The sequence below is a fragment of the Aureimonas sp. Leaf427 genome (assembly GCF_001425485.1).
GTDB lineage: Bacteria > Pseudomonadota > Alphaproteobacteria > Rhizobiales > Rhizobiaceae > Plantimonas.
Genome location: NZ_LMQW01000034.1, coordinates 170324 through 225145 on the forward strand (window position 1 = coordinate 170324; position 54822 = coordinate 225145).

Annotated in this window: 55 protein-coding genes, 1 tRNA gene and 1 pseudogene (2 of these 57 only partly in view); 27 read left to right on the forward strand and 30 right to left on the reverse strand. The window is 67.2% G+C overall.

The window, feature by feature from the left end:
* Positions 1 to 400: the 5' end (the start) of a flagellar biosynthetic protein FliO gene (locus ASG62_RS16845; protein ID WP_162246009.1), read on the reverse strand. It extends 1745 nt beyond the left edge of the window; only the first 400 of its 2145 coding nucleotides appear in the window; its start codon is at positions 398 to 400; its stop codon lies beyond the left edge, outside the window.
* A 304-nt stretch (positions 401 to 704) separates the two neighbouring features.
* Here ASG62_RS16845 and cckA point away from each other — a divergent pair, with 304 nt between their 5' ends.
* Positions 705 to 3257: a cell cycle histidine kinase CckA gene (gene cckA, locus ASG62_RS16855; RefSeq protein ID WP_056693534.1), complete on the forward strand. Its 2553-nt coding sequence runs from the start codon at positions 705 to 707 to the stop codon at positions 3255 to 3257.
* A gap of 4 nt (positions 3258 to 3261) precedes the next feature.
* On the opposite strand, the gene ASG62_RS16860 is transcribed toward cckA, so the two are convergent.
* Together ASG62_RS16860 and ASG62_RS16865 are read right to left on the reverse strand one after the other, a co-directional pair.
* Positions 3262 to 4203 (reverse strand): pseudouridine-5'-phosphate glycosidase, encoded by a 942-nt coding sequence (locus ASG62_RS16860; RefSeq protein WP_056694018.1) that lies wholly within the window; start codon positions 4201 to 4203, stop codon positions 3262 to 3264.
* Positions 4204 to 4215: 12 nt separating this feature from the next.
* Positions 4216 to 5166 (reverse strand): carbohydrate kinase family protein, encoded by a 951-nt coding sequence (locus ASG62_RS16865; RefSeq protein ID WP_056693537.1) that lies wholly within the window; start codon positions 5164 to 5166, stop codon positions 4216 to 4218.
* Between the two features lie 144 nt (positions 5167 to 5310).
* Here ASG62_RS16865 and recA point away from each other — a divergent pair, with 144 nt between their 5' ends.
* Together recA and alaS are read left to right on the forward strand one after the other, a co-directional pair.
* Complete coding sequence (recA, locus tag ASG62_RS16870; RefSeq protein WP_056693538.1) at positions 5311 to 6378, forward strand: recombinase RecA; 1068 nt, start codon at positions 5311 to 5313, stop codon at positions 6376 to 6378.
* Positions 6379 to 6691: 313 nt separating this feature from the next.
* Entirely contained in the window at positions 6692 to 9355 is a 2664-nt protein-coding gene (gene alaS, locus ASG62_RS16875) for an alanine--tRNA ligase (RefSeq protein ID WP_056693541.1), read from the forward strand.
* A gap of 170 nt (positions 9356 to 9525) precedes the next feature.
* On the opposite strand, the gene ASG62_RS16880 is transcribed toward alaS, so the two are convergent.
* Positions 9526 to 9900, reverse strand: a complete 375-nt coding sequence (locus ASG62_RS16880; RefSeq protein ID WP_056693544.1) for a PRC-barrel domain-containing protein — start codon at positions 9898 to 9900, stop codon at positions 9526 to 9528.
* Between the two features lie 395 nt (positions 9901 to 10295).
* Positions 10296 to 11507: an NADP-dependent isocitrate dehydrogenase gene (locus tag ASG62_RS16890; RefSeq protein ID WP_056693550.1), complete on the reverse strand. Its 1212-nt coding sequence runs from the start codon at positions 11505 to 11507 to the stop codon at positions 10296 to 10298.
* 235 nt (positions 11508 to 11742) lie between these two features.
* On the opposite strand from ASG62_RS16890, the gene ASG62_RS16895 reads away from it, so the two are divergent.
* The 6 genes from ASG62_RS16895 (at position 11743) to ASG62_RS16915 (ending at position 16292) form a co-directional block, all read left to right on the forward strand.
* Positions 11743 to 12516: an RNA methyltransferase gene (locus tag ASG62_RS16895; RefSeq protein ID WP_056693553.1), complete on the forward strand. Its 774-nt coding sequence runs from the start codon at positions 11743 to 11745 to the stop codon at positions 12514 to 12516.
* Positions 12513 to 13301: a glutamate racemase gene (gene murI / locus ASG62_RS16900; protein ID WP_056693556.1), complete on the forward strand. Its 789-nt coding sequence runs from the start codon at positions 12513 to 12515 to the stop codon at positions 13299 to 13301. Before ASG62_RS16895 ends, murI begins: the two co-directional genes overlap by 4 nt.
* 132 nt (positions 13302 to 13433) lie before the next feature.
* The gene (locus tag ASG62_RS25800) at positions 13434 to 13592 is read left to right on the forward strand and encodes a YqaE/Pmp3 family membrane protein (protein ID WP_082490675.1); all 159 of its coding nucleotides are present in this window, start codon (positions 13434 to 13436) and stop codon (positions 13590 to 13592) included.
* Between the two features lie 237 nt (positions 13593 to 13829).
* The gene (rpsD, locus tag ASG62_RS16905) at positions 13830 to 14447 is read left to right on the forward strand and encodes a 30S ribosomal protein S4 (protein WP_056693560.1); all 618 of its coding nucleotides are present in this window, start codon (positions 13830 to 13832) and stop codon (positions 14445 to 14447) included.
* Between the two features lie 142 nt (positions 14448 to 14589).
* Complete coding sequence (ttcA, locus tag ASG62_RS16910; protein WP_056693562.1) at positions 14590 to 15468, forward strand: tRNA 2-thiocytidine(32) synthetase TtcA; 879 nt, start codon at positions 14590 to 14592, stop codon at positions 15466 to 15468.
* Positions 15465 to 16292 carry an inositol monophosphatase family protein gene (locus ASG62_RS16915; RefSeq protein ID WP_056693564.1) on the forward strand — a complete coding sequence of 276 codons (828 nt, stop codon included), beginning with the start codon at positions 15465 to 15467 and terminating at the stop codon, positions 16290 to 16292. Before ttcA ends, ASG62_RS16915 begins: the two co-directional genes overlap by 4 nt.
* Before the next feature lie 15 nt (positions 16293 to 16307).
* On the opposite strand, the gene ASG62_RS16920 is transcribed toward ASG62_RS16915, so the two are convergent.
* From ASG62_RS16920 to purC, 11 genes are all read right to left on the reverse strand, one after another.
* Entirely contained in the window at positions 16308 to 17588 is a 1281-nt protein-coding gene (locus ASG62_RS16920) for a multidrug effflux MFS transporter (protein WP_056693567.1), read from the reverse strand.
* Positions 17589 to 17780: 192 nt separating this feature from the next.
* The gene (gene grxD, locus ASG62_RS16925; RefSeq protein ID WP_056694022.1) at positions 17781 to 18128 is read right to left on the reverse strand and encodes a Grx4 family monothiol glutaredoxin; all 348 of its coding nucleotides are present in this window, start codon (positions 18126 to 18128) and stop codon (positions 17781 to 17783) included.
* Between the two features lie 44 nt (positions 18129 to 18172).
* Positions 18173 to 18400, reverse strand: a complete 228-nt coding sequence (locus ASG62_RS16930) for a hypothetical protein (RefSeq protein WP_056693570.1) — start codon at positions 18398 to 18400, stop codon at positions 18173 to 18175.
* 91 nt (positions 18401 to 18491) lie between these two features.
* The gene (locus ASG62_RS16935) at positions 18492 to 18725 is read right to left on the reverse strand and encodes a BolA/IbaG family iron-sulfur metabolism protein (RefSeq protein ID WP_056501737.1); all 234 of its coding nucleotides are present in this window, start codon (positions 18723 to 18725) and stop codon (positions 18492 to 18494) included.
* Between the two features lie 132 nt (positions 18726 to 18857).
* Positions 18858 to 21071 carry a phosphoribosylformylglycinamidine synthase subunit PurL gene (gene purL, locus ASG62_RS16940; RefSeq protein WP_056693574.1) on the reverse strand — a complete coding sequence of 738 codons (2214 nt, stop codon included), beginning with the start codon at positions 21069 to 21071 and terminating at the stop codon, positions 18858 to 18860.
* A 76-nt stretch (positions 21072 to 21147) separates the two neighbouring features.
* Complete coding sequence (locus tag ASG62_RS16945) at positions 21148 to 21597, reverse strand: hypothetical protein (RefSeq protein WP_056693577.1); 450 nt, start codon at positions 21595 to 21597, stop codon at positions 21148 to 21150.
* Positions 21590 to 22012: a hypothetical protein gene (locus tag ASG62_RS26635; RefSeq protein WP_162246011.1), complete on the reverse strand. Its 423-nt coding sequence runs from the start codon at positions 22010 to 22012 to the stop codon at positions 21590 to 21592. The genes ASG62_RS16945 and ASG62_RS26635 overlap by 8 nt, the downstream gene beginning before the upstream one ends.
* Positions 22009 to 22689: a phosphoribosylformylglycinamidine synthase subunit PurQ gene (gene purQ, locus ASG62_RS16955; protein ID WP_056693579.1), complete on the reverse strand. Its 681-nt coding sequence runs from the start codon at positions 22687 to 22689 to the stop codon at positions 22009 to 22011. The genes ASG62_RS26635 and purQ overlap by 4 nt, the downstream gene beginning before the upstream one ends.
* Positions 22690 to 22725: 36 nt before the next feature.
* Complete coding sequence (locus ASG62_RS16960; protein WP_056693581.1) at positions 22726 to 22992, reverse strand: hypothetical protein; 267 nt, start codon at positions 22990 to 22992, stop codon at positions 22726 to 22728.
* Between the two features lie 18 nt (positions 22993 to 23010).
* Positions 23011 to 23253, reverse strand: a complete 243-nt coding sequence (gene purS, locus ASG62_RS16965) for a phosphoribosylformylglycinamidine synthase subunit PurS (protein WP_056693584.1) — start codon at positions 23251 to 23253, stop codon at positions 23011 to 23013.
* Positions 23254 to 23326: 73 nt separating this feature from the next.
* Complete coding sequence (gene purC / locus ASG62_RS16970; RefSeq protein ID WP_056693589.1) at positions 23327 to 24091, reverse strand: phosphoribosylaminoimidazolesuccinocarboxamide synthase; 765 nt, start codon at positions 24089 to 24091, stop codon at positions 23327 to 23329.
* 287 nt (positions 24092 to 24378) lie between these two features.
* Between purC and ASG62_RS16975 the strand changes: the two genes are divergently transcribed.
* Positions 24379 to 24696: a DUF1476 domain-containing protein gene (locus ASG62_RS16975; protein WP_056693593.1), complete on the forward strand. Its 318-nt coding sequence runs from the start codon at positions 24379 to 24381 to the stop codon at positions 24694 to 24696.
* Positions 24697 to 24733: 37 nt separating this feature from the next.
* Positions 24734 to 25504, forward strand: coding sequence for an HpcH/HpaI aldolase family protein (locus ASG62_RS16980; RefSeq protein WP_056693596.1), 771 nt, complete (start codon positions 24734 to 24736; stop codon positions 25502 to 25504).
* A 10-nt stretch (positions 25505 to 25514) separates the two neighbouring features.
* On the opposite strand, the gene ASG62_RS16985 is transcribed toward ASG62_RS16980, so the two are convergent.
* Complete coding sequence (locus ASG62_RS16985; RefSeq protein WP_056694029.1) at positions 25515 to 26078, reverse strand: RBBP9/YdeN family alpha/beta hydrolase; 564 nt, start codon at positions 26076 to 26078, stop codon at positions 25515 to 25517.
* Positions 26079 to 26124: 46 nt separating this feature from the next.
* Positions 26125 to 27558 (reverse strand): cardiolipin synthase, encoded by a 1434-nt coding sequence (gene cls, locus ASG62_RS16990; protein WP_056693598.1) that lies wholly within the window; start codon positions 27556 to 27558, stop codon positions 26125 to 26127.
* A 366-nt stretch (positions 27559 to 27924) separates the two neighbouring features.
* Between cls and ASG62_RS16995 the strand changes: the two genes are divergently transcribed.
* Complete coding sequence (locus ASG62_RS16995; protein ID WP_057180522.1) at positions 27925 to 28686, forward strand: endonuclease/exonuclease/phosphatase family protein; 762 nt, start codon at positions 27925 to 27927, stop codon at positions 28684 to 28686.
* A gap of 222 nt (positions 28687 to 28908) precedes the next feature.
* On the opposite strand, the gene purB is transcribed toward ASG62_RS16995, so the two are convergent.
* From purB to ASG62_RS17010, 3 genes are all read right to left on the reverse strand, one after another.
* Positions 28909 to 30237, reverse strand: a complete 1329-nt coding sequence (gene purB / locus ASG62_RS17000; protein WP_056693604.1) for an adenylosuccinate lyase — start codon at positions 30235 to 30237, stop codon at positions 28909 to 28911.
* A gap of 131 nt (positions 30238 to 30368) precedes the next feature.
* A complete protein-coding gene (locus ASG62_RS17005) occupies positions 30369 to 31373 on the reverse strand; it encodes a P1 family peptidase (protein WP_056693606.1) in 1005 nt (334 codons plus the stop codon).
* Between the two features lie 2 nt (positions 31374 to 31375).
* Positions 31376 to 32455 (reverse strand): branched-chain amino acid ABC transporter substrate-binding protein, encoded by a 1080-nt coding sequence (locus ASG62_RS17010; RefSeq protein ID WP_056693609.1) that lies wholly within the window; start codon positions 32453 to 32455, stop codon positions 31376 to 31378.
* Positions 32456 to 32535: 80 nt separating this feature from the next.
* Between ASG62_RS17010 and ASG62_RS17015 the strand changes: the two genes are divergently transcribed.
* The 7 genes from ASG62_RS17015 to ASG62_RS17045 all read left to right on the forward strand — a co-directional run bounded on the left by ASG62_RS17015 (position 32536) and on the right by ASG62_RS17045 (position 38802).
* Positions 32536 to 33273: a glutathione S-transferase family protein gene (locus tag ASG62_RS17015; RefSeq protein WP_056693611.1), complete on the forward strand. Its 738-nt coding sequence runs from the start codon at positions 32536 to 32538 to the stop codon at positions 33271 to 33273.
* A gap of 79 nt (positions 33274 to 33352) precedes the next feature.
* Entirely contained in the window at positions 33353 to 33847 is a 495-nt protein-coding gene (locus ASG62_RS17020) for a flavin reductase family protein (RefSeq protein ID WP_244487541.1), read from the forward strand.
* Between the two features lie 103 nt (positions 33848 to 33950).
* Complete coding sequence (locus ASG62_RS17025; protein WP_056693613.1) at positions 33951 to 34886, forward strand: AAA family ATPase; 936 nt, start codon at positions 33951 to 33953, stop codon at positions 34884 to 34886.
* Positions 34887 to 34894: 8 nt separating this feature from the next.
* Complete coding sequence (locus tag ASG62_RS17030) at positions 34895 to 36145, forward strand: vWA domain-containing protein (protein WP_056693618.1); 1251 nt, start codon at positions 34895 to 34897, stop codon at positions 36143 to 36145.
* 16 nt (positions 36146 to 36161) lie between these two features.
* Entirely contained in the window at positions 36162 to 36503 is a 342-nt protein-coding gene (locus ASG62_RS17035; RefSeq protein WP_056693621.1) for an XdhC family protein, read from the forward strand.
* Positions 36503 to 37198 (forward strand): XdhC family protein, encoded by a 696-nt coding sequence (locus tag ASG62_RS17040; RefSeq protein ID WP_056693625.1) that lies wholly within the window; start codon positions 36503 to 36505, stop codon positions 37196 to 37198. The genes ASG62_RS17035 and ASG62_RS17040 overlap by 1 nt, the downstream gene beginning before the upstream one ends.
* Positions 37195 to 38802, forward strand: a complete 1608-nt coding sequence (locus tag ASG62_RS17045) for an NTP transferase domain-containing protein (RefSeq protein WP_056693628.1) — start codon at positions 37195 to 37197, stop codon at positions 38800 to 38802. The genes ASG62_RS17040 and ASG62_RS17045 overlap by 4 nt, the downstream gene beginning before the upstream one ends.
* Positions 38803 to 38826: 24 nt before the next feature.
* Here ASG62_RS17045 and ASG62_RS25810 read toward each other — a convergent pair whose 3' ends face one another.
* On the reverse strand, positions 38827 to 38997 hold the full coding sequence (locus ASG62_RS25810; protein WP_082537134.1) for a DUF2256 domain-containing protein: 171 nt from the start codon (positions 38995 to 38997) through the stop codon (positions 38827 to 38829).
* A 125-nt stretch (positions 38998 to 39122) separates the two neighbouring features.
* Between ASG62_RS25810 and ASG62_RS17050 the strand changes: the two genes are divergently transcribed.
* The 3 genes from ASG62_RS17050 (at position 39123) to ASG62_RS17060 (ending at position 41951) form a co-directional block, all read left to right on the forward strand.
* Positions 39123 to 39848, forward strand: coding sequence for an SDR family NAD(P)-dependent oxidoreductase (locus tag ASG62_RS17050; RefSeq protein ID WP_056693632.1), 726 nt, complete (start codon positions 39123 to 39125; stop codon positions 39846 to 39848).
* The gene (locus tag ASG62_RS17055) at positions 39845 to 41386 is read left to right on the forward strand and encodes a cryptochrome/photolyase family protein (RefSeq protein WP_056693636.1); all 1542 of its coding nucleotides are present in this window, start codon (positions 39845 to 39847) and stop codon (positions 41384 to 41386) included. Before ASG62_RS17050 ends, ASG62_RS17055 begins: the two co-directional genes overlap by 4 nt.
* A gap of 283 nt (positions 41387 to 41669) precedes the next feature.
* Positions 41670 to 41951, forward strand: a complete 282-nt coding sequence (locus ASG62_RS17060; protein WP_056693640.1) for an usg protein — start codon at positions 41670 to 41672, stop codon at positions 41949 to 41951.
* Between the two features lie 142 nt (positions 41952 to 42093).
* Here the strand turns inward: ASG62_RS17060 and ASG62_RS25815 are convergent.
* From ASG62_RS25815 to phaC, 5 genes and pseudogenes are all read right to left on the reverse strand, one after another.
* Positions 42094 to 42264: pseudogene (locus ASG62_RS25815) on the reverse strand (JAB domain-containing protein); the annotation flags it as partial.
* 195 nt (positions 42265 to 42459) lie between these two features.
* On the reverse strand, positions 42460 to 42951 hold the full coding sequence (locus tag ASG62_RS25820; protein ID WP_200944662.1) for a phage protein NinX family protein: 492 nt from the start codon (positions 42949 to 42951) through the stop codon (positions 42460 to 42462).
* A 182-nt stretch (positions 42952 to 43133) separates the two neighbouring features.
* Positions 43134 to 43784: a JAB domain-containing protein gene (locus tag ASG62_RS17070; protein WP_056693642.1), complete on the reverse strand. Its 651-nt coding sequence runs from the start codon at positions 43782 to 43784 to the stop codon at positions 43134 to 43136.
* A 5-nt stretch (positions 43785 to 43789) separates the two neighbouring features.
* Positions 43790 to 44641, reverse strand: coding sequence for a type I methionyl aminopeptidase (gene map / locus ASG62_RS17075; protein WP_056693645.1), 852 nt, complete (start codon positions 44639 to 44641; stop codon positions 43790 to 43792).
* A 124-nt stretch (positions 44642 to 44765) separates the two neighbouring features.
* The gene (gene phaC, locus ASG62_RS17080) at positions 44766 to 46598 is read right to left on the reverse strand and encodes a class I poly(R)-hydroxyalkanoic acid synthase (protein WP_056693648.1); all 1833 of its coding nucleotides are present in this window, start codon (positions 46596 to 46598) and stop codon (positions 44766 to 44768) included.
* Between the two features lie 277 nt (positions 46599 to 46875).
* On the opposite strand from phaC, the gene ASG62_RS17085 reads away from it, so the two are divergent.
* The 5 genes from ASG62_RS17085 (at position 46876) to recJ (ending at position 53000) form a co-directional block, all read left to right on the forward strand.
* Complete coding sequence (locus ASG62_RS17085; protein ID WP_156382209.1) at positions 46876 to 47322, forward strand: hypothetical protein; 447 nt, start codon at positions 46876 to 46878, stop codon at positions 47320 to 47322.
* Positions 47323 to 47463: 141 nt separating this feature from the next.
* A complete protein-coding gene (locus tag ASG62_RS17090) occupies positions 47464 to 48684 on the forward strand; it encodes an LL-diaminopimelate aminotransferase (RefSeq protein ID WP_056693656.1) in 1221 nt (406 codons plus the stop codon).
* 81 nt (positions 48685 to 48765) lie between these two features.
* Positions 48766 to 50070 carry a homoserine dehydrogenase gene (locus ASG62_RS17095; protein ID WP_056693659.1) on the forward strand — a complete coding sequence of 435 codons (1305 nt, stop codon included), beginning with the start codon at positions 48766 to 48768 and terminating at the stop codon, positions 50068 to 50070.
* 93 nt (positions 50071 to 50163) lie between these two features.
* Positions 50164 to 51153, forward strand: coding sequence for a class II fructose-bisphosphatase (gene glpX, locus ASG62_RS17100; protein ID WP_056693660.1), 990 nt, complete (start codon positions 50164 to 50166; stop codon positions 51151 to 51153).
* Positions 51154 to 51212: 59 nt separating this feature from the next.
* Positions 51213 to 53000 (forward strand): single-stranded-DNA-specific exonuclease RecJ, encoded by a 1788-nt coding sequence (gene recJ, locus ASG62_RS17105; protein WP_056693663.1) that lies wholly within the window; start codon positions 51213 to 51215, stop codon positions 52998 to 53000.
* A 56-nt stretch (positions 53001 to 53056) separates the two neighbouring features.
* Here the strand turns inward: recJ and ASG62_RS17110 are convergent, their stop codons facing one another.
* The 3 genes from ASG62_RS17110 to ASG62_RS17120 all read right to left on the reverse strand — a co-directional run.
* On the reverse strand, positions 53057 to 53386 hold the full coding sequence (locus tag ASG62_RS17110; RefSeq protein WP_056693666.1) for a hypothetical protein: 330 nt from the start codon (positions 53384 to 53386) through the stop codon (positions 53057 to 53059).
* Positions 53387 to 53626: 240 nt separating this feature from the next.
* Positions 53627 to 53701 (reverse strand) — tRNA-Glu (locus ASG62_RS17115).
* Between the two features lie 129 nt (positions 53702 to 53830).
* On the reverse strand, positions 53831 to 54822 hold the 3' portion of the coding sequence (locus ASG62_RS17120) for a YcbK family protein (protein ID WP_056693668.1). Its footprint extends 49 nt past the window's final position; 992 of the gene's 1041 nt are visible here — the last part of the coding sequence; its start codon lies beyond the right edge, outside the window; it ends in the stop codon at positions 53831 to 53833.

A 54822-nucleotide genomic window follows, 5' to 3' on the forward strand; every position in this document is an offset into this window, starting at 1 on the left:
CGACTTGGGACGGGGCGGCGCCGCGAGCCTGCCCTGCGCCGCGCTGCCCGTAGTCTTCGGCGCCGAGGCTGGGTTCGGTGCGGCCGGGCCGCGCGGAGGGCACACCGCGCAGGATGCTGGCCTCGACCACGAGATCGTTCTGTCCGCCGATCAGGAGGAGATGCTCGACCTCGTCGCGGCGCACCAGGACGAGCTTGCGCTTGGGATCGATCACCGACACGTCCATCACGGCCAGTCGCGGTCCGCGCCCTTTGACCTTCGGTCCGCTGCCGACGCCCATCGCCTTCTTGGCGATCGCCAGGACGATGACGATCAAGGCCAGAACGATGGCCGCGACCAGCGCATAATAGGCGAGCGGCGCCATGTCGGTGCCCACCACATCAGAAAGCCAAGATGGCATGCTGCACTCCTGCAAGCTTTTTTCGATGGTAGACCGGAATTGTCGAGTCGGGACAAGCGCTTTCGGCTGGACTTTCGCGTCCGTCGGCAGCATCGCGGTCCAGCCCCGCAAAAGCCTGGGGCTCCAGATTGCCGGGATCGCGGCATCCGCCCTGTTCGCGCTTCGTCAGATTGCGCCTCGGCTGGCCTGCGTTAGAGAGTAGGGTCATCCGTGAAAGGGCGGCGAGATCGCGTCCCGATCCTGAAGCCGGCAACCGGGCAAAAGAGGTCGAGACTTGAGCCGCGTGGGAACGGGACCCTTATCGATGACGAACGGAACGGGCGTCGGCTTGCCGGACAAGCCGCTGATCGACCGCACGGCGGGCGCGCGGAACGTGCGCAAGCTGCTGGTGCTGTGCGGAGCGCTCTTCTTTCTCGCCGCCATTCCCGCGCTTCTCGGCCATAGCTATGGCGGCAAGCTGCTGCTCGCGATCTTCGCGCTGCTCGCCGTCGTCGGCGTCGTCGTTGTCTTCGCCGCGGCGGTGGGGCTCGTCTCCTTCTCGGCCCAGCCCGGACAAGGCGGCATCGCCAACGATTTCCTCGACACGCTCGACGTCGGCACGCTGATCGTCGATCGCCGCGGCCGCATCGTCTATGCGAACAAGGCCTACGGGCTCGCCACGGGAGCCGCGAACGACCCGGCGGAACTACGCACGATCGAGCGTCTTCTCGCGCGGGAACGCGATGCGTCCGAGGCTATCTACCGCCTCGCCAATCTGGCGCGGGACCAGCGCAGCGGGCAGGAGGAGATCCGTCTGCCGCGAAGCCTCGCCGATGCGTCGAGCACCGAGCCACGCTGGTACCGCGTCTCCGTTCGCCCGCTCAGCGGCGCGTCCGGCGCGCTCCAGGCCTGGCAGATCGCCGACGTCACGGCCGAGCGAGACGATCAGGAGACCTTCTTCCAGGATCTCCAGCACGCGATTGACTATCTCGACCACGCGCCGGCCGGCTTCTTCGCCGCCGACGCCAAGGGGCGCATCGCTTACATCAACGCCACGCTCGCCGATTGGCTCGGTGTCGATCTCGTGGCCTTCCGCCCCTATGCGCGGGCGATCGCCGAATTCGCGGCCGATGGGGACGCGGCTCTTCTGTCGACGAGCCCGGAAGCCGCCGAAGCGGGCGCCGTCAGCATCGTCGATCTCGACCTCGTGCGCGCCGACGGGCACAGGCTGCCGGTCCGGCTCCTGCGCAAGACCGGGCTCCTTCCGGACGGAGCGCCGGGCCTGTCGCGCACGATCGTTCTCCAGCGCAACATCGACGCCAAGGGCGCGGGCGCGCTCGACGCGGCCGAGGTGCGCTTCACGCGCTTCTTCAACTCCTCGCCGATGGCCATTGCGGCGCTCGGGCATGACGGCCGCGTCGTGCGCGCCAATGCCGCCTTCGCGCGCATGTTCGGCCAGCCCGCGGCCGGCGGGCTCGTCTCGGTGGGCGAAGTGGTGGGGGACGAAAGCCGCGACGCGCTGCGCAACGCGCTTCTCGCCGCCGGCCGCCACGATGCCAGCATTCCCGTCGTCGATGTCGAGCTGCCCGGCAGCAGCCCGACCCGCGTCGCGCGGCTCTATCTCAGCGCCGCCGGCGAATCGGGCGACGGATCGGGCGACGCCGCCATTCTCTACGGCGTCGACATCACCGATCAGCGCTCGCTGGAGGAACAGTTCGCCAAGAGCCAGAAGATGCAGGCGGTCGGCAATCTGGCCGGCGGCATCGCGCACGACTTCAACAACGTCCTGACGATCATCACGGCCTCGGTCGACTTCCTGCTTCTCAACCACCGCTCGGGCGATCCGTCCTTCCAGGACCTTCTTCTCATCAAGCAGAGCGCCAACCGCGCGGCCTCGCTCGTGCGCCAGCTGCTCGCCTATTCGCGGCGCCAGACCATGCGCCCGAAAATGCTGAACCTCACCGACGTCATCGCGGACATGCATCTTCTTCTGAAGCGCATTTCGGGCGACCTCGTGAAGCTCGAGCGCCATCACGCGCGCGACCTCTGGCCGGTCATGGCCGATATCGGCCAGTTCGAGCAGGTGATCACCAATCTCGTGCAGAACGCCCGGGACGCCATGCCCGAGGGCGGGCGCATCCAGGTTTCCACGCGCAACGTGCCGGATGGCGAGACGCGCGGCTTCGGCTACGCGGAAATGCAGGGCGGCGACCACGTTCTCGTCGAGGTCATGGATTCGGGAACGGGCATGCCGGCCGACGTCGCCGAGCGGATTTTCGAGCCCTTCTTCACCACCAAGGAGATCGGCAAGGGCACGGGTCTCGGCCTGTCGATGGTCTACGGCATCGTGAAGCAGTCGGGCGGCTTCATCTTCGTCGACTCGAAGGTCGGGCAGGGCACGACCTTCCGCATCTTCCTGCCTCGCCACATTCCCGCGGACCTGCCGCTGACGAACAAGGTCGAGCCCAGCCTTTCCGCCGAGCAGGTCGCGGCCAAGGCCGATCTTTCCGGCACGGCCTCGATCCTGCTGGTGGAGGACGAGGACCATGTGCGCGCCGGCAATGTGCGCGCGCTGAAGATGCGCGGCTACGAGGTTCACGAGGCCTCGTCCGGCGTCGAAGCGCTGGAGGTGATGGAAGCGATCGGCGGGCGGGTCGATCTCGTCGTCTCCGACGTCGTCATGCCCGAGATGGACGGCCCGACCCTCTTGCGCGAGATGCGCGCCAAGCGGCCGGACCTGAAGTTCATCTTCGTCTCCGGCTATGCCGAGGACGCCTTCGCCAAGAACCTGCCCGAGGGCGAGAAGTTCGGCTTCCTCGCCAAACCCTTCTCGCTCCGCGACCTCGCCATCGCGGTCAAGGACATGCTGGAGGAATAGGCGGTCAGTCCGCCGACAGCGCTTCGGCCAAGCGCTGCGCCACGAGAGCCTTGGCGATGCCGGCCGCAAGGCGGGCGTTGGAGCGCACGAGGGCGATGTTGGTCTCCAGCGACCTGCCCTCGCTCAGCTCGAAGATCCGCTGCAGGAGGAAGGGCGTGACGGCCTTGCCGGCGATGCCCTTCCGGTCGGCATCGCCCAGCGCGTCGGCGATCCAGAGCTCCACGATATTGGCCTCGATCTCGTCCTCCGCATCGACCGGATTGCCGATCAGCATGCCCCCGCCGAGCCCGATTCGGCTGCGCCTGTGCTGGAAGGAGGCGATGGCCTCCGCCGAATCGAGCCGAAGCGGGGCGGGCAGGCCCGAGACGCGCGACCAGAAGGCCGGCCAATCGTCGCTGCGATAGCCGATGACCGGAACGCCTTTCGTCTCAAGCACTTCCAGCGTCTTTCCGATATCCAGAATCGCCTTGGCGCCGGCCGAGACGACGATGACCGGCGTCGCCGCCAATTCGTCGAGATCGGCGGAGATGTCGAAGCTCGCGCCTGCGCCGCGATGGACCCCGCCGATGCCGCCTGTGGCGAAGACGCCGATCCCGGCGAGCGCCGCCGCGATCATCGTCGCCGCGACCGTGGTGGAGCCCGTGCGGCCCGTCGCCATGGCGAAGGCGAGATCGGCCCGAGAGAGCTTCATCACCGAGGTCGCCTTGGCCAGCGCTTCGATCTCGGCATCGTCGAGCCCGATCCGCAGAACGCCGTCGAGCACCGCGATCGTCGCAGGCTCGGCACCCTCCGCGCGCACCAGCGCCTCGACGCCCCGCGCGGTCTCGACATTCTGCGGATAGGGCATGCCATGCGTGATGATCGTCGATTCCAACGCCACGACCGGGCGGTTTTCGGCGAGTGCTGCCGCGACACGCGGCGAAAGGCGAAAGGGCTGGTCCGTCATGGTGGGCATCCTTCAGGAGGCGAGGGAGCGCGGAGGCGCCATCGCCTCCATCGTTCGTGCGATGGTGTCGACCGTCTCGCCCGTTTCCGACGCATCCATCGAGATGCGCCGGCTGGCGGCGGCCATCCCGAGACGGGCGGCTTCGAGAAAGGGGCGGCCTGCCACGATCGCCTGGAAGGCGACGCCGGCCAGCGTGTCGCCGGCGCCCGTCACGTCGCGCAGCGAGGCGACCGCCGGCGGTGCCTGAAGGTGGATCGCTCCGTCCTCGATCAGCGCCGCATCGTGCGGTCCGTCCGTGACGACCGCGCGACGGACACCCATGTCCACCAGATTTTGAGCCAGCCGGGCCGCGTCCGTCGCCGGTGTCATTTCGACGAGGGTCGCCGCCTCGGCGCGCGATAGAAAGAGAGTGCCGAGGCGCGGGAGGCTGGCGGATAGCCGCATGGCCTTCGCCGGCGAAACGGCGATCGCGGCGGTGGGGCGCTCGCCGAAGCGCGCCAGGAGATGCGCGATCGTCTCGGCGGAGAGATTGGCGTCGAGAAGAAGCCCGCCCGCCTCGGCCAATTCGAGCCGCACGCGCCGCTGGCGCAGGAGCCGCCGGCCGAGGAGATCGTAGATCGCCATGTCGGCGATGCCCGCGACGAGATCGCCGCGATCGTCGAGGATCGCGTTGTAGGTCGCCGTGGTGCGGTCCAGCCAGACAAAGGCGTGCTCGTCGATGCAGGCCGCTTCGACCGCTTCGGCAACCCGCTCTCCGGCGAGATCGCCGCCGCGGGTCGTGCAGAGCCGGACCCTGGCGCCGAAGAGCCGCATCGCCAGGGCCGCATTGAACGCGGCCCCGCCGACCGTCTCCGTCACCACGCCCGGATTCGAGGCGCCCTTCTGGAAGGGAGTGCTCGACCGCGCCCGGCGATCAAGATGCGCCGCGCCGATCGCCAGAATGGAGGGAGGGGTCTCACTCATGATCGCGATATCCCCGAAAATTCGGTGTCAGACAGGAACAAAACGCGACCACGCTCTTGCGCGATGGGAACAAAATAAGTACATCTGCAACATCCAAGGCGTGATTGCACCCCGGCATTGCGCGTGAAATAAGGACGCTCCCCCATGGCTCAGAAGCCTCTCCGGCTGGTCGAGGATACGTCGTTGGACAAGACTAAGGCGCTCGACGCCGCGCTTTCGCAGATCGAACGGGCTTTCGGCAAGGGCTCGATCATGCGTCTCGGCGCAAATGACAAGGTCGAGGTCGATACCGTTTCCACCGGATCGCTCGGGCTGGACATGGCGCTGGGCATCGGCGGCCTGCCGCGCGGGCGCATCGTCGAGATCTACGGGCCGGAAAGCTCGGGCAAGACGACGCTGGCCCTCCACACGGTGGCCGAGGCCCAGAAGAAGGGCGGCATCTGCGCCTTCGTCGATGCCGAGCATGCGCTCGATCCGGTCTATGCCCGCAAGCTCGGCGTCAATCTGGAGGATCTTCTGATCTCCCAGCCCGACACCGGTGAGCAGGCGCTGGAGATCGTGGATACGCTCGTGCGCTCCGGCGCGATCGACGTTCTTGTCGTCGATTCGGTCGCCGCGCTCACCCCGCGCGCCGAAATCGAGGGCGAGATGGGCGATTCGCTGCCGGGCATGCAGGCGCGCCTGATGAGCCAGGCGCTGCGCAAGCTGACGGGCTCGATCAGCCGGTCGAAGTGCACCGTCATCTTCATCAACCAGATCCGCATGAAGATCGGCGTCATGTACGGCTCGCCCGAGACGACGACGGGCGGCAACGCGCTGAAGTTCTACGCGTCCGTTCGCCTCGACATCCGGCGCATCGGCGCGATCAAGGATCGCGACGAGGTCACGGGCAACCAGACCCGCGTCAAGGTCGTCAAGAACAAACTCGCGCCGCCCTTCAAGCAGGTCGAGTTCGACATCATGTATGGCGAGGGCGTGTCGAAGACGGGCGAGCTCGTCGATCTCGGTGTGAAGGCTGGCATCGTCGAGAAGTCCGGCGCCTGGTTCTCCTACAACAGCCAGCGCCTCGGCCAGGGCCGTGAGAACGCCAAGACGTTCCTGCGCGACAACCCGGACGTCGCCAACGAGATCGAGACGACCATTCGCCAGAATGCCGGTTTCCTCGCCGAGAAGCTCCTGGAGACGGGAACGGCCGAGGAAGGCGACGAGTAGGATCGGGTTCGGAGAGGGATTTTCCTCTCCCTCGAATCGAACAGGATCGCGGCGTCCCGGAAGCGGGGCGCCGTTTTCGTCGGGGGCTGCGCCCTTTCCCGGCGCCATGGCGGTCCGTCGCTGATGGACAGGCCTTGTCGCCCCGGCTAAAACCCGGTCGCCTTTGCGCCGTCGAAGAGCCCGTTGGGCCGTTCGGTCCGGCGCGACGAAGGCGGGCGCCGAGATGGATCGGCGTCGCGATCCTGCTCCGCGCTCTCGGCGAATTCGGCTTTGTCGAAGCGATGGCGCGTCCAAGTCTTGCGAAGGTTGTTTCATGAGCGGCGTGAACGAAATCCGGTCGGCGTTCCTTCAGTACTTCGCGAAGAACGGCCATGAGCCCGTCGCGTCCTCACCGCTCGTCCCGCGCAACGACCCGACCTTGATGTTCACCAATGCCGGCATGGTGCAGTTCAAGAACGTCTTCACGGGCCTCGAAAATCGTCCCTACAAGCGGGCCGCGACCTCGCAGAAATGCGTTCGCGCCGGCGGCAAGCACAACGATCTCGACAATGTCGGCTACACGGCCCGGCATCACACGTTCTTCGAGATGCTCGGCAATTTCTCCTTCGGCGACTATTTCAAGGAGAATGCCATCGAGTTCGCCTGGACGCTCCTGACCAAGGAGTTCGGGCTGGCGAAGGACAAGCTGCTCGTCACCGTCTATCACGACGACGACGAGGCCGCGTCCTTCTGGAAGAAGATCGCCGGTCTCACCGACGACCGGATCATCCGCATCGCGACGTCGGACAATTTCTGGTCGATGGGCGAGACGGGTCCTTGTGGTCCCTGCTCGGAAATCTTCTACGATCACGGCGAGTCGATCTTCGGCGGTCCTCCCGGCAGCAAGGACGAGGACGGCGACCGGTTCATCGAGATCTGGAACCTCGTCTTCATGCAATTCGAGCAGCTCTCGCCGAGCGAGCGCGTCGCCCTGCCCAAGCCCTCGATCGATACGGGCATGGGCCTTGAACGGGTCGCGGCCGTGCTACAGGGCGTCCACGACAATTACGACATCGATCTCTTCAAAGCGCTGATCCGTGCGTCCGAGGAACTGACCGGCGTTCCGGCAATCGGTGAGAACCGCGCGAGCCATCGCGTGATCGCCGACCACCTGCGCTCCTCCGCCTTCCTCATCGCGGATGGTGTCCTGCCGTCCAACGAGGGGCGCGGCTACGTGCTTCGCCGCATCATGCGCCGGGCGATGCGCCACGCGAAGATGCTCGGCGCCCGCGAGCCGATTCTCTACAGGCTCCTTCCGGTGCTCGTCGCGGAGATGGGCCGCGCCTATCCCGAGCTCGTCCGTGCGGAGGCGCTGACGGCCGAGACGTTCAAGCTGGAGGAGAAGCGCTTTCTCCAGACGCTCGATCGCGGTCTCGTCCTTCTCAACGAAGCCAGCGAGGCGATGGGCGAGGGCGAGAAGCTGCCTGGCGAGACCGCTTTCAAGCTCTACGACACCTATGGCTTCCCCCTCGATCTGACGCAGGACGCCCTGCGCCAGCGCGGCATCGAGGTCGATGTCGACGGTTTCCGCACGGCGATGGAAAAGCAGAAGGCCGAGGCGCGGGCGAGCTGGGCGGGGTCCGGCGAGACCGCGTCGGAGACGGTCTGGTTCCAGATCCGCGACCGCGTCGGCGCGACCGAGTTCCTCGGCTACGACACCGAGAAGGCGGAGGGAGCCGTGGTCGCGCTCGTCGCCGACGGTGCCGAGGTCTCGGAGGCCGTTTCGGGCACCGACGTGTCGATCGTTCTCAACCAGACGCCGTTCTACGCTGAATCCGGCGGCCAGCTCGGCGACACCGGGACGATGCGCGGCGAGGGCGTGCGTCTGTCGGTGACGAACACGCAGAAGATGGCCGGCGGCCTCTTCGTCCATCGCGCGACCGTCGAGGAGGGCGTCCTGAAGATCGGCGCAGCGCTCGAACTCGAGGTCGATCATGCCCGCCGCACGAAGATCCGTTCGAACCATTCGGCGACGCATCTTCTTCACGAGGGCCTTCGCGAGGTGCTGGGCACCCATGTCGCGCAGAAGGGGTCGATGGTCTCGCCGGACCGCCTGCGCTTCGACTTCTCGCATCCCAAGCCCATCGATGCCGAGGAGCTCGCGAAGGTCGAACGTCTCGCCAATGCAATTGTCCTCCAGAACACGCCGGTCGAGACGCGCCTGATGGCCGTGGACGACGCGATCGCCGAGGGCGCGATGGCGCTGTTCGGCGAGAAGTACGGCGACGAGGTGCGCGTCGTCTCGATGGGGCTGAACGAGACCGGCGAGAAGGCCGGGCGGCCCTATTCGATCGAGCTTTGCGGCGGCACGCATGTGCGCGCCACCGGCGATATCGGTCTGGTGCATGTGCTGGCCGAAAGCGCCGTCGGTGCGGGTGTCCGGCGCATCGAGGCGCTGACCGGCGGCGCGGCGCGCGACTATCTGATGGAGCAAGACGCGCGGGTTCGGCGCATGGCGGCCGCGCTGAAGGTCGCGCCCGCCGAAGCGGCGGAGCGGCTGGAGGTGCTGGTCGACGAGCGCAAGCGGCTGGAGCGGGAGCTTGCCGATGCCAAGCGCAAGCTGGCGATGGTCGGCGACAGCGGCGGGGCCGAGGGCGGACCTGGGGCACGCGAGATCGGCGGCGTGAAGTTCCTCGGGCGAGTGCTCGACGGCGTCGCCGCCAAGGACCTGAAGGGTCTCGTCGACGATGCCAAGGCCGGGCTCGGTTCGGGCGTCGTCGTCTTCGTCGGCGTCGCAGAGGGCAAGGCGAGCGTCGTCGTCGGCGTCACGCCGGATCTCACCGGCCGCTTCGACGCGGTCGCGCTCGTTCGGCAGGCGAGCGAGGCGATCGGCGGAAAGGGCGGCGGCGGGCGTCCCGACATGGCGCAGGCGGGCGGACCCGATGCCGCGAAGGCCGGAGATGCCGTCTCGGCCGTGGAAGCCGCGCTCGCGGCTTGAGCGCCTGACCGGGCGCCTTTGCCGGAGGCTACAAAGCGGCCGCGACGATGGGGGCATTCTCTGCCCCGATGCTGATGGGGATGGGACGTCGATACGAGAAAGGGCTGGTCGCATGCGACCAGCCCTTCCTGATTCGAGCCTCATGCGTTTCGGCACGCGGCCGATCGATATCAGTCGTTGTAGATGGGAAGTGCGCCGACCGCAGCGGCGTCGGCTGACAGGATGAGCTTCACGCCGTTGAGAGTGAGGCTTTCCAGCGGCACGATGCGGTCCTCGTTGCCGAAGCCGGCCTTGTCGTCGAAATCGACTGCGACGGCGGTTGCCGTGGCCGCGTCGGTTCCGAGGACCTCCTCGATCTCGCCGATCTTCACGCCGGCGGCGTTGTGGATGGCGAGATCCTCCAGCGCGTCGGCATTGGAATTGATCATCGGAATCATCGTCGCGTCCGCGACTTCGACGAGCGCCGTGGTCTGCGCGTGGGCAGTGGCGGCGCCGAAAAGGCTCGTGGCGATGACGACGGAGGCGATGGTCTTGCGATCGAACATTTCGAGTCTGCTCCATGTTGCGTGAGCGAACGAAATGTCCCGGGGCGTGCGAAGTTTCATCACACTGGAGTTGATGTTCGATTTCTCGCGCAACCCAGCGGTTTACCGATCATCGTTTGGAGGACCCGATGGCCCGCAGGACAGCGGTTCGGGTGGCAAAGCCCGCGACCGGTTTTTAGCTTTTGAATTGAGCCGCGCCGTTGGGCGGCTCGCAGCTTCGATCCGGCGCGGTCGGCCTTGCCGACGGCTTGGTCTCGACCCCGGCGCTGCAGCCTTCGATCGGATCGTTGGCGGTGGCCTCGGGACATCCGGGCCGTGCGCGAAGCTCGTTCCGTGCCGCGTCGTTCGAATGGCGGCGCGCCGGTTTCGGCACACCGCCATCGCAGAGGCTGGTGTCAGCCCATGGCCTTCTTGAGGTTCTCGTCGATCTTGTCGAGGAAGCCCGAGGTGGAGAGCCAGGGCTGGTCGGGTCCGATGAGGAGCGCCAGGTCCTTGGTCATGTAGCCGGCCTCGACGGTCGCGACGCAGACCTTCTCCAGCGTGTCGGCGAAGCGGGTCAACTCGTCGTTGCCGTCGAGCTTGGCGCGGTGCGCCAGGCCGCGGGTCCAGGCGAAGATCGAGGCGATCGAGTTGGTCGAGGTCTGCTCGCCGCGCTGGTGCTGGCGATAGTGGCGCGTGACCGTGCCGTGCGCGGCCTCGGCCTCGACGGTCTTGCCGTCCGGCGTCATCAGGACGGAGGTCATGAGGCCGAGCGAGCCGAAGCCCTGCGCCACCGTGTCCGACTGCACGTCGCCGTCGTAGTTCTTGCAGGCCCAGACGTAGCCGCCGGACCATTTCAACGCCGATGCGACCATGTCGTCGATCAGGCGGTGCTCGTAGGTGATCCGGGCTTCCTTGAACTTCGCCTGGAACTCGGCCTCGTAGACCTCCTGGAAGATGTCCTTGAAGCGGCCGTCATAGGCCTTCAGGATCGTGTTCTTCGTGGAGAGGTAGACGGGATAGCCGCGCAGCAGGCCGTAGTTCAGCGAGGCGCGCGCGAATTCGCGGATCGACTCGTCGAGATTGTACATGGCCATCGCGACGCCGGAACCGGGTGCGTCGTAGACCTCGTGCTCGATCACCTCGCCGTCCTCGCCGACGAACTTGATCGAGAGCTTGCCCTTGCCGGGGAACTTGAAGTCGGTGGCCTTGTACTGGTCGCCGAAGGCATGGCGGCCGACGATGATCGGCTTGGTCCAGCCGGGAACGAGGCGGGGCACGTTCTTGGCGATGATCGGCTCGCGGAAGATGACGCCGCCGAGAATGTTGCGGATCGTGCCGTTCGGCGACTTCCACATCTTCTTCAGCGAGAATTCCTTCACCCGGTCCTCGTCCGGGGTGATGGTGGCGCATTTCACGCCGACGCCGTGCTTCTTGATGGCGTTGGCCGCGTCGATCGTCACCTGGTCGTCGGTGGCGTCGCGGTTCTCCATACCGAGATCGTAATATTCGAGATCGATATCGAGATAGGGGTGGATCAGCTTGTCCTTGATGAACTGCCAGATGATCCGGGTCATCTCGTCGCCGTCGAGCTCCACGACCGGGTTGTCGACCTTGATCTTCGCCATCGGATGCCTTTCCTGACCTCTGGGCGATCCGGGTGCCGCGGACCGCGTCTCTCTACCGGGCCGAGCGCCCGAACGAACAGGGTTGGGCTATAGCATCGCTAGGCTCCGACGCAAGGCGACAGAACGGTATCGCGCGCGACTCGTGCCGCAAAGCAGCATTGCGCGGCCAAGGCGCCTCTTGGCCACCGGTGAGCGACACGGTATCAGCCGGTTCAGTCAACAAGGATATGCGACTTTGGCCGGCACGAACCGTAGCGACGTCAATCTCGCCGAGGGGCCGGCGATCATCCTCTGCGAACCGCAGCTCGGCGAGAATATCGGCATGGTGGCGCGCGCCATGGCGAATTTCGGACTGTCGGATCTGCGCCTCGTGAGCCCGCGCGACGGCTGGCCGAACGAGCGCGCCAGGGCCGCCGCCTCGCGGGCGGATCACGTGATCGACGCCGCCCGGCTCTACGAGACCGCGGCGGAGGCGGTCGCCGATCTGACCTACGTGCTCGCGACCACCGCGCGGCCGCGCGACAGCCTGAAGCCCGTGCGCGGGCCGGAGGAGGCCGGCGCCGAGCTTCGGGCGCGCATCTCGGTCGGGCAGGGGGCGGGCATTCTCTTCGGGCGCGAGCGGTTCGGGCTGAACAACGACGAGATCGGGCTTGCCGACGAGATCGTGACCTTCCCCGTCAACCCCGCCTTCGCCTCGCTGAACATCGCGCAGGCCGTGCTCCTCATGAGCTACGAGTGGATGAAGTCGGGCGGCTCCGAGGGGCCGCGCTTCACCGCGCCGGAGGTGGCGCCGGCCGAGAAGGAGGACCTGCAGCGCTTTCTCGACCATCTGGAGGGCATGCTGGACGCCGCCGGCTACTTCCACCCGCCGGAAAAGCGGTCGGCCATGTCGCAGAAGGTTCGCACGATCCTGACCAAGGCGGCTTTCAGCGAGGGCGAGGTCCGCACCCTGCGCGGCATGCTGCGCCATCTGGAGCGGCGCATGGCGCAGGCGGGGCGCAGGTCTTGAGCGAGCGCCCGGTTCTTCTCTTCGATTCCGGCATCGGCGGACTGACCGTCCTGCGCGAGGCGCGGGTGCTCATGCCCGAGCGCCGGTTCCTCTATGTCGCGGACAACGCGGCCTTTCCCTATGGAAACTGGGAGGAGGAGGCGCTTCGGGCGCGGCTCGTGGAGCTGTTCGGAACGCTGATCGCCGAGCACGATCCGCTGCTCTGCATGATCCCCTGCAACACTGCCTCGACGCTGGCGCTCGGCGATCTCCGAGCCGCCTATCCCGGCATGCGCTTCGTCGGCACGGTTCCGGCGATCAAGCCGGCGGCGGAGCGCACGCGGTCCGGGCTCGTCTCCGTTCTCGCGACGCCCGGCACGGTGAAGCGGCAGTACACGCGCGATCTCATCACGCAATGGGCCTCGAAATGCCATGTGCGGCTCGTCGGCAGCGTTGAGCTGGCCGGGCTGGCCGAGACCTACATGCGGCACGGCTTCGTCGACGAGGAGGCCGTGCGCGCCGAGATCGAGCCCTGCTTCGTCGAGCAGGACGGGCGGCGCACGGATATCGTCGTGCTCGCCTGCACGCATTATCCCTTCCTGGTGAACCGCATGCGCAAGATGGCGCCCTGGCCGGTGGACTGGCTGAACCCCGCCGAGGCGATCGCGCGGCGCGCCCTGGCGCTGCTTCCGCCGGATGGGGAGCCGGTCGCGTCCGGGCTCGACCGGGCGATCTTCACGGCCGGTCCCGCCGATGCGGCGACGCGCTCGCTCCTGCGCGGTTTTGGCCTCGCTGCGGACGGCTGACGGCGGCGGAGGGCGAGCGGGAAGCCGTCCTGTTCGTGGAAAGCCGATGGAAAAACGGGAACACCGTGGGGCGACGGGCGTTCGTCGCGGAGAAGGCCCTGACCGAAGGCCGCGCAGCACCCTGGAGACCGCATGGACCTCATCCGCATCATCATCGCCATTTTCCTGCCGCCCGTCGCCGTGTTCACGCAGGTCGGTCTCGGCAAGCATTTCTGGATCAATCTTCTCCTGACCTTGCTCGGATGGCTGCCCGGCGTGATCCACGCCTTCTACGTGATCGGGAAATACTGATCCTTTCGGAGGCTTCGGGTTGACAGGCGCACCGCCTGTCACCTATTCGACATCCAACCGGCCGCGCTGAAGAGCGCGGCCGGTTTTCAACGTTCCCCGTGGCCATCCCCGCATCGCGCGACGGATGGCCTGTCGGTTCGCTTCGGCGGACAGAGGAGGGTGCGTTACCCGCCGGACGATCGCTCGTCAGGCTGCCCGCCGAAATGGTTCGCGCGGGCGAACGCAAGGAAAACCGCGATGACGAAGCGCGCAGAGTCCAAGTACAAGATCGATCGCCGCATGGGCGAGAACATCTGGGGCCGTCCCAAGTCCCCGGTCAACCGCCGTCAGTACGGCCCCGGCCAGCACGGCCAGCGCCGCAAGGGCAAGCTGTCCGATTTCGGCATCCAGCTTCGCGCCAAGCAGAAGCTCAAGGGCTATTACGGCGACATTTCCGAGAAGCAGTTCCGCAAGACCTACGAAGAGGCCGCGCGCCGCAAGGGCGACACCTCCGAGAACCTGATCGGCCTGCTCGAGAGCCGTCTGGATGCGATCGTCTATCGCGCCAAGTTCGTCTCGACCCCCTTCGCGGCCCGCCAGTTCGTGAACCACGGCCATGTCAACGTGAACGGCGTTCGCACGAACATCGGCTCCTACGTCTGCAAGGCCGGCGACGTGATCGAGGTCCGTCAGAAGTCCAAGCAGCTGACGATCCTCATCGAGGCCACCCAGCTCGCTGAGCGCGACGTGCCCGACTACATCGAGGCGGATCACTCCAAGATGGTCGCGACCTACGTTCGCGTTCCCCATCTCGCCGACGTGCCTTACGCCGTTCAGATGGAACCGAACCTCGTCGTCGAGTTCTACTCGCGCTAAGGGCATCGTCCCTTCGAATTCGAACGAAAGGCCGCCTCGTGCGGCCTTTCGCGTTTCCGGCGCTCGGCCGTTCGGCGGGCGGCGGCTTTGTCTTCGCGGAGCGTTTCCTGTAGTCGGATCGCGACCGCCTGGAGTTCGCGCCATGCTCGACGAGATCAGCCCCGAGATGCCGGACGGAATCGATGGCGAGAGCGAGACAGGCGGCGCGCACCCGCTGCTCGGCTCGGCGCCCGACTCGGTCTCTTTCCGCAAGCTTCGCAAGCGCCTGCTGCGTCAGGTCCGCGAGACGATCTCGGTGCATGCCATGGCGAGACCGGGCGCGCGATGGCTCGTCGGCATCTCCGGCGGCAAGGATTCCTACGCGCTTCTGGCGCTGCTTCACGACCTGAAATGGCGGGGGCTCCTGCCGGTCGATCTTCTGGCCTGCAATCTCGACCAGGGCCAGCCGGGTTTTCCCAAGCACGTCCTGCCCGAGTTCCTTGCCAGCCACGCCGTTCCGCACCGGATCGAATATCGCGACACCTATTCGGTGGTGACGGAGAAGGTGCCGGCCGGCTCCACCTACTGCGCGCTCTGCTCGCGGTTGCGGCGCGGGCATCTCTACCGCATCGCGCGGGAGGAGGGCTGCGAGGCGCTGGTGCTCGGGCACCACCGCGAGGACTGCCTGGAAACGTTCTTCATGAACCTCTTCCATGGCGGCCGCCTCTCCGCCATGCCGGCGAAGTTCCTGAACGACGAGGGCGACGTGATGGTGCTGCGCCCTCTCATCTCCTCCGCCGAGGACGACATCGCCAAGTTCACCGCGGCGCTCGGCTTTCCCATCATTCCCTGCGATCTCTGCGGCAGCCAGGACGGGCTTCAGCGCAATGCGACGAAGGCCATGCTCTCCGAGATGGAAGGCCGCTTTCCCGGCCGTAAGGAGACGATCTTCCGCGCGCTCGGCCATGTCAGCCCGAGCCATCTCCTGGACCCTAAGCTTTTCGACTTCGCTTCCCTCATGATGACCGGACCACGCCCGTGACCGCCTTCGACGTCGACCGCCTCGCCACCATCCTGCGCGATGCCGCTCTGGCCGATATCATGCCCCGTTTCCGTCGCCTCGCCTCCGGCGACATCCGGCAGAAGACCTCCGCCGTGGATCTGGTGACGGAGGCGGACGAGGCTGCGGAGCGGCGCATCCAGGCCGCCTGTGCGCAGGCTTTTCCCGGCGCCGCCTTCATCGGCGAGGAATCCACGGCCGCCGATCCGGCGCTGCTCGGCGCGGTCGGAACGGCGGATCTCGCGATCGTCGTCGATCCGATCGACGGAACCGCGAACTTCGCGGCGGGCGCGCCGCTCTTCGCCGTCATGGCCGCGGTCGTTTCCAAGGGCGAGACGATCGCCGGCATCATCTACGATCCGCTGGGCGACGATTTCCTGATCGCGGAGCGCGGCGCGGGCACCCGGCTGCGCCGGGTCGACGGGATCGAGATGCCGATGGAGGTGGCGCTGCCGGTGCCGGTCTCCGAAATGGTCGGCTTTGCGTCCACTTCGTCCTTCGAGCCGGCGGAGCGGCGGGCGCTGCTCGGCAATCTTTCCGGCGTTCGCATCGTCGGCAATTTCCGCTGCGCAGGGCACGAGTACCGGCTGGCGGGCACCGGGCAGGTGCACTTCAACCTCTATCTAAAGCTGATGCCCTGGGATCATCTGGCGGGCGCGCTGATCCTCGAAGAGGCCGGCGGCTATGTCGCCAAGTTCGACGGCTCGCCCTACCGCGCATCGGACACGCAAGGGGGACTTCTCTGCGCGATCGATGCCGAGAGCTGGAAGGCGCTGCACGCGACGCTCTTCCCCGGCCGAATGTAGGGTCTTTCCGCAGGCCTATTCGGCCGGCGTCTGAGCCTCCGCCTCGGCAAGCTGGTCGTGGCGCTCGTGCAGCCGCTGGAAGAGGCGGCCCTTCTCGGCGATGAACACCGCGCCGAGCGAGGCGAGGGAGAGAACGACGAAGCCGAGATAGAGCGGGCGCAGCGTGCCGTCGTAGAAGGAGCCGATGGCGGCTCCCATCAGACCGCCGCCGAGCGTCTGCATGAAGCCGAGAACCGACGACGCCGTGCCCGCAACATGGCCGAGCGGATCGAGCGCCAGGGCGTTGAAGTTCGTGCCGATGAAGCCGAACATGCAGAAGGTCAGAAGCATCAGTCCCAGGAACAGCGGGAAGGGCATGATCCCGCCGAGCGCGGTGGAGATGCCGAGCTGCAGGGCGCTGAGGCCCGCGAAAATGCAGAGCGCGCCATGCGAGAGGCGGCGCATGCCGATGCGCTCCACCAGCCGCGAGTTCGTGAAGGAGGCCGCGGCCATGAAGATCGCGACGGCCGAGAAATAGAGGGTGAAGGTCGGCCCGAGGTCGTAGATGCCGGTGTAGATCTGCTCGGCCTGATTGATGAAGCCGAAAAGCACGCCGAAGATCAGCGCGGTCGCGACCGTGTAGCCGAAGGCGCGCCGGTTCGACAGGACGATGCGGAAGGCTTCCGCCGTCCGCCGGATCGTCAGGGGGCGCCGGTCTTCCTCGTGCAGCGTCTCGGGCAGGCGCAGATAGGCCCAGATCAGAACCGCCGTTCCGAACAGGCCGATGACGAGGAAGATCTCCTGCCAGTCGCCGAAGTTCATGATGATCTGGCCGACATTGGGCGCGACGACCGGCACGGCCATGAAGACCATCATGACCAGCGACATGACGCTCGCCATACGCGGCCCGCCGAAACAGTCGCGCACGATGGAAACCGCGATGACGCGCGTCGCGGCGGCACCTACCCCCTGGAGCGCGCGCAAGGCGAGGAGCACGCCGAAGGTCGGCGAGACGATGGCGGCGAAGGACGCGGCGATGTAGATGCCGATGCCGACGAAGAGCACGGGCCGGCGCCCGAAATGGTCGGACAGCGTGCCGTAGACGATCTGCGCCCCGCCGAAGCCGACGACATAGGCGGTGATGACGAGCTGACGCTGATTCTCGGTGGCGACGCCGAGCTGCGCGCCGATCTCCTGAAGCGAGGGGATGAAGATGTCGATGGAGGCGGCGTTCAGAGCCATCAAGCATGCGATCATCACGACGAGTTCCCAATAGGGGAGGCTCGCCGCGGCGCTGGGGCGGGATGCGTTCGACATGTTCGTCCTTTCCGGAGACGGCCCGGAATGTACCGCCGGCGTGACAATGGCAAGGCGGTCTTAGAAACTTGATCGAACACTTGGGTTCGATGGGCTGCCGAGCGAGAGATGGATCGCTTGCGCCAAAAGGCGAGGGCCCACCCGTCGCCGGATGAGCCCTCGATATCGTCATTCTGCTTCGCTTTCGGGCGATCAGCCGTTGGCGACGGCCTGGGCGGAGGTCGAAATGCCCTTCTCCTCGAAGAAGTCCTTCAGCTCGCCCGCCTGGAACATTTCCCGCAGGATGTCGCAGCCGCCGACGAACTCGCCCTTCACGTAGATCTGCGGAATGGTCGGCCAGCCGCCATATTCCTTGATGCCCTGGCGCAGCTCGTCCGAGGTCAGGACGTTCACGCCCTTATACTCGACGCCCATATAGTCGAGGATCTGCACGACCTGTCCTGAAAAGCCGCACTGCGGGAAGCCGGGCGTGCCCTTCATGAAGACGACGATGTCGTTCGCCTTCACCTCGTTGTCGATCCAGTCGTTGATGCCGGTCATGTCATTCATCCTTATGGGCGGTTCGATGCCGGGAGCATCGATCTCTACGCCTTCTCCAAAATCTCGATCCGCTCGTGCTGGTGTATCAGTTCTCCGCGCGTCTCCGCGAGGATGTAGGCAAGTCCGGATATGGCGTTCTCGACAGAGTTGAGACGCTCGCCCAGGCCATCCAGTTTCGCATCGAAGCTCGACAGCTTCGCGTCAAACCCGGAAAGTTGGCTTCTCATCAGGCGAAGCTGTTCCAGAATGATGTTGCCGACCTCATCCTTCATCGCCTTGTCTCGCCGACCCCCAGCTCATCTTTCGGTATCAGAGGCTGTTCTGCTCACTCGACCTTTGTAAACCTGCGATCACTGTTCGCGCCTATTTCGGCGCGCTCGTCTGAAGCGCGAGCGCGTGGAGAATGCCGCCCATATTGCCCTGGAGCGCCTGATAGACCATCTGATGCTGCTGCACGCGGGACTTGCCGCGGAAGCTTTCGGCGACGACCTCGGCGGCGTAGTGGTCGCCGTCTCCCGCGAGATCGCGGATCGTCACTTCGGCATCCGGAATGCCGTCCTTGATCATCTTTTCGATGTCATGGGCGTTCATCGCCATCCCGCGTCGTCTCCTCGAATGTCGTTGTGCAAACCATTCGTCGCCTTCGGGTAGGAAGGCGGAACGGTCCATTGCCTCCGAAGATAGGCGCTTCCCCGCCGCCGATCAATCGAGCGGCGGGTACGAACGGTTCTATTCCGCCGCTTCGGCGAGCACGCCGGACATGTAGTTCGGGAACCAGCTTTCGTGCGCGACCGTCAGATCCGAAACGGCAAGCGAAGCGCCGCCGAGCGAGAGACGGTCGCCGCCGGCGGTGCCTAGGCGACGAAGGGGGACGCCGGCCGCCTTCGCTTCGGCCTCGACCCTGTCGGCTTCTCCGGCCGGAAGCGAGACGACGTAGCGGGCCTGATCCTCGCCGAAGAGGACGGCATGGCTCGGACCGTCGCCGGCCTCGATCGTCGCGCCGAGACCGGAGGCCATGCACATTTCGGCGAGCGTCACGGCAAGACCGCCATCGGAAATGTCGTGGCAGGCCTTCACCGTGCCGGCGCGGATGAGGCTGCGCACGAAGTCGCCGTTGCGCTTTTCCTCTGCGAGATCGACCGCCGGGGGGGCGCCGTCCTCGCGGCCCTCGACTTCGCGCAGATAGATCGTCGCGCCGAGATGCGTGCCGTCGCGGCCGACGAGGAGGAGGACGTCGCCGGACTTCATGCCGCCGATCGTCGCCGTGCGCGTGCGATCGTCGATGAGGCCGACGCCGCCGATGGTCGGAGTCGGCAGGATGCCGCGCCCGTGGGTCTCGTTGTAGAGCGAGACGTTGCCGGAGACGATCGGGAAGGCGAGGGCGGAGCAGGCCGCGCCGATGCCGCCGATCGCCCGGACGAGCTGGCCCATGATCTCGGGCTTTTCGGGATTGCCGAAGTTGAGATTGTCGGTCGCGGCGATCGGTTCGGCGCCGACGGCGGTGAGGTTTCGCCAGCATTCGGCGACGGCCTGCGCGCCGCCAAGATAGGGATCGGCCTCGCAATAGCGGGGCGTCACGTCCGAGGTGAAGGCGAGCGCCTTCGTCGGATGGCCGTCGACGCGCACGACGCCGGCATCGCCGCCGGGGCGCTGGAGCGTGTTGCCCTGGATCAGCGTGTCGTATTGCTCGAAGACCCAGCGGCGCGAGGCGATGTCGGGCGAACCCATGAGCTTCAGGAGCGTCGCGGCGATGTCCTTCGGCTCGGCAAGGGTCGCCGCGTCGATCGGAGCGCCGACCTTCGGCTCGATCCAGGGGCGGTCGTATTCCGGCGCCTCGTCGCCGAGTTCCTTGATCGGCAGGTTCGCGACCTCTACGCCCTCGCGCAGGATGCGGAAGCGCAGGTCGTCCGTCGTCTTGCCGACGACGGCGAAATCGAGGCCCCATTTGACGAAGATCGCCTCGGCGACCTCCCGGCGGGACGGCTCCAGAACCATGAGCATGCGCTCCTGGCTCTCCGAAAGCATCATCTCGTAGGCGCTCATGCCGGCTTCGCGCACGGGCACCTTGTCGAGGTCGAGCTCGATGCCGAGATCGCCCTTGGCGCCCATCTCGACGGCCGAGCAAGTGAGGCCTGCCGCGCCCATGTCCTGGATGGCGATGACGGCGCCGGTCTTCATCAGTTCGAGGCAGGCTTCGAGCAGGCACTTCTCGGTGAAGGGGTCGCCGACCTGCACGGTCGGACGCTTTTCCTCGATCGTGTCGTCGAACTCCGCCGAGGCCATGGTCGCGCCGCCGACGCCGTCGCGGCCGGTCTTGGCGCCGAGATAGACGACGGGCAGGCCGACGCCCTTGGCCTCCGAGAGGAAGATCGCATCGCTCTTGGCAAGTCCGGCGGCGAAGGCGTTGACGAGGCAATTGCCATTGTAGCGCGAGTGGAAGTTGACCTCGCCGCCGACGGTCGGCACGCCGAAGCTGTTGCCGTATCCGCCGACGCCCGCGACGACACCGGACACGAGATGGCGCGTCTTCGGGTGGTCGGGTTCGCCGAAGCGCAGCGCGTTCATCGCCGCGATCGGGCGGGCGCCCATGGTAAAGACGTCGCGCAGGATGCCGCCGACGCCGGTCGCCGCGCCCTGGTAGGGCTCGATGAAGGAGGGATGGTTGTGGCTCTCCATCTTGAAGACCACACAGTCGCCGTCGCCGATATCGACCACGCCGGCATTCTCGCCGGGGCCCTGGAGGACGCGAACGCCGGTGGTCGGCAGCGTCTTCAGCCATTTCTTGGAGGACTTGTAGGAGCAGTGCTCGTTCCACATGGCGGAGACGATGCCAAGTTCGGTGATCGTCGGCTCGCGCCCGATCAGGTCGAGAAAGCGCTGGTACTCGTCGGGCTTCAGCCCATGGGCGGCGACGAGGTCGGGCGTGATCGCGACGTCGGTCATCTCTGGCTCTCCAAGCGTCTTGTCGGTTCCCGGACGCGCTGATCGAGAGTCAGCTCGTCGGGGCATCGTATCGAAATCAGGCCGCGGTCCAATCGGTGCGGCTGCGGCAGATGGCGGTGTCGGCGTCCCGGCGCAGAATTGCCGCGTCGTCTGCGACCTGGCTGATGCCGGGCTCGAAGACGCGGCGCTGGAAGACGAGAAGCGCATAGGCCTTGCCCGATCTCAGGCACAGCGCATAGCCGTCGGACGGGTCCGCCGAGACGAAGGCGCGCGTGCGCTCCACGTCGCGGCGTCTGAAGACGACGCGGCCGGTGTCGCGGGCATAGGCGATCTCGACGGCGCTCGGCGACAGGGCGTTCAGCGCGAGCAGGGGCGCGGGCGCCTCATAGGCTGCGGGCACGGGCTCCACGCGCATGTCGAAGGTCCGGATGCCGCCGGTCGCATAGAGGCAGCCGGACAGGCTTGCGAGCGAGAGGAGCGCGCCGCCGAGGGCCAGCGTCCGCGCGCTGGACCGATGGTCAGGCATCGCAGCCAGCGCTTCCCGCGCTCCAGCGGGCGATGTCGCTGCTGACGCGCCCGGCAAGGCCGGTGTTCATCACCGGGCCGTAGGTCGCGACCTCCCGCGATCCGTCCCGGCCTTCGACGACTAGAAGGGGCTTGGCTTCCGGGCGCCCTCGCGGCACCAGAAGGAAGCGCGGCTTGCCGGAAAAGGAAGAAAGCTCGGGCGCCAGACTATAGGCGCGGAAGGCCGGATCGCCCGACTTGAACCAGCAGCGGTTCGCCGCCAGCGTCAGCTTCTCCATCCGGCCGAGCGCCGAGGCGGCCTTGGCCGGGGCCGGGGGCTGCGTCATGCGCGGGCCCTTGGCCGTGTTCGAGCAGGCTGCGAGGCCGAAGGCGCCGGCAAGAACCAGCACCGTCGCGAGACGCGCGGCGCGCATCATGCCGCGAGCTTCGCGGAGAGGCCGAGCACGCTCTCGAAGATGCCGCGACCGTCCGTGCCGCCATGTTCGGGCTCGATCAGGTTTTCGGGATGGGGCATGAGGCCGAGCACGTTGCCCGCCTCGTTCACGATCCCGGCGATGTCGCGCACGGCGCCGTTGGGGTTGGTGCCCTCGGCATAGCGGAACACGACCTGGCCCTCGCCGTGCAGCCGATCCAGCACCGCCTCGTCGGCGAAGTAGTTGCCCTCGTGATGGGCGACGGGGCAGCGGATGACCTGGCCCTGCCTGTAGGCGGTGGTGAACTTCGTCGTCGCGTTGACGACTTCGAGCTTCACCTCGCGGCAGACGAACTTCAGCCCGGTGTTCATCATCAGCGCGCCCGGCAGGAGCCCGGCCTCGCAGAGGATCTGGAACCCGTTGCAGACGCCGAGCACGGACACGCCCTTCGCCGCCTTTTCCGCAACCGCGCGCATGACAGGCGAACGCGCCGCGATGGCGCCGCAGCGTAGATAGTCGCCGAAGGAGAAGCCGCCGGGAACGACGATGAGATCGACGTCCGGGATCTCGGTGTCGGTCTGCCAGACCGTCACCGGCGCGGTGCCGGAAATCGTCGTCAGAGCGGCGATCATGTCCCGGTCGCGGTTGAGGCCGGGGAGAAGGACGACGGCGGTTTTCATAAACGCATTGTTCCGTTGCGGTTCGAGCCGCTGTTCTTAAGCTGAAGTGCCGGAATCGTAGGGTCGATGCGGTTCGGCCAGTTCCCGCAACTCCAGTCGTCGCTCGATACGGTCGAGGCGATGGTCGATCCGGCCGAAGGCGCCGTAAATGTTATGGATGTCCGACTGGGAAGCGACCATGTGACCCCGCATGGCATTCATCTCGGACCTGACCTCGGAGAGGGCGCTGTCGATCTTATCGAAGCGCTCGTGCATCCGCCTCATCAATTCCACCAGCAGTTCGCTCGATGCCTCTGCAGCCATCGTCGCCTCCCAGATTGCTCAGCCGATCTCCACCTTGTAGTTCTCGATGACCGTATTCGCCAGGAGCTTGGCGCACATGTCCTCCAGCGTCGCCTTGGCGGCGGCGGAGTCGGCCGCATCGATCTCAACGTCGAAGACCTTGCCCTGGCGGACGGAGCCGACGCCCTCGAAGCCGAGGCTTCCGAGAGCGCCTTCGATGGCCTTGCCCTGGGGGTCGAGGACGCCGTTCTTCAGCGTTACGAGAATGCGCGCCTTGATCACTGAACCTGCCTGTCTCTGCTATAGACGAGTTTGATACCCGATGCCGGTTGCGGCGCGTTTCCGCGCCGCCGTCTTACTTGACCAGCACCGGCCCCGTGGGGCGGGGCGGCTCGTTTTCATTCATGATCCCGAGACGGCGGGCGACCTCCTGATAGGCCTCGACGAGGCCGCCCATGTCGCGGCGGAAGCGGTCCTTGTCCATCTTCTCCTGGGTCTGGACGTCCCAGAGACGGCAGCTATCCGGCGAGATCTCGTCGGCGACGATGATGCGCATCATGTCGCCTTCGTAGAGGCGGCCCGTCTCGATCTTGAAGTCCACGAGCTGAATGCCGACGCCGAGGAAGAGGCCGGAGAGGAAGTCGTTGACACGGATGGCGAGCGCCATGATGTCGTCGATCTCCTGCGGGCTCGCCCAGCCGAAGGCCGTGATGTGCTCTTCGGAGACCATCGGGTCGTCCAGCGCGTCGGCCTTGTAGTAGAACTCGATGATCGAGCGGGGCAGCACGGTGCCTTCCTCGATGCCGAGGCGCTTGGCCAGCGAGCCGGCCGCGATGTTGCGCACCACGATCTCGAGCGGGATGATCTCGACTTCCTTGATCAGCTGCTCGCGCATGTTGAGCCGGCGGATGAAGTGAGTCGGGATGCCCATCTTGTTCAGATGGGAGAAGAGGTACTCGGAGATCCGGTTGTTGAGGACGCCCTTGCCGTCGACGACCTCGTGCTTCTTCTTGTTGAAGGCGGTGGCGTCGTCCTTGAAGAATTGCACCAGGGTGCCGGGCTCGGGACCCTCGTAGAGGATCTTTCCCTTGCCTTCGTAGATCCGGCGACGACGTGTCATATACGGTACTCGATCGTGAAAGAGGGAACGCGCTCTCATCGACGCGCTGAGGAGGGCCGATGCGCGAAGGTGGTCGGTTCGTGCCCGTCCCATAGACCAAACGGCCGGTTTTGCCAATGCTGGCCCCTGTCAAGGCCACCTTCTCCCCGGACAGTTGGTCATTGCCGGGCGCGGTGCAAGCGGGGACGCGGAGCCTTTGCCCTTCAAAATGCCTCGCGAAGCGCTTATTCCAACGCGGAAGGGTTCGGCGCGAGGCCGGACCGACAGATGAGAAAGGGTTCAAGCCCATGACCATGCAGGACCGCGAGAACGATTTCGAGTCGCGCTTCGCTCATGACGAGGCTCTGCGCTTCCGGGTCGAGGCTCGCCGCAACAAGCTTCTCGGCCTCTGGGCCGCCGGCGAACTCGGCAAGGCCGGCGAGGATGCGACCGCCTATGCGCAGGAGGTCGTGAAGGCCGACTTCATCACGGCGGGCGAGGAAGACGTCTTCGCCAAGATCCGTACCGATTTCGATGCGGCCGGCGTCGAGAAGTCCGACCACCAGATCCGCCGCACCATGGCCGAGCTGATGATCGAGGCCGAGCGCCAGGTCATGGCCGACTGAGGCCATCGATCGGGACGATCCACGGGGAGGGAACGGCATGGCGCTTTCGAGCCTTCGAGACCTGTTGGCGGAGGACGGCTTCGTCCTCTCCGCATGGTCGGCGCTGCGCGATCCGATCGTGCACGAGGCGCTGATCCGCTCCCCGTTCGATGCGATCACCTTCGACGTGCAGCACGGGCTGCACGATCTGGCGAGCCTGGAGGCCGGCATCGGCCGCGCCGCGCTGCTCGGCAAGCCCGCCATCGTTCGACTGGCGCTGGAAGACCGCGCCCATGCCGCGCGCTGCCTCGACCTCGGCGCCTCCGCCGTCGTCATGCCGATGATCGGTTCGGCCGACGAGGCGCGGGCCTTCGCCGAAGCCGTGAAATATGCGCCTCTCGGAGCGCGGTCCTACGGGCCGACGCGGGCCGCGGAGCTGCACGGCTTCTCCGGCGGCGCCGACTACATGCGCGTCGCCAATCGCGAGACGCTTGCGCTCGCGATGATCGAGACCGGCTCCGCGCTGGAGGCGGTCGAGGCGATCCTCGATGTGGAGGCGATCGACGGCGTCTTCGTCGGACCCTCCGATCTTTCCATCGCGCTGTCGGCGGACGGCACGCTCGATCCGCGCGGCGAGGCCGGAGAGCGCGCGATCACCCGTATCGCCGACGCCGCCCGAAAGGCGGGGAAGCTCGCCGCGATCTACGCGATCACGGCCGAGGACGCCCGGCGCTACCGTGCGCTCGGCTACCGGCTCGTCTGCGTAGCGTCCGACATCGGTTTTCTCAAGACGGCCGCCGCGTCGCTGGTCGCTGCCGTTCGCGCCTGAGGCGTCGCGCTCAGCCGGCTTCGAGCGGCAGATTCGCCATGAACTTGCCGAAGGTCAGAAGCCCCTCAGGCCAGGGGCCGTGGCCGCTCTCCGCGTTGAGATGGCCGGATTCGCCGGCATCGACGAAGAGCGAGCCCCAGGCTGCCGCGATGTCCTCGGCGACTTCGAAGGTCGAGAACGGGTCGTTGCGGCTGGCGACGACGACCGAGGGGAAGGGCAGCGGATCGCGCGGATAGGGGCCGAAGGTCTGAAGATGCTTCGGGCGCAGAGCGGGGTTCGCGACATCCGGCGGCGAGACGAAGAAGGCGCCGGCCACCCGATGCGTGAAGAGCGGGATCGCCTGGATGGCCGTCGCGACGCCGAGCGAATGGGCGACGAGCACGACCGGTTTCGTCGCCTCGTTGACCGCCTCGGCGACGGACTGCACCCAGTCCTCGCGCACGGGCTTGGTCCATTCGCGCTGGTGGACGCGGCGGGCCGTGGAGAGCCGGTTTTCCCACCGGGTCTGCCAATGGTCGTGCTGGGAGCCCCGATAGCCGGGGACGATGAGGATATCGGCTTCTGAAATGCGCATGCCTCGCAGATGCGAAGGACGCATCGTCATGTCAAGCGCTCCGCAATCAGAGAAGCGGGCTGATCAGGCGCATGGCGTTTTCGAAGAGCTGGGTGAAGAAGCCGCGCTTCTCCCATTCCTCGGCGGTGAGGCGCCGGCTCTTGGCGCGGTAGTCCCTCTCGATCGCCCGCAACTGGCGCACCGTGTCCGCGTCGTAGACGACGAGCGTCACCTCCGAGTTCAGCTCGAAGGAGCGGCGGTCCATGTTGGCGGAGCCGACGACCGCGATGTCGTCGTCGATCGAGAGATGTTTGGCGTGGAGGAAGAGCTCGCCATAGAGCATGACCTCGACGCCGGAATTCAGAAGCTCGTCGTAATAGGACCGCTGGGCGTGGTCGATGAGGACGCTGTTCGTCGTCTCCGTCACGAAGAGCGTGACGTGCACGCCCTTCTGCACGGCGGTTCGCAGCGCCAGTGAGAGCGGCTCGTTCGGGATGAAGTAGGGCGTCGTCAGCACCACGCGGTCGCGTGCGCCGTGGATGAGATCGGTGAAGAGCGTGTCGACGCGGGCGGCCGGATGGTCCGGCCCGCTCGGCAGGACCTGCGCGACCGCGCCGCCCTCCAACTTGTCGGGCATCGGCATGACGGCGGGGCCGGAAATGTCCTCGTCGGTCTCCAGATACCAGTCGCCGATGAAGATCGCCTGGAGTTCGAGGACGACCGGGCCGACGACGCGGGCCATGACCTCGCGATAGAACGTGTTCGGCTCGTATTCCTTCTGGTGCATGTTCTGCGAGCCGACCCAGCCGATCCGCCCGTCCACGACCACGATCTTGCGGTGGTTGCGCAGGTCCGCCCGCGTCGCGCGGTTCCAGAAGCGCAGCGGCAGGATCAGCCGGATCTCCACGCCGCTTCCGTCGAGGCGCCGCACGATCGCGTTGCGGCGATAGGAGGAGCCGACGGCGTCGATGAGGAGGCGGCATTTCACGCCGCGCTTGGCGGCCCGTTCGAGCGCCGAGAGCAGCTTGTTGCCGGCCTCGTCGTCCTGGAGGATGTAGAACATCGCATGGGCATGGTCGGTCGCCGCGTCGATATCGGCCGCGATGCGGTCGACCACGCGGTCGTAGTCGTGGTCGAGGTCGATCGTGTTGCCGGCCAGCGCGGGCAGCTGGCCGATCGACTGGACGAGGCGCGCGGCGATGCGCGTTGCCGGCTGAAGCTCGTCCTGGGAGTGCTTGGCCTTTGCCGGAATGTCCGCCACGGCCTTCAGGACGACGGACGGCACGTCCTTGATCCGCTCGCGCCGCCATTTGGGATGCCGCGCATTGCCGATGACGAGATAGAGAAGGAGCGCGACCAGCGGCTGGAAGAAGAAGAGCAGCAGCCAGCCCTGGGCGGCTTCCGGCGAGCGGCGGAAGGGGATCACCACGAGGGCGCCGACGATGATCGTCCAGTTCATCGCGCCGAGCGCGATGGACACGTAGTTGACGTCGAAATTCATACCGCGCCGTCTGTCTCTCGTCCCGGATGCTTAGAGGCTGTCTGAAAAGTCCCTCGGGTCGGCCCGGCGGTGCTTTTCCGGCCTCACTTCGTTGCCGATCCTCGCCGATGCCCCCGGCATCGACTGCGTTCGGCGCCTCGTGAGCGCCGAAAAAGCCCTCGACGGTCCTCCGCCGGGGACTTCTCAGATAGCCTCTTAGAAGCATGCCGTGCAGCGGTTGACCATGCCCCCGTGGCGCGACGCCGGCGGGGGATGGACCTTGCCGAGCGGGGCCAGAGGGCCGATATGGCTCGCTCGGTGGCATAGGACAGGGCTTCCGGCTTGGAACCGCCCGCCGTCCCCACGGATCATCAGGCAAGGATCGCGATGCTGCGCATCGTCTACGCGAATCTCGGCTACTCCCGGGAAATCAACGGCTCGATCGGTCATCATCTGCGCCGCGCCCATCACCATGTCTTCACGCCGAAAGCCGCGCAGATGCGAAGCCTCGGTTTCGTGAAGGAGAAGCTGCGCGCGCTGAAGCCGGACCTCTCCTGTTTCGTCGAGATCGACCAGGGCTCGCTGACCAACGGCTTTCTCGACCAGCTGCCCGTGCTGCGCGAGGAGCACCACCAGTTTGCCCGGATCGACAACAAATATTCCGCGACGCCGAAATTCGGTCGGCTGTCGGTCTCGAAGGGCAAGTCCAATGCCTTCCTGGCGAGCCAGCCGGTGGCCTGCACCGCGCGCTATCTCGACGACGGAACGAAGCGGCTCGTCTACGACATCGAGATCCAGGGACTGCGCGTCATGGTCGTCCACTGCTCGCTGCGGGCCGGCGTGCGGGCGCGGCAGTTCGAGCAGATGGCGGGCTGGATCGACGAGCGGGACGTGCCGACCATGCTCGTCGGCGACTTCAACCTGTTCAAGGGCGCCTCGGAACTGGCGCCGCTGCTCCGGCGCGGCAATCTCTACCATGCCAACAGCGCGAGCGGCCCGACCTTCCGGTTCGGGCCCTACCGCGCCAATCTCGACAGCTGCCTTCTCTCGCCGAGCCTCCAAGAACGGGCGAGCATCGACGTGATCGACCAGCCGTTTTCAGATCATCAGATGCTGAAGATCGACATCAACCTGAACGGGTCGGCGTAGACCCGGCATCGGGTGGTACGGAGGTTCGGAACCGGAGACCGCTCATCGCCGTCATTCTCGGGCCCCGTCCCGAGAATCCAGGGGCCTCCCATGAGGCTCGTGCGGCACGTTCTGGATTCTCGGGCCGGGGCCCGAGAATGACGAAGGTGGTGAGGTCGGGCTTTCCCGCTGCCTTTCGGCAGCGCGGCGCCCTTTTCACCGCAGGCGCCCACCCGATCCGGCTCAGCTGCGGCCGAACACGCGGCGGAAGATCGTGTCGACATGCTTGGTGTGGTAGCCGAGGTCGAACTTCTCGCGGATTTCGGCTTCCGGCAGGTAGGCCGTGACCTCCTTGTCGGCGAGGAGCTGGTCGAGGAAGTCCACCTCCGACGCGCCGTTCACCTGATAGCTGTCCCAGACCTTCATCGCGTTGCGCTGGACGAGGCGATAGGCGTCGTCGCGGCTGGCGCCCTTCTGGGTCAGGGCGAGGAGAATGCGCTGGGAGTGCACGAGGCCGCCCAGGCGATCCATGTTGCCGGACATGCGGGCGGGATAGACGAGAAGCTTGTCCACGACGTTCGTCAGGCGGGCCAGGGCGAAATCGAGCGTGATCGTCGCGTCCGGGCCGACATAGCGCTCGACCGAGGAATGCGAGATGTCGCGCTCGTGCCAGAGGGCGACGTTCTCCATGGCGGGCATGGCATAGGAGCGGACCATGCGGGCAAGACCGGTGAGGTTCTCCGTCAGCACCGGATTGCGCTTGTGCGGCATGGCCGAGGAGCCCTTCTGCCCCGGCGCGAAATACTCTTCCGCCTCCAGCACTTCCGTGCGCTGGAGATGGCGGATCTCGATCGCCAGCCGCTCCACGCAGGAGGCGATGACGCCGAGGGTCGCGAAGTACATGGCATGCCGGTCGCGGGGGATGACCTGCGTCGAGACGGGCTCCGGCGTCAGGCCGAGCGCCTTGGCGACATGCTCCTCCACGTAAGGGTCGATATTGGCGAAGGTGCCGACCGCGCCGGAAATGGCGCAGGTCGCGATTTCCGCGCGCGCGGCGACGAGGCGCTCGCGGCAGCGCTGGAACTCGGCATGGGCGAAGGCGAGCTTGATGCCGAAGGTGACGGGCTCGGCATGGATGCCGTGCGAGCGGCCGATCGTGACCGTGTCCTTGTGCTCGAAGGCGCGCTTCTCCAGCGCCGCGAGCAGCGCGTCGAGATCGGCGAGGAGGAGGTCGGACGCCTTGGCGAGCTGGACGGAAAAGCAGGTGTCGAGCACGTCGGACGAGGTCATGCCCTGGTGGACGAAGCGCGAGTCGGGGCCGATGAACTCGGCGAGATGCGTCAGGAAGGCGATGACGTCGTGCTTGGTGACGCGCTCGATCTCGTCGATCTTCTCGACGTCGAAGGTCGCGGCATTGCCCTTTTCCCAGATCGTCTTCGCCGCTTCCTTCGGGATGACGCCGAGTTCGGCCAGCGCCTCGCAGGCATGGGCCTCGATCTCGAACCAGATGCGGAACTTCTGCTCCTGCGACCAGACGGCCACCATTTCGGGGCGGGAATAGCGCGGGATCATCGGCGGAGCTTTCGGAGGGAAACGACGGATGCCCGCGACATAACAGAGCGCATCCACCGCCTCAACGGCAGGCGCGCCGATGAGGCCCGGTTCGATTCCTCGCAAGTCGTGATCCGGCCGGTCGAGCGGCTTCAGAGCGCCGACCAGGCGGGAACGCGGTCGCCCGCCATCGAAGTCGCGGAAAAGACGCCGCGCGCGATAGCCCGGGCCATGACGGCGGCTGCGGCCGCGCCCATTTCGATACGGTCGGGGCCAGTGGGAGTCCGTTTGGCGCGGCCGGTGGCGAGGGCGAAGACGAGGTCGCCGTCGTAGTCGGTGTGGGCGGGCCAGAGCGCGCGGGCGAAGCCGTCATGGGCCGCGACCGCGAGGCGCTTGGCGCCGGCCTTGTCGAGCACGGCGTCGGTGGCGAGGACGGCGATCGTGGTGTTCGCCCGCGCGGCGGGGCCGGCCTTGGTGCGGGGCAGCACCGCATCGGCCGGCCAGGGATGGGGGAGGCCGAGGCCGCCGAACTCCCCGCCGATCTCGAAGGGGGCGGCCCAGAAGTGGCGCGTGCCGCCGACGAGCGGGCTGCCCAGCGCGTTAACGGCGACGAGGGCCGCGACGGTGATGCCGCTCGCGAGCACCACCGATGCCGAGCCGATGCCGCCCTTGACGCCGACCGTGGAAGCGCCGGTGCCGGCGCCATGGGTGCCGAGGGCGAAGTCGAGCGAGGCGGTGCCGGCCGCCGCATAGCCGAGATCGCGATAGGGGGGATAGCGTTCCCAGCTTTCGCCGCCGCCTGCGCTGAGATCGAAGAGGATCGCGGCGGGCACGATGGGCACGCGATGCGGGCCGACCTGAAAGCCGCGGCCTTTCTCGCGCAGGAAGGCCTGGACGCCGGCGGCGGCATCGAGGCCGAAGGCGGAACCGCCGGAGAGGACGAGCGCATCGACCGCCTGAACGGTCGCCTCCGGCGCGAGGAGATCGGTCTCCCGCGAGCCGGGCGCGCCGCCGGAAACGTGCACGGCGGCGGTGGCCGGCTCCTCGCAGAGGACGACGGTCGTGCCGCTCGCGAGCCGCTGATCCTCGGCCTGCCCGACGAGAAGGCCGGCGACGTCGGTCAGGCCATTGCGCGGGCCGGGCGTCCAGGGCGCCATGCTCAGCCGCCGGCTTCGGGCACGAAGTCCGTGCCGTCGAACCGATGGACGCGGAAGAGGTCCAGGCTGGAGTCGCCCTTGGCGTCGAAGCGGACGGGGCCGAGCGAGGTGGAGAAGCGCGTGGTGCCCAGCACGTCCGCCAGAGGCTTGCCGCTGCGTTCGGCCTCGGCAAGGGCCTCGACGGCGATCTCGGTCGCAGCGAGCGAGGGGCCGAAATAGCCCTCGCGTGTCTCGGGCGCCTCCGGATCGGCCTCGCCGGGCGCGGCGGAAAAGCGCCAGAGCGGCGCGACGGCGAGCGTGCCGGCCGGCAGGGGCACGCCGCCGGCCTCGTCGAGAAGGGTTTCTCCGCCCATGATCTCGAGCGACAGGCCGCTCGCCGCCGCGTCGCGCGCGATGATCGCGACGTCCGGTCGGTCGCCGGCGATGAGAAGCCGCGAGACGCCGCTGGCCGCGACCCGCCGGACCGGACCGAACTGCCTGTCGTCGGCCGGGCGGAACGTGTCGATCAAAGCGGGCTTGAGGCCGGTCGCTTCCAGCCGGATGCGGATGGCGTCGGCAAGGCCTCTGCCTTCGACCGTGCCGTCGTCGACGAGAGCGAAGGGCACGTCCCGCCAGCGCTCGGTGATCGCCCGTGCCATGGCCTCGGCCGGCGCATCGGCGCGGGGGGCGATGCGGAAGAGGAGGGCGCCCGTCCGGGCGCGCCGGTCGGTGAAGCGCAAGGCCCGCACGCCCGACGTGATCACCGGGATCTGCGCTGCCGTCAGGATCGGGAGCGCGGCCTCCAGCGCCTGCGTGCAGAGAAAGCCGGTGACAACAGCCGCCTTCTCGGCGACGAAGCGGCTGGCGGCGGCGCGCCCGCCCTCCGCCGTGCAGGCGGTGTCGGCCTCCACCAGCCGCAGGTCCTGCCGCCCGGAGACGGCCTGCCGGCCGCCGGCCAGCATCTGCTGCCCGAGCCGAGCGGAGGGGCCGGACATCGGCGCCGCGACGGCGATCACGCGCTCCGCCGCCCGGGCGGCGGGGAGGCCGGGAAGCATGCCGGCGAGGAGAAGCGCGGCGAGCGCGAGACGGGTTCTGGTTGCCATCCGGCGAGGCTAGCGCCAATTCATCGCGAATTCGAGACGGGCGGTCGTCGCTTCGGCCTGCGCGCGATGGAAAGGCAGCCATGACCTATCGACTTTACTACTGGCCCGACATCCAAGGGCGCGGCGAATTCGTGCGGCTGGCGCTGGAGGAGGCGGGCGCCGACTATCTCGATGTAGCGCGCGGCAAGGAGGCGGACGGCCTCGGCTTGCCTGCGATGTTCGCGCTGCTCGAAGGGGGAGCGGGCGCCGCGCTGCCCTTCGCACCGCCGATCCTGGAGGACGGCGAGCGGCTCGTCTGGCAGGTCGCCAACATCCTTCTCCATCTCGGCGAGCGGCACGGGCTCCTACCGAGCGATCCGCGCCTTCGGACCATCGCACACGGGCTGCAACTGACGATCACGGACCTCGTGGCCGAGGTGCACGACACGCACCATCCGATCGCGACGAGCCTCTACTACGAGGACCAGATCGAGGCGGCCGAGGCGCGCGCTGCGGATTTTCGCGCCAACCGGATGCCGAAATATCTCGGCTATTTCGAAGCGGTGCTTGCCCGCAACGCGGCTGGTGGCGGCCACGCCGTGGGCGCCGAGCTCTCGACGGTCGATCTCTCGCTCTTCCAGGTTCTGGAGGGGCTGGCCTACGCTTTCCCACGCGCCAGCGCCGATGTCGCGGACCGTTATCCGCGGCTCGCCGCTCTTCGCGAAACGGTGCGGGAGCGGCCGAGGATCGCGGCCTATTTCGCCTCCGAGCGGCGGATCGCCTTCAACGAGGACGGCATCTTTCGCCACTATCCGAACCTCGACGGCGACCCCGAATGAGGAAGGCCGTCGCGAATCGCCGGGGCTCGCCCTATGTGACGGGGCGAGACACATGTCGCGTCGCAAACAGAGGCCGCCCGTGCTGAGCAAACCCACGATCGAGCCGCTGCTCTTCCGCGACGCCATGAGCCGGTTCGCGAGCGCCGTGCATCTCGTCGCGACCGACGGCCCGGCCGGCCGGCGCGGCGTGACCGCGACCTCGGTCGTCTCCGTTTCCGACAGTCCCGCCACGCTGCTCGTCTGCCTCAACGCCTCCAACGCGGCGAACACGCGGTTCGACGGCAATCGCTGCTTCGCGGTCAACGTTCTCGGCCGTCGGCACGAGATGGTCGCGCGGCGCTTTTCCGGCGAGGGCGACCTGACGCCGGAGCAGCGCTTCGGCGCGGCCGAGTGGACCCGGCTCGAAACCGGCGCGCCGGCGCTGGTGAACGGGCTCGTCACCTTCGACTGCCGCCTGATCGAAGCCCGCGTCGTCGCGACGCACCATGTCCTCATCGGCGAGGTCGTCGCCGTCTCGATGGGCATGCCGGACGAGGCGCTGGTCTATCACGCGCGGCAGTATCGCCACGTCTGATCGCATCGGCTTTCCGAAGGACGGCTTGCGGATCGGGCGCGGCGGCTCATATTCGGGAGGCCGAGCCGGCACAGACCGGCCGCGACGCGAGGGAGCCGACGCCTTGGCCGACAGACATGCCCTTCCCGATTCGATCGACGCCACGCAGGCTCTGCTCGATTCGGAAAACTACGTCGCCGACCGATCGCTCGCGACCGTGCTCTTTCTCGCCCTGCGCATGGGCCGGCCCCTGTTCCTCGAAGGCGAGGCCGGGGTGGGCAAGACGGAGATCGCCAAGGTTCTGGCCGCCGCGCTCGACCGGCCGCTGATCCGCCTCCAGTGTTACGAGGGGCTCGACGTCTCCTCCGCGCTCTACGAGTGGAACTATGCCGCGCAGATGATCGAGATCCGCATGCGCGAGGCCTCCGGCGATACGGCCAAGGACGCGATGCGCTCCGAGATCTTCTCGGAACGCTTCCTGATCCGCCGTCCCATCCTCCAGGCGCTGGAGGGCGCGCCGGGCCGGGCGCCCGTGCTCCTGATCGACGAACTCGACCGGACCGACGAGGCGTTCGAGGCGTTCCTTCTGGAGGTCCTCTCGGACAATCAGGTGACCATTCCCGAGCTGGGCACGATCCGCGCGGCCGAGCCGCCGATCGTCATCATCACGACCAACCGCACGCGCGAGATTCACGACGCGCTGAAGCGCCGCTGCCTCTACCACTGGGTCGACTACCCCGCCTCCGACCGCGAGCTTCAGATCGTGCGCCGCAAGGCGCCACGCGCCAATGCGGAGCTTGCGGCCGAACTCGTCGCCTTCGTGCAGCGTCTGCGGCGGATCGATCTTTTCAAGGCGCCGGGCGTTGCCGAGACGATCGACTGGGCGAATGCGTTGACGGAGCTGAACGCCGTCGCGCTCGATCCCGCCCACGTCTCGGACACGCTGGGCGTGCTCCTGAAATATCAGGACGACATCGCCCGCATGGAGAAGGGCGAGGGGCGCGCGATCCTGGCGGAGGTTCAGGCCGAGGTCCGGCGGGGCCTGCAGGCGGCGGGCTGAGGCGGCTCGTGGACGGGGACCTTCCAGCGCGGGCCGAGCCGGACGGGCGGCTGGCCGACAACATCGCTTATTTCGCGCGCACGCTGCGCAAGGCCGGGCTGAAGCTCGGCCCGGCCGCGACGCTCGACGCGATCGCCGCGGTGAAGGCGGCCGGGATCGGGTCGCGCGACGATTTCTACTGGACGCTCCACTGCGTGCTCGTCACGCGGCGGGAGGACGATGCGGTCTTCGACGAGGCCTTCCGGCTCTTCTGGCGTTCGCGCGAGCTGATCGAGAAGATGATCGCCATGTTCTCGCCGACCGCGCCCGGCCGAGACGTGATGCCGGAGAAGAAGAAGGCCGGCGAGAGCCGCGTCGCCGACGCTCTTTTCGAAGGCGCCAAGCGGCGGGAGACCGAGCAGAAGCGGCCCGAAATCGAGATCGACGCGAGCCTTACCGTGTCCGAGGCGGAGGTGCTGCGGGCCAAGGATTTCGCGCAGATGTCGGCCTCCGAGATCGAGCTGGCCAAGCGAGCCATCGCTTCGCTGCGCCTGCCCGCCGACTTCGTGCGCACGAGACGCTACCGCTCCGATCCGCGCGGCGAGCGCATCGATCCCCGGCGAATGATGCAGGCCTCCATGAAGACCGGCGGCGCGTTGATCCTGCCGAAATACCGCTCGCGCCGGCAGGTGCATCCGCCGCTCGTCGTCATCGCCGACATTTCCGGCTCGATGAGCCAGTACACGCGCATCTTCCTGCACTTCCTCCACGCTCTGACCGAGAAGCGCCGGCATGTGCACACGTTTCTCTTCGGCACGCGCCTCACCAACGTCACGCGCCAGATGCGCCATCGCGACCCCGACGATGCGCTGGCCGACTGCGCGGGGGCGGTGAAGGACTGGTCGGGCGGCACGCGCATCGGCGAGGCGCTGCACGGCTTCAACAAGGCTTGGTCGCGCCGGGTGCTGACGCAAGGAGCGGTCGTGCTGCTCATCACGGACGGGCTGGAGCGCGACTCGATCGCCGAGCTGGAGGTGGAGATGGAGCGGCTGAAGAAGAGCTGTCGGCGCCTGATCTGGCTGAACCCGCTGCTGCGCTTCGACGGCTTTTCCGCACGGGCGCGCGGCGTGCGCGCCATGCTGCCCCATGTCGACGAGTTCCGCTCCGTCCACTCGCTGGAGGCGATGGCGGATCTCTGCGCCGCCTTGTCCGAGACGGGCGGGCCGGAAACGGACCCGCGCCGCTGGATCGCGGCCGCCGACTCGGCGCTCGCCGCCTGATACCGGGAGACAACCCATGTCCGAACCATCCTCCATCGATCTCGACGTTCTCGCCACTGCCGAAGCCTGGGCCGGCGAAGGGCGGCGGCTGGCGCTGGCCACCGTCGTGGAGACCTGGGGCTCGGCGCCCCGGCCGGCCGGCAGCCGGCTCGTCATCGACGAGGAGGGCCGTTTCGAAGGCTCGGTGTCGGGGGGATGCGTCGAGGGTGCGGTCGTGACGGAGGCGATCGAGGCGATCGAGGCGGGTGCGCCTCGGATGCTGGAATTCGGCGTCGCCGACGAGACGGCCTGGCGCGTCGGGCTCTCCTGCGGCGGTCGCATTCGAGTCTATGTCGAGCCGATCGAGGCAAGCATCTGATGCGGATCGATCTTCTAAAAGCCCTGAATGCCGAGCGCGCGGCGCGGCGCGCGGTGGTGCAGGTGACGGATATTCGCGCCGGGACGAGCCGGATCGTGCGCGAGGCGGAGGCCCCTGGCGATCCGCTGGCCGAGGAGATCGGGCGGGCGCTCCGGGCGGGAAAGTCGGGTCTGCTGACGGTCCGCGAGACGGAGCTGTTCCTCAATGTCGAGGTGCCGCCGGCGCGCGTCGTCGTCATCGGCGCCGTCCATATCGGCCAGGCTCTCGCGCCGATGGCGCGTCTGGCGGGGCTCGACGTCGAGATCGTCGATCCGCGCACGGCCTTCGCGACGCCCGAGCGCTTTCCGGGCGTCCCGCTCCACGCCGACTGGCCGGAGGATGCGCTGAAGGCCCGTCCGCTCGATGCCTATACGGCTCTGGTCGCGGTGACGCACGACCCGAAGATCGACGACATGCCGCTGAAGGCCGCGCTCGACGCCGGCTGCTTCTATGTCGGGGCTCTCGGTAGCCGGAAGACCCATTCCAAGCGGCTGGAGCGACTCGCCGAAGCCGGGGCTTCGCAGGACCAGCTTTCCCGCATCGAGGCGCCGATCGGGCTCGATATCGGCGCGGTCTCGCCGGCGGAGATCGCCGTTGCCGTTCTCGGCTCGATCATTCGCGCGCTTCGGCGCCGGCCCTTCGGCGCGGCATCGTGAGGTTCGGGCCCGTCCCGCTCGACTTGGCGGAAGGGGCCATTCTCGCGCATGCCGCCAAGCTGCCGGACGGGCGCCTGCCGAAGGGGATGAGGCTTTCGGCGGGCGACGTGGCGCGCCTGAAAGCGGCGGGGCTAAGCGAGGTCGTGGCGGCCGTGCTCGAACCCGGCGATTTCACAGAGGACGAGGCGGCCGAACGGCTGGCGGCGGCGGGAGGGTCTCATGTCGAGGCCGGGCCGGCCGGGACGGGACGTGTGAACTTCTTCGCCGATGCGGCCGGGCTCTTCGTGCCGGACCGGCGGCTCGTCGATGCGCTGAACGCCCTCGATCCCGGCATCACGCTGGCGACGCTGGCCGCCTTCGCGCCGGTCGAGAGCGGCCGGATGGTCGCCACGGTAAAGATCATACCGCTTGCCGTGCCCGGCGCCTCGGTGGAGGCCGCGCTCGGGCTTCTCGCGAAGGGACCGGCCTTCCGCGTCGCGCCCTATCGAGCGCAGCGCGTGGCGCTGGTGCAGACGGAACTGCCGGGCGTCAAGAAGACCGTTCTGGACAAGACGCGGGGGGTGCTGGAGGCGCGGCTGGCGACGTCCGGCTCTACGATCGTCGGCGAGAGCCGCTGCCCGCATCGAAGCGCCGATCTGGCGGAGGCGCTGGAAGCGCTGCCGGACTGCGACCTGACGGTTGTCTTCGGCGCCTCCGCCGTGATCGACGCGGAGGACGTGATCCCCGCTGCCGTCGAGGCGGCTGGCGGGCGGGTTCTCCATCTCGGCATGCCGGTCGATCCCGGAAATCTCCTGTTGCTGGCGGAACGGAAGGGGCGCCCCCTGATCGGCGCGCCGGGCTGCGCGCGGAGCATCAAGGAGAACGGTTTCGATTGGGTTCTCAGCCGGTTGCTCTGCGATCTGGATGTGGCGGGCGAGGATATCAGGGGCATGGGGGTCGGCGGGCTTCTGATGGAGATCGCGACCCGTCCGGCGCCCCGCGTGGCGGCCGCTACGCCTGGAGTGATCGACGCGGTGATCCTGGCGGCCGGGCGGTCCAGCCGCATGGAGGGGGCGCACAAGCTGCTGGCCCGCTTCGACGGAACGGCGCTGATCCGCCGATCCGCGGAGACGGCGCTGGCGAGCGGGGCCCGCCGCGTCCACGTCGTCCTCGGCCATCGCGGCGCGGAGGTCGCGACGGAGCTGGCGGGGCTCGACGTGACGCTGGTCGAGAACGCGGACTTCGCCGAGGGGCTCTCGACCTCGCTGCGTGCCGGCTTTCGCGCCGCGCTGGCGGGGCCGAGGCCGCCGGACGGGGTCCTTGTCATGCTCGCCGACCAGCCGCTGCTGCGGCCGTCGGATCTCGATCGACTGGTCAAGGCCTTCAAGCCGGAGGGACAGGGTTCGATCGTCATCGCGACGGATGGGGGACGGCGGGCCAATCCGGTCGTCCTGTCGGCCGCCTATGCCGCAGAGATCGATGCCCTGAGAGGCGACGTTGGAGCGAAGCTGCTGATCACCCGCCATGGCGAAGCCGTCCGCGAGGTCGAACTCGGCAAGGCCGCGGGTGTCGATGTCGATACGCGGGAGGCGGTGGAGCAGGCGGGTGGCGTGCTGACCTCGTAAATCGGATCAGAAGACTTCGCCATGTCACTGGTCGGAAACGGTTTTGGTTACTGGCTTCCGCGTCTTCGACTCGTTCCGGCAGCGGTCCGAGCAGAATTTGACCTCTTCCCAGGTCTTCTCCCATTTCTTGCGCCAGACCATGGGCCGGCCGCACTGGACGCAGGTCTTGACCGGCAGGTCGCCCTTTCGGCGCATGGGATTCTCCTTTTCCGATCCATGTCGGCTTTTCCCTCGGAAAGGCGAGGCACCGCGCCGTCCCGTCGCACTTGATGTTCGGCCCCAGGCACGCATCTGGCGCGGGAACGGACGCGGGAGGTGGCATGGGACGGTATCTGGTACTCGGGGCGGTCGGCGGCATCGGCGAGGCGACGGCGCGACGGCTGGCGAAGGCGGGGCACGACCTCGTTCTCACGGGGCGGGATGCGGGCGCCGTCGAGGTGCTGGCCGAGGAGATCGGGGCCGAGGCGGTCGTCGCGGATGTCCTCTCGGGCGGGTTCACAGAGGCCGTCGCCGAGGCGTCGGGCGATCGGCTGGACGGCTTGCTCTATGCGGTCGGCACGATCACGCTGAAGCCGTTCGAGCGTTTGAAGGACGATGACTTCCTGCACGATTTCAGGATCAACGCGCTCGGAGCTGCCAAAACGGTTCAGGCAGCCTTGCCGGCGCTGAAGGCAGCCGAGGCGGGGGCGAGCGTCGTGCTCTTCTCGACCGTCGCGGTGGACCAGGGCTTTGCGGCCCACGCGTCGATCGCGATGGCGAAGGGCGCCGTGGTCGGGCTGGTTCGCTCGCTGGCGGCGGAGTTCGCGCCGGCGATCCGCGTCAACGCCATCGCCCCGTCGCTGACCGAGACGCCGCTTGGCCAGAAGGTCGCCGGCAACGAACGGATGGCCGAGGCCGTCGCCAAGATGCACCCGATCCCGCGCCTCGGCGAGGCCGACGACATGGCCGCCATGGCCGAGCTGCTTCTGGCCGGCGGCACCTGGATCACCGGTCAGGTCATCGCAATCGACGGCGGGCGCTCGACGCTTCGCGTGGTGCGAAGCTGACGGCGCGATCGATCCGCCTCGTTCTCGGCGACCAGCTGTCGGACGATCTGTCGGCGCTGGAAGGTCTCGGCGCCGGGGATGTCGTCCTGCTGGCGGAGGTCTGGGAGGAGGCGACCTATGTGCGCCACCACAAGCGCAAGATCGCCTTCCTCTTCTCCGCCATGCGGCATTTCGCGGACGATCTGAAGGCGCGGGGTGTTCGTGTCGATTACGTGCGGCTCGACGATCCCGACAATGCCGGTTCGTTCACGGGCGAGGTGGAGCGCGCCATAGCGCGGCACCGGCCGAAACGGATCGTCGCGACAGAGCCCGGCGAATGGCGCGTCGCGGAGATGATGCGGGGCTGGGAGGCGACGTTCGGCCTTCCCGTCGAGATCCGCCCCGACGGGCGCTTCCTCTGTGACCACGAGGCCTTCGCCGCCTGGGCCGATGCGCAGAAGGGGCTCCGGATGGAGTTCTTCTATCGCGAGATGCGGCGGCGGACGGGCTTCCTCATGGAGGGCGACAAGCCCGTCGAGGGCCGCTGGAACTTCGACACCGAGAACCGCGCCTCGCTGCCGAAGACGATCGAGGCTCCCGAACGGCCGGATTTCGAACCGGACGCGATCAGCCTGGAGGTTCTGGACCTCGTCGCCCGCCGGTTCGGCAATCATTTCGGCAGTCTCGACGACTTCGCCTATCCGGTCACGCGGGTAGACGCGCTCGCCTATCTCGGCTGGTTCGTCGAGGATGCGCTGCCGAACTTCGGCACCTATCAGGACGCGATGCGGCAGGGCGAGCCGCTGCTCTTCCACTCGCATCTTTCCGCGCTCATCAATTGCGGTCTGCTCGGCCCTCGCGAATGCTGCGAGCGCGCGGAAGCGGCCTATCTCGACGGGTCCGCGCCGATCAACGCGGTCGAGGGCTTCGTGCGCCAGATCATCGGCTGGCGCGAGTTCGTGCGGGGCATCTACTGGCGCGAGATGCCGTCCTACGGCGCGCGGAATGCGCTGAACGCCCGCCAGCCGCTGCCGGACTTCTTCTGGACGGGCGAGACGGAGATGAACTGCCTCGCCCAGTCGATCGCCGAGACGCGGGACAATGCCTATGCCCATCACATCCAGCGGCTGATGGTGATCGGCAATTTCTGCCTCCTGGCGGGGCTCGATCCGCTGGAGGTGCAGGAGTGGTTCCTGGTCGTCTATCACGACGCCTACGAATGGGTGGAGATGCCCAATGTCGTCGGCATGATCCTCTTTGCCGATGACGGGCTCTTCGCCTCCAAGCCCTATGCGGCCTCGGGCAACTACATTGACAAGATGTCCGACTATTGCGGCTCCTGCACCTATTCGCCGAAGGTGAAGCAGGGTGAGGGCGCCTGCCCCTTCAACTACCTCTATTGGGACTTTCTGGTCCGCAATCGCCAGAAGCTCTCGCGCAATGCCCGGCTGTTTCGCCCCTATTCCACGCTCGACCGGATGGCGGACGAGAAGGTGGCGGCGGCGCGGCGAGACGCGAAAGCTTTCCTGGCCGGGCTTTCCAGCAGCGATGACTACTAGAGCATCGAGCGCGATCGGGGACGCATGTTGCCGGGTTCTTTCGCCCCAATGTCGTCGGCCTTCGCCTGCGGCCGTAGCGCCGCTACGACCTTGTCGAACGCCTTGACCTTGAACCGAAATCCCGCCGGCATCACAGCGTCCCCTATCGCCCCCGATGCTCTCGACGGGCAGCGATCCGACTTGCCCGAAACCGCTCCACACCGTTAGGATTTCGTTAACCAACCAAGCGCAGCATTCGATCAGCCGGCAAGGCAATCCACCGGCGACGAGATGGAGCGTGTCGATGCAAAAGCGAGTTGCAGACCCGGACTTCCAGAAGATGCTCGGCGGATACGGGCTGACCACGGCCGAGATCCTCTACCGGATGCCGGACCATCCGAGCTTCCTCCAGACCTTCCACTGGCAGTTCGCGGATCTGGCGCCCGACTATCCCCGGCTGAAGCGCTTTCTCGACCATTGGGAGCGCGAGGTCGAAGCGGCGATCCACTCCGTGCGCGTGATGCATGCCGGGCTCATCGGCCCGCGCGAGGTGCGCATGGTGCGGGACCTCGGGCACCTGCACTGACGAACGAGCGGACACGTCATACCAACGGCCGAGGATGCTTGCGCATCCGGCCGTTGAAGAAATTTCGAATGTCTTAATTGTATCGGAGGCTTAAGACATTCGAAAACGGAATATCGAGAGTCATTTTCAATGACTCTCGATATCACATCAGCCGCAGGCCCTTCAGGCTGGCATGGCCGGAGCGGCCGACGATGATGTGGTCGTGGACGGCGATGCCGAGGGGCTTGGCCGTCTCCACGATCGTCTTCGTCATCTCGATATCGGCGCGCGAGGGCGTCGGATCGCCCGACGGATGATTGTGGAGGTCAATCACCCAATCTAAATCATTGAACAGACTCAATAATTTAGCTTCGTCACTGGGGGCGGTATGGTGCCGTGGATTGGGATCTGTACCGAATTTGGCATCCGATTCAGTGGGTTAAAGCCAATTTTCAAGGAAAAGTTGTCCACAGAAAACTAGCAGTAGCAGCGGCTTGGCATGTTCCAGCGCAAGCCGCTGGAAGGGTGGTCAATCGGATGACGACGCGCCAACCAATTCTCTGGGAACGAGTACGGTATCCCCGAACTTGGTAGCGACGATAGCTTGGCAGGCGGCTACCAGCGGTGTTTCGCAATGCTCCGTCGTGTACTCCTCACCTCCAGCGTAATAGACATTCGCATACCAGCGCTCGGACATCTCGGTCCCTTCCATCCCGTCATGCGCTTCGGGAATTAGCGCTACTTGGTAGTGCGCGATAAGGGGGCCGCCCTCTTTCCAGTCGGCGTCAGGGCAGTAGTCGTAGCAGCTCGTCACACCTTTCCTTCCTGGCTTGATATATCCAACAAGCCCCCGGCTCTTCGCAGTCACACAGCGCGGGTTTATGGCCTCCCACCAGTGCGCTTCACCATTCTTCCAGTCGCCTTCCTCAATACGCTGGACCTCACAGCCAACCGTCACTGCAACAGCGTAGCGAAGCGCCGCGCCGATGAGGTCGGCCGTCTTCACTTCAATCATTTCCATAGGACTTCCTCGCAGCGGTATACCGCTGTCAATTCGTTGGTTTTTGGGTGGGGACAGTTTCCCCTCTTGGTGCCGTTAATTGGGGTCGGTAAGGCTCAAAAGTGCCTAAGTCCCGCCACCGTCTGGGCTATTCGATTTTACAAGCTAAACCACTGAAATACCATTGTGATTTACAATTATCTTCAGTGAACGAGCGTGACCGAAAAAGGGGGTGTCGGATGTTTGTGGACGAGGATCACGGCGGTGGCGGAAAGCTCCAGCGCGCGGCGCACGATCTCGCGCGGATAGACCGGCGTGTGGTCGACGGTGCCGGTCTGCTGGACCTCGTCGGCGATCAGCGTGTTCTTCTTGTCGAGAAAGAGGATGCGGAACTGCTCTCGCTCCTCGTAGGCCATGGCCGCCTTGCAATAGGCGAGGACGGCCGACCATGAGGACAGGATCTCACGGTCCACGACGCTGGAGCGGAGCGCCCGCTCGTTCAGCGCGGCGAGGATCGACAGGTCGAGCGCGGAGGCCGCTCCCATGCCCGGCACTTCGACGAGACGTGCCGGTGGCGCGTTCAGGACCTCCGACAGGGAGCCGAAGCGCTTCATCAGGCCCTTGGCGATCGGCTTCACGTCGCGGCGGGGGATCGTGCGGAAAAGGACGAGCTCCAGAAGCTCGTAATCGGCGAGCGCCGTCGGGCCGGCTTCCGAGAAACGCTCGCGCAGCCGGTCGCGATGGCCGTCGTGGTGCCGCTCGGGCTTGGCCTCGGCTTTCGCGCCGCGCGGCGCAGGCGCGGCGGACTCGAAGAGGCCGGCGGGGCGCTCGAGGTCCTCGTCGGCCGAATCCATGGCGCTCAGAGCGTCGGCAGCGTGGCGGGGTCGATGGAAAGGCCGGGCGTTTCCAGGCCGGCCGGGGAGAGGGTGAAGATTTCGCAGCCCGTCTCGGTGATGCCGACCGTGTGCTCGTACTGGGCCGAGAGCGTGCGGTCCCGCGTGACGGCGGTCCAGCCGTCCGGCAGGACCTTCACATGGGGCCGCCCGAGATTGATCATCGGCTCGATGGTGAAGATCATGCCGGGGCGGATTTCCGCTCCGTCGCCGCGGCGGCCGTAGTGCAGGACGTTCGGCGCGTCGTGGAAGAGCCGCCCGACGCCGTGGCCGCAGAAGTCGCGCACGACCGAGCAGCGTTCGCCTTCGGCATAGTCCTGGATGGCGGCGCCGATGTCGCCCATGTGCCCGCCGGGCTTGGTCGCCGCGATGCCGAGCATCAGGGAGCGGTAGGTGACTTCGCAGAGCCGCTCGCCCGCACGCTTCACCTTGCCCACGGGATACATGCGCGAGGCGTCGCCATGATAGCCGTCGACGATCAGCGTCACGTCGATGTTGACGATGTCGCCGTCGCGCAGCGGCTTGTCGTTCGGGATGCCGTGGCAGACGACATGGTTGATCGAGGTGCAGACGCTCTTCATGTAGCCGCGATAGTTCAGCGTCGCGGGAAGGGCGCCGTTGGACAGGCCGAAGTGCAGGACATGGGCGTCGATCGCCTCGGTCGTGATGCCGGGCTTCACGATCTCGGCGAGACTGTCGAGGCAGCGCGCGGTGAGTTGGCAGGCGCGCCGCATGCCTTCGAAGGCCTCGGCATCGTAGAGGCGGATGGCGCCCGTGTTGCGCGAGGGCAGCACTTCGGCTTCGAGATAGGTCGTCATGAGCGGTCCAGGCAGCGAGTGTGCGGCATCGGATGAGCCTTGGATGTCGCACCGAATGCGGCCGGCTTCAACCCCGCCGCCTCGTTCACGCGCCGCGAACGTCCTCGCGGCGCCGGCGCTTTTCTCAGCAGCGGACCGTGACGTAGGAGCCCGGCGCGTCCTCGATCGGCGTCAGCTTGCCGCCGCCGGGCTCGCGGGCCGGCACGCGCTCGCCCGAAAGCGGCTCGATCCAGGCCTGCCAGTGCGGCCACCAGGAGCCGGGCGTTTCCTCCGCGCCCTGCAGCCAGTCCTTGTAGCTGCGATCGGGCGAGGGCTTTTGACCCGTCCAGTACTGATACTTGCCCTTGTCCGGCGGGTTCACGACGCCGGAAATATGGCCGGACCCGGTGAGCACGAAGGTGACGTTCGGGCCGAGGAGCAGGCTCCCCGTGTAGACGCTGAGGGCCGGGGCGATGTGGTCCTCCTTCGTCGCCAGATTGTAGATCGGGATATCCACCTTGGAGAGGTCGAGCGCGACGCCGTCGATCTCCATGCGGCCGGTCGCGAGCCGGTTCTCCAGATAGCAGTTGCGCAGATAGAAGAGGTGGTTCGCCCGCGGCATGCGCGTCGAGTCGGAGTTCCAGTAGAGAAGGTCGAAGGGCATCGGCTCCTTGCCCTTCAGGTAGTTGTTGACGAAGTAGGGCCAGATCATGTCGCCGGCCCGTAGCATGTTGAAGGCGGTCGCCATGCGCGAGCCGTCGAGATAGCCCTTGGTCTTCATGCTGTCCGCCAGAGAGGCCAACTGCTCCTCGTCGACGAAGACCTTGAGGTCTCCGGCATGGGTGAAATCGACCTGCGTCGTCAGGAGCGTTGCGGAGGCGATGCGGTCGTCGCCGATCGTGGCGAGATAGGCCATGGCCGCCGACAGAAGCGTGCCGCCGACGCAGTAGCCGGCCACGTTGACCTGCCGCTCGCCCGTCGACTCCTCGATCGTGTCGAGCGCGAAGAAGACGCCTTCGTGAATGTAGTCGCGCCAGTCCTTGGCCGCGTGGCTCTCGTCGGGATTGACCCAGGAGATCACGAAGACCGTATGCCCTTCGGCAACCGCCCAGCGGATGAAGGATTTCTGCGGGTTCAGATCGAGAATGTAGAACTTGTTGATCCAGGGCGGGCAGATCAGTAGCGGGCGCTTCAGCACCGTCTCGGTCGAGGGCGCGTATTGGAGGATCTGGCAGACCTCGTTCTGGGCGACGACCTTGCCGGGCGACAGGGCCATGTCGCGGCCGACGACGAAGCGCGTGGGGTCCGACTGTCGCATGCGAAGCTGCCCGCGGCCGGCAGCCATGTCCTCGGCGAACATCTTCATGCCGCGCACGAGATTGGCGCCGTTCGATTCGACTGTCTCCCGGTAGAGCTCGGGATTGGTCAGGATGAAGTTCGACGGCGACAGCGCATGGGTGATCTGGCGGACGTAGAAGGAGGCCTTGTGCTTGGTGTGCGGGTCGAGGTCCTCGGCCTTCTCGACGAGTTCGTCCGCCCATTTCGACGTCGTCAGATAGGCCTGCCGGAGCGTGTCGTAGAGAATGTTCTCATGCCATTCGGGATCGGCGAAGCGCTTGTCCGACGTGGCACTGTCGGGCTTGGTGGCCTCGATCTCGCCGCTGAGACGGCGAACGGCATGCGACCAGACGTCGAGATAGCCCGTCATGAGGCTCGTCTGCGCCTCGAGCATGCGGGAGGGCTCGGACATCCAGTAGTCCGCGAGCTTGCCGAGGGTGGAAACGAGCTGGTTCACGCCGACCGGACCCTCGTCGACCACTTCGCCCTTCTCCAGCGGCTCGACCCAGGCGGCCGCGGCCTTGCCCAGATGCTCGATCACATGCGCCATGTTGCGCGTGAAGGCCTCCGGGTCCTTCGGCACGAAGGGCTTGGACGTGTTGATCTCGGGTTGCTGCCAACTCGATCGATTGCCGTCCATGATCGTCTCCTCCCGGCCGTCCCATGCCCTGCCATCGCCGCCAGAGCCCGCACGACGAGAGCCCGGCGCCTGCGATCGTCTCGGCGCCATCGGATGGTGCCGGGATCGGCGGGGCGCCACGTCCTCGAGCGCTCTCGTTATGACTGTAAAAGCACAGATCGGGCCGCTTGTTCAGCCATTGGCTGTGCTGCACCGCCGTTGCCGAAGGGTTTTCTTCCAAAGCCGTCGTCCCTGCGCTATGAGCGAGGCGAACCATGATGAAGGCGGGGCGACCGCGATGATGACGAATTCGCGCGGCGGCTCGCTTTGCGCCCTGGCCGGTCTCGCCTTCGGGCTTGCCGGATGCCAGTCGATCCTGCCCGGCGACGGGCCGTCGCGCCTTGCCCTGCGCCAGGCGCCGGTCGTCGCATCCTCCGGGCAGAAGCTCGGGCCGGACGGCTATCCGCTGCTCGGCGCCTTTCCCAATTCCGCGGCTCCGCAGATCGACGACGCCTCGGTCCAGGCCGCGCGCGGCGGTCTGGAGACGGCGGCGACCTCCCAGAATGCGACGGCCGCATCGGCCAACGCCTCCTATCAGGCCAAGCTTGCCGAGATGCAGGCGATCAAGACGCAGCAGAGCAAGGACGTCGCGGCGGCGCTCGCGCCTCCGCCGGCCGGCACCTCGGCAAAGCCGGCGGCGGACGATCCGGCGGCGGTGCTTCGCGAGATCGAAGGCCGGCGCTAGGGACCGCTTTCGGCAGAGGCAGATCGGCGGTTCCGCCGCGCTTCGCCGAAGCGGACCGAGCCCACGGGGCCGTTCCGAATTCATATCGACGCGTTCGGCGAGCCGGGAGGGCCGCCGCATTTCATCAGATGGGGATGATCCATGACCGAGGAGTTCCACAAGGTCCGCCGCCTTCCGCCTTACGTCTTCGAGGAGGTGAACCGGCTGAAGGCGAGCGCGCGCGCCAAGGGCGCCGACATCGTCGATCTCGGCATGGGCAATCCGGACCTGCCGACGCCGACCTTCGTCGTGGACAAGCTCTGCGAGGCGATCCGCGATCCGCGCACGCACCGCTACTCCGCCTCCAAGGGGATCGCCGGTCTTCGCCGCGCGCAGGCCGCCTATTACGAGCGGCGCTTCAACGTGAAGCTCGACCCCAACACCGAGATCGTGGCGACGCTCGGCTCGAAGGAGGGCTTCGCCAACATGGCGCAGGCGATCACCGCGCCCGGCGACGTCGTGCTCTGCCCCAACCCGACCTATCCGATCCACGCCTTCGGCTTCCTCATGGCCGGCGGCACGATCCGCGCGATTCCCGCCAAGCCCGACGACGACTTCCTCGTCGCCATCGAGCGCGCCGTGCGCCATTCGATTCCGAAACCGCTCGCCATCATCCTGAACTTCCCGGCGAACCCGACGGCCTATGTCGCCGACCTCAAGTTCTACGAGGCGGTCGTCGCCTTCGCCAAGAAGCACGAGATCATCATCCTCTCCGATCTCGCCTATGCCGAGATCTATTTCGACGGCCCGCCGCCGCCTTCGATCCTCGAAGTGCCCGGCGCGATCGACGTCGCCGTGGAGTTCACCTCCATGTCGAAGACCTTCTCCATGCCGGGCTGGCGCATCGGCTTCGCGGTGGGCAACCGGCGGCTGATCGCCGCGCTCGCCCGCGTGAAGTCCTATCTCGACTATGGCGCGTTCACGCCGATCCAGGTCGCCGCGACCGCCGCGCTCAATGCCGGCGACGATGCGATCGCGGAGGTCCGGTCGATCTACAAGCACCGCCGAGACGTGCTCGTCGACAGTTTCGGCCGATCGGGCTGGAAGGTGCCGTCGCCCTCCTCGACGATGTTCGCCTGGGTGCCGATTCCGGAGGCCTATCGCCATCTCGGCTCGCTGGAATTCTCCAAGCTCCTGATCGAGAAGGCCGATGTCGCGGTCGCGCCGGGCGTCGGCTTCGGCGAGCACGGAGACGACTACGTGCGCATCGCGCTCGTGGAGAACGAGCACCGCATCCGGCAGGCTGCGCGAAACATCAAGCGCTTCCTTGCGCCCCCGACGGAAGCCGGGCAGAACGTCGTGCCGTTCAGCGCCCGCGCCTGAGGGCACGAGCGTTCCACACCGATGGGCGCGGCCGGACACGGCCCGCCCCGATCTCCAGAGCATGATGAAGGCAGGGGTCCCATGGGCAGCCCGTTGAGGCTCGGCATTGCCGGGCTCGGAACCGTCGGCGCATCGGTCGCCAAGCGTCTGATCGAGATGGCGCCCCAGTTCGCCGCGCGGGCCGGCCGGCCGATCGCGGTCTCGGCCGTCTCGGCGCGCGACGCCTCGCGCGACCGCGGCGTCGATCTCTCCGGCGCGACCTTCTTCGACGATCCGGTGAAGCTCGCGACCAAGGGCGAGATCGACGTCTTCGTCGAGCTGATGGGTGGCTCGGAAGGGCCGGCGCTGGAATCGGTGAAGGCCGCGCTGAACCGGGGGCTGCCGGTCGTCACCGCCAACAAGGCGCTGCTCGCCCATCACGGCATGGCGCTCGCCAGGCTCGCCCAGCGCAAGAACACAACGATCTTCTTCGAGGCGGCCGTCGCCGGCGGCATCCCGATCATCAAGACGCTGCGCGAGTCGCTGGCGGGCAACACGATCAGCCGCGTCTACGGAATCCTGAACGGCACCTGCAACTACATGCTGACGCGCATGGAGAAGGAGGGCATCGCCTTCGAGGACTGCCTGAAGGACGCGCAGCGCCTCGGCTATGCCGAAGCGGACCCGACCTTCGACATCGGCGGCTTCGACGCCGCCCACAAGCTGGCGCTCCTGACCTCGCTCGCCTTCGGCTGCGAGACCGATCTCGACTCGGTCTTCATCGAGGGCATTTCCGCGATCTCGAACGACGACATCAAGGCGGCCGCCGAACTCGGCTACCGCATCAAGCTTCTGGCCGTCGCCCAGCGCACCGAGACCGGCATCGAGCAGCGCGTGCACCCGACGATGATCCCGGCGAGTTCCGCGCTCGCGCAGGTCGACGGCGTGACGAATGCGGTGGCGGTCGACACCGATCTTCTCGGCTCGATCCTCCTCGTCGGACCCGGCGCCGGCGGCAACGCGACCGCGTCGGCGGTTCTGGCCGACATCGTCGATATCGCGGTCGGCTCGGCGACGCCGACCTTCTCCGTCCAGCCGTCCGATCTCGTGCCCTACAAGAAGGCCCGGATGCGGGCGCACGAGGGGGGCTACTACATCCGCCTCAGCGTGCTCGACCGCGTCGGCGCCTTCGCCTCTATCGCGCGGCGCATGGCCGAAAACGGCATCTCGCTGGATTCCATCGTGCAGCGAAAGCCGCAGGGAAGCCGCGAGGAGGAGACGGCGCCGGTCGTTCTCATCACGCACGAGACGACCGAAGCCGCCGTGCGCAAGGCGCTGGAAGGCCTGTCGCGCGACGGGCATCTGGCCGGCGAGCCGCGTATGATTCGAATCGAGCCTCTGGACTGAGGCCGCGGACCGTCATGGATCGGGCTCTTGGCGCGACCTGACGTTTCCGGGCTCGGCGTTCAAAGACCAGTCCACTCCTGGGAAGACAGATCGATGAGCGACAGCAAGGCAGAGAGCGGACCGTTGGACCGGGCGCTGACGATGGAGATCCTGCGCGTGACGGAGCGCGCGGCCGTCGCGGCCGCCATGCTGCGCGGGCGCGGCGACGAGAAGGCGGCCGATCAGGCGGCCGTGGACGCGATGCGCTCGGAGCTGAACCTTCTCACCATCAACGGCACGGTCGTGATCGGCGAGGGCGAGCGTGACGAGGCGCCGATGCTCTACATCGGCGAGCGCGTCGGCCGGGGCGAGGGGCCGGAGGTCGACATCGCGCTTGATCCGCTCGAGGGCACCACGATCTGCGCCAAGAACCTGCCGAACTCGCTGGCCGTCATCGCCATCGCCGAGCGCGGCAGCCTTCTCAACGCGCCCGACGTCTACATGGAGAAGATCGCGATCGGACCGGGCTATCCCGAGGACACGATCGGTCTCGACCGCTCCACCGAGGCGAACATTCTGGCGCTGGCCAAGGCCAAGGGCGTGCCGGTCGGCGAGATCACGGCCTGCATTCTCGATCGGCCCCGCCATGCCAAGCTCGTGGAGGAGGTGCGCGCGACGGGCGCCGCGATCCGGCTTCTCGGCGACGGCGACGTGGCGGGCGTCATCCACACGACGGACCCCGACGAGACCGGCATCGACATCTACATGGGCATCGGCGGCGCGCCGGAGGGTGTTCTGGCGGCGGCGGCGCTTCAGTGCACGGGCGGGCAGATGGTCGGGCGCCTGCAGCTCAACACCAACGAGAAGCGCATGCGCGCGGAGACGATGGGCATCGCCGACCCCTACAAGATCTACCGGCTGGAGGACATGGCGCGCGGCGACGTGATCTTCGCGGCGACGGGCGTGACCGACGGCAATCTCCTCGACGGCGTGCGCTTCTACCGCGACCGCATCGAGACGCAGACGCTGGTGATGCGATCCTCGTCGAAGACGATCCGGAAGGTTCATGCCAAGCATTTCGACCGCAAGAAGTTCGGGCTTTAGGGCGATCCGGCCCTTGCCGGCTCGCGCCGCCCCCGGCTCCGTTGGCCGCTGAACCCGTCATGAGCGAACGACTGTTCCTCGGTGTCGAGGCGTCCGCGGGCGGGCGCCGCTGGGTGCATTCGCTGAGCGAGCGCGGCGAACAGCTTGCCTCGCAGATCGTCCAGACGCATGGCCTGCCCGATATCCTCGCGCGGGTGCTCTCCGCGCGCGGAATCGCCCCGCCCGACGCGCTGCGATTCCTCGCGCCGACGATCCGCGACCTCATGCCGGACCCGTCCAGCCTGACGGACATGGACGCGGCCGCCGCGCGCCTCGCCGACGCGGTGGAGCGGCGGGAGCCGGTCGCGATCTTCGGCGACTACGACGTGGACGGCGCCGCCTCGGCCGCGCTTCTCTGGCGCTATCTCGCGCATTTCGGGCTCGATCCCGTCATCCGCATCCCCGACCGCATCACCGAAGGCTACGGGCCGAACCCGGAGGCGATCGGCGAACTCGCCGCCGCCGGCGCCCGGCTGATCGTGACCGTCGACTGCGGCACGACGAGCTTCGAGGCGCTGGAGGCCGGACGGACGGCGGGCGTCGACGTCGTCGTGCTCGACCATCACCAGACCGGCGCCTCGCTGCCGCCGGCCGTGGCGATCGTCAATCCGAACCGGCAGGACGATCTCTCCGGCCAGGGTCATCTGGCCGCCGTCGGCGTCGTGTTCCTGACCTGCGCGGCCATCTCGCGGGAGCTTCGCCGCCGGGGGCGGCGGGCGGCCGATCTGCCGGACATCCTGTCCATGCTGGATCTGGCGGCGCTCGCCACCATCTGCGACGTCGTGCCGCTGACCGGGTTCAACCGGGCGCTGGTCGTCAAGGGCCTTTCGGTCATGCGTGCGCAGGGCAATGCCGGGCTGCGGGCGCTGGCCGAGGTCGCGCGCGTCTCGGGGCCGCTCGATCCCTATCATCTCGGCTTCATCCTCGGGCCCCGGATCAATGCGGGCGGCCGGATCGGCGAGGCCCATCTCGGAAGCCGACTTCTGACGGTCTCCGACGCGAACGAGGCCACGGCGCTCGCGCTCCAGCTCCACAGCCTGAACGAGGAGCGCCAGGCTATGGAGCGGCACATGGTGGCCGAGGCGGAAGCCGAGGTCGCCGCCGAGATCGGCGCGGGCGAGGGGCCGCCGGTTCTGGTCGCGGTCGGCGCGGAATGGCATCCGGGCATCGTCGGGCTGATCGCGGCGCGGCTGAAGGAGCGCCATCGCCGGCCGGCCTTCGCCATCGCCTTCGATCCGTCCGGCAAGGGCAGCGGCTCCGGCCGCTCGGTGCCGGGCTTCGACATCGGCACGCTCGTGCGCGGAGCGGTCGAGGCGGGCATTCTGGAGAAAGGGGGCGGACACCGCATGGCCGCCGGTCTGACCATTCGCCGCGAATCGCTCGGCGCCTTCCGGGCCTATGTCGAGACCCATGCGGGCACGCTGGCGGCCGATCTTCGCAAGGGCGAGGCTCTCGCGATCGACGGCGCGGTCAGCGCCATGGGGCTGACGCGCGGGCTGCTCGACCATATCGAAAGCGCCGGCCCCTACGGCTCCGGCCATGCCGCGCCCGTGCTGGCTCTGCCGCGCCACCGGGTGGAATCGTCGGGAACGGTCGGCACCGGCCATGTGCGCGCGACGCTGAAGGCGCAGGACGGCGCGACGATCTCGGCCATCGCCTTCAGGGCCGAGGAGACGGATGTCGGACGCGCGCTGCTCGACCACCGCAACAGGCTCGTGCACGTCGCGGGAACACCCGTTCTGGAGCGCTATCGCGGGCGGGAATCGGTCGGCTTCCGCATCATCGACGTCGCGCCCGCCGGCCTCTGACGAGAAAGACCCGGCGGCCTTTCGGGCGCCGGGTCTCTCTTCGAATGTGCAATGTTTCAGGCGACGTAGTCGTGATCGTCGCCGGTCGGGCGGTCCTCCGCCTGCTGGCGCACGGCCTCGTCCAGATCGTCCAGACCGTCCGCCGTCTCGTGCGAACCGGATGCGTCGTTTCCGGCGGTCAGTTCGCTCATCGGCTGCGTTGCGACGTCCATGTAGAGCGCGTCGTCGTCGGCAAGGCTTTCCGGCACCCTGTCCTCGGGATCGCGCGCGGACTCGCCGCCCGCACTTTCCAGAACGGGCTGATCGGCGTCGATCAACTCGCCTTCGGCGGCATAGCCCGTGCTCGGAACATTCGGCCGGCGCTGTTCGGGAAAATCCTTGGTCATCTCGATCTCCTGTCGTTCGACATTCGAGACACCAATGATATGGCGGCAGAACGGTTGCCATCGAGGCCGGACGGAGGTCGGCCATCTGAGATCGCGAGTTGGGAAATGGCTCTGGGGGGCGTGGCTTGACCGCTTGGCGGGTGATGCAGGCTCGGAGCCGGCAAGACGAGGCGTTTCGGAAAACCCGCTCAAACGAAAACGTCCGCCTCTTTCGAGACGGACGTTTCAACGCTGCGATCTTGGTACGCCCAAGGGGAGTCGAACCCCTCTCTCCACCGTGAAAGGGTGGCGTCCTAACCGATAGACGATGGGCGCAGCGAGGGCGTGTATAAGTGCCTTCTTTGGAGGGCGCAAGGCCAGAAAGCAGGGAAGGATGCGGGTTTTTGCCGCTTATCCACAGAGCGCGCCGAAGCCCCGGGGATCGGACCGCAGGTCGCTGCCCGATCAGGTCTGCCGGCGGCGGCAGGCCCAGTTCCAGTCCCGCTGAGGACCGATGTCGATGTGGATCGAGGTCGTGTGGCAATAGGTGCCGACCCCGCCGCGACCCGGCAGATTGCGCACGTAGTTCGCAACCGCCAGCTTGTCGGCGCCGGGGATCTGGATGTCGGCGGCTTTGCAGGCCATGTGCATGGACCGCTTGGCGCCGTTGACCGCGCGGTTGTGGGAGGGGCTGCGATAGCCCGACGTGACGACGACCTTCGCGCCGAACCGCGCCTCGACGGCGCGGATCATGGACACGAGCTTCGGCTCGAAGCAGCTCGTCTCGACATCGGGACGCTGGACCCGAAGGCCGTTGGGCGCCAGACGCGCCATGCCGCCGAGCGAGGCGACTTCGTAGCTGCCTTCCTCGCCATTGGCCTCTTCCAGGATTTCCGCGTCGTAGTCGGCGGAGGCCTTCTGTCCGATCTCGAAGAGGGACATGTTGGTCTTCACGCCGGGAAGCGCGGGACCGCCGGGATCGGCCGGCGTCGGCGCGCCCTCGTGCTGCAGGATGACGCGCCGGCTCTTGCCGGTCTCGGCATTGCGGATCGGCGTCTTGGCCTGAGACTGGGTGAAGAGCGAGGCGAAGAGCGTCGAATCGGCTTCGCGCACGGCCTTGCGATCGGGATCGGGGGCGGAGGCGTTGATCGTGCCGCCGGCATAGGCCGCGATCGTGGTGCGGCCGGCGGCGAGGGGCTTGTCGTCGCCATCGGCGGCCGAATCGTCCGCGGGCGCAGCCTCTGCGGTCTTCTCGTCCGGGGCCGCGTCGCCCTCGGCCGGCGTCGCGGCTGCCATGGCCGCCGCGTCGGTCGGTTTCGCCGCGTCCGCTGGATTGTCCGCCGCATCCTCGGCCGCCGCCTGCTTGGCGCCGTTGAAGCCGAAAGCCGAGGTCTCGTCCACCGCCGAGACGCAACCGCCGAAGAGGGGAACCAGCATCACGAGCGTTACGGCCGCGG

Bases quoted from the DNA above. Each gene is read 5' to 3' on its own strand.
- ASG62_RS16945 (WP_056693577.1), bottom strand. From the start codon at position 21,597: ATGCCTGACCATCGGTCCAGCGCGCGGACGCTGGCCCTCGGCGGCGCG.
- ASG62_RS25810 (WP_082537134.1), bottom strand. From the start codon at position 38,997: ATGCGCCGAAAGGGCGACCTGCCGGTCAAGACCTGCGTCCAGTGCGGC.
- ASG62_RS16935 (WP_056501737.1), bottom strand. From the start codon at position 18,725: ATGGCGATGAACGCCCATGACATCGAAAAGATGATCAAGGACGGCATT.
- purL (WP_056693574.1), bottom strand. From the start codon at position 21,071: ATGACCGACGTCGCGATCACGCCCGACCTCGTCGCCGCCCATGGGCTG.
- ASG62_RS17090 (WP_056693656.1), top strand. From the start codon at position 47,464: ATGACCGAGGAGTTCCACAAGGTCCGCCGCCTTCCGCCTTACGTCTTC.
- cls (WP_056693598.1), bottom strand. From the start codon at position 27,558: ATGAATTTCGACGTCAACTACGTGTCCATCGCGCTCGGCGCGATGAAC.
- cckA (WP_056693534.1), top strand. From the start codon at position 705: ATGACGAACGGAACGGGCGTCGGCTTGCCGGACAAGCCGCTGATCGAC.
- ASG62_RS16880 (WP_056693544.1), bottom strand. From the start codon at position 9,900: ATGTTCGATCGCAAGACCATCGCCTCCGTCGTCATCGCCACGAGCCTT.
- grxD (WP_056694022.1), bottom strand. From the start codon at position 18,128: ATGACCGGCATCAACGACTGGATCGACAACGAGGTGAAGGCGAACGAC.
- ASG62_RS17060 (WP_056693640.1), top strand. From the start codon at position 41,670: ATGCAAAAGCGAGTTGCAGACCCGGACTTCCAGAAGATGCTCGGCGGA.
- ttcA (WP_056693562.1), top strand. From the start codon at position 14,590: ATGCTCGACGAGATCAGCCCCGAGATGCCGGACGGAATCGATGGCGAG.
- ASG62_RS16985 (WP_056694029.1), bottom strand. From the start codon at position 26,078: ATGCGCATTTCAGAAGCCGATATCCTCATCGTCCCCGGCTATCGGGGC.
- recJ (WP_056693663.1), top strand. From the start codon at position 51,213: ATGAGCGAACGACTGTTCCTCGGTGTCGAGGCGTCCGCGGGCGGGCGC.
- rpsD (WP_056693560.1), top strand. From the start codon at position 13,830: ATGACGAAGCGCGCAGAGTCCAAGTACAAGATCGATCGCCGCATGGGC.
- purC (WP_056693589.1), bottom strand. From the start codon at position 24,091: ATGACACGTCGTCGCCGGATCTACGAAGGCAAGGGAAAGATCCTCTAC.
- glpX (WP_056693660.1), top strand. From the start codon at position 50,164: ATGAGCGACAGCAAGGCAGAGAGCGGACCGTTGGACCGGGCGCTGACG.
- ASG62_RS17085 (WP_156382209.1), top strand. From the start codon at position 46,876: ATGATGACGAATTCGCGCGGCGGCTCGCTTTGCGCCCTGGCCGGTCTC.
- ASG62_RS17035 (WP_056693621.1), top strand. From the start codon at position 36,162: ATGTCCGAACCATCCTCCATCGATCTCGACGTTCTCGCCACTGCCGAA.
- map (WP_056693645.1), bottom strand. From the start codon at position 44,641: ATGACGACCTATCTCGAAGCCGAAGTGCTGCCCTCGCGCAACACGGGC.
- ASG62_RS16980 (WP_056693596.1), top strand. From the start codon at position 24,734: ATGGCGCTTTCGAGCCTTCGAGACCTGTTGGCGGAGGACGGCTTCGTC.
- ASG62_RS17095 (WP_056693659.1), top strand. From the start codon at position 48,766: ATGGGCAGCCCGTTGAGGCTCGGCATTGCCGGGCTCGGAACCGTCGGC.
- purQ (WP_056693579.1), bottom strand. From the start codon at position 22,689: ATGAAAACCGCCGTCGTCCTTCTCCCCGGCCTCAACCGCGACCGGGAC.
- purB (WP_056693604.1), bottom strand. From the start codon at position 30,237: ATGATCCCGCGCTATTCCCGCCCCGAAATGGTGGCCGTCTGGTCGCAG.
- ASG62_RS16960 (WP_056693581.1), bottom strand. From the start codon at position 22,992: ATGGCTGCAGAGGCATCGAGCGAACTGCTGGTGGAATTGATGAGGCGG.
- ASG62_RS16995 (WP_057180522.1), top strand. From the start codon at position 27,925: ATGCTGCGCATCGTCTACGCGAATCTCGGCTACTCCCGGGAAATCAAC.
- ASG62_RS26635 (WP_162246011.1), bottom strand. From the start codon at position 22,012: ATGATGCGCGCCGCGCGTCTCGCGACGGTGCTGGTTCTTGCCGGCGCC.
- ASG62_RS17010 (WP_056693609.1), bottom strand. From the start codon at position 32,455: ATGGCAACCAGAACCCGTCTCGCGCTCGCCGCGCTTCTCCTCGCCGGC.
- alaS (WP_056693541.1), top strand. From the start codon at position 6,692: ATGAGCGGCGTGAACGAAATCCGGTCGGCGTTCCTTCAGTACTTCGCG.
- ASG62_RS25820 (WP_200944662.1), bottom strand. From the start codon at position 42,951: ATGGAAATGATTGAAGTGAAGACGGCCGACCTCATCGGCGCGGCGCTT.
- recA (WP_056693538.1), top strand. From the start codon at position 5,311: ATGGCTCAGAAGCCTCTCCGGCTGGTCGAGGATACGTCGTTGGACAAG.
- ASG62_RS16860 (WP_056694018.1), bottom strand. From the start codon at position 4,203: ATGACGGACCAGCCCTTTCGCCTTTCGCCGCGTGTCGCGGCAGCACTC.
- ASG62_RS25800 (WP_082490675.1), top strand. From the start codon at position 13,434: ATGGACCTCATCCGCATCATCATCGCCATTTTCCTGCCGCCCGTCGCC.
- phaC (WP_056693648.1), bottom strand. From the start codon at position 46,598: ATGGACGGCAATCGATCGAGTTGGCAGCAACCCGAGATCAACACGTCC.
- ASG62_RS16865 (WP_056693537.1), bottom strand. From the start codon at position 5,166: ATGAGTGAGACCCCTCCCTCCATTCTGGCGATCGGCGCGGCGCATCTT.
- ASG62_RS17015 (WP_056693611.1), top strand. From the start codon at position 32,536: ATGACCTATCGACTTTACTACTGGCCCGACATCCAAGGGCGCGGCGAA.
- ASG62_RS17005 (WP_056693606.1), bottom strand. From the start codon at position 31,373: ATGGCGCCCTGGACGCCCGGCCCGCGCAATGGCCTGACCGACGTCGCC.
- ASG62_RS16920 (WP_056693567.1), bottom strand. From the start codon at position 17,588: ATGTCGAACGCATCCCGCCCCAGCGCCGCGGCGAGCCTCCCCTATTGG.
- ASG62_RS16975 (WP_056693593.1), top strand. From the start codon at position 24,379: ATGACCATGCAGGACCGCGAGAACGATTTCGAGTCGCGCTTCGCTCAT.
- ASG62_RS17110 (WP_056693666.1), bottom strand. From the start codon at position 53,386: ATGACCAAGGATTTTCCCGAACAGCGCCGGCCGAATGTTCCGAGCACG.
- ASG62_RS16930 (WP_056693570.1), bottom strand. From the start codon at position 18,400: ATGAAGGATGAGGTCGGCAACATCATTCTGGAACAGCTTCGCCTGATG.
- ASG62_RS17070 (WP_056693642.1), bottom strand. From the start codon at position 43,784: ATGGATTCGGCCGACGAGGACCTCGAGCGCCCCGCCGGCCTCTTCGAG.
- ASG62_RS16890 (WP_056693550.1), bottom strand. From the start codon at position 11,507: ATGGCGAAGATCAAGGTCGACAACCCGGTCGTGGAGCTCGACGGCGAC.
- ASG62_RS17040 (WP_056693625.1), top strand. From the start codon at position 36,503: ATGCGGATCGATCTTCTAAAAGCCCTGAATGCCGAGCGCGCGGCGCGG.
- ASG62_RS17050 (WP_056693632.1), top strand. From the start codon at position 39,123: ATGGGACGGTATCTGGTACTCGGGGCGGTCGGCGGCATCGGCGAGGCG.